The organism is Shewanella sp. 10N.286.54.B9, assembly GCF_041468565.1.
Taxonomy (GTDB): Bacteria; Pseudomonadota; Gammaproteobacteria; order Enterobacterales; family Shewanellaceae; genus Shewanella.
On the sequence record NZ_JBFRIY010000022.1, the window covers coordinates 57,672 to 111,993 of the forward strand.

Annotated in this window: 42 protein-coding genes (1 of these 42 running past the window's edge); 23 read left to right on the plus strand and 19 right to left on the minus strand. The window is 44.3% G+C overall.

Annotated elements, in window-relative coordinates:
• Together ahpF and AB4135_RS08550 are read left to right on the plus strand one after the other, a co-directional pair.
• A protein-coding gene (gene ahpF / locus AB4135_RS08545) for an alkyl hydroperoxide reductase subunit F (RefSeq protein WP_371992023.1) crosses the window boundary here: on the plus strand, nt 1-248 show its 3' portion. It extends 1,315 nt beyond the left edge of the window; 248 of the gene's 1,563 nt are visible here — the last part of the coding sequence; its start codon lies off the left edge, out of view; its stop codon occupies nt 246-248.
• A 171-nt stretch (nt 249-419) separates the two neighbouring features.
• The gene (locus tag AB4135_RS08550) at nt 420-1,487 is read left to right on the plus strand and encodes a GGDEF domain-containing protein (RefSeq protein ID WP_371992128.1); all 1,068 of its coding nucleotides are present in this window, start codon (nt 420-422) and stop codon (nt 1,485-1,487) included.
• Here AB4135_RS08550 and AB4135_RS08555 read toward each other — a convergent pair.
• From AB4135_RS08555 to AB4135_RS08570, 4 genes are all read right to left on the minus strand, one after another.
• Nucleotides 1,484-1,681, minus strand: coding sequence for a cytoplasmic protein (locus tag AB4135_RS08555; protein ID WP_371992025.1), 198 nt, complete (start codon nt 1,679-1,681; stop codon nt 1,484-1,486). The genes AB4135_RS08550 and AB4135_RS08555 overlap by 4 nt on opposite strands.
• A 100-nt stretch (nt 1,682-1,781) precedes the next feature.
• Entirely contained in the window at nt 1,782-3,197 is a 1,416-nt protein-coding gene (locus tag AB4135_RS08560; RefSeq protein ID WP_371992027.1) for a cytochrome C biosynthesis protein, read from the minus strand.
• A gap of 364 nt (nt 3,198-3,561) precedes the next feature.
• Complete coding sequence (locus tag AB4135_RS08565; RefSeq protein WP_371992029.1) at nt 3,562-4,008, minus strand: hypothetical protein; 447 nt, start codon at nt 4,006-4,008, stop codon at nt 3,562-3,564.
• A 251-nt stretch (nt 4,009-4,259) separates the two neighbouring features.
• Complete coding sequence (locus AB4135_RS08570) at nt 4,260-4,685, minus strand: organic hydroperoxide resistance protein (protein WP_371992031.1); 426 nt, start codon at nt 4,683-4,685, stop codon at nt 4,260-4,262.
• Nucleotides 4,686-4,798: 113 nt separating this feature from the next.
• Here AB4135_RS08570 and AB4135_RS08575 point away from each other — a divergent pair, with 113 nt between their 5' ends.
• From AB4135_RS08575 to chrA, 3 genes are all read left to right on the plus strand, one after another.
• A complete protein-coding gene (locus tag AB4135_RS08575) occupies nt 4,799-5,242 on the plus strand; it encodes a MarR family winged helix-turn-helix transcriptional regulator (protein WP_371992033.1) in 444 nt (147 codons plus the stop codon).
• 167 nt (nt 5,243-5,409) lie between these two features.
• Nucleotides 5,410-6,585: a glycerol-3-phosphate dehydrogenase/oxidase gene (locus AB4135_RS08580; protein ID WP_371992035.1), complete on the plus strand. Its 1,176-nt coding sequence runs from the start codon at nt 5,410-5,412 to the stop codon at nt 6,583-6,585.
• A 94-nt stretch (nt 6,586-6,679) separates the two neighbouring features.
• Nucleotides 6,680-7,876: a chromate efflux transporter gene (chrA, locus tag AB4135_RS08585; protein ID WP_371992037.1), complete on the plus strand. Its 1,197-nt coding sequence runs from the start codon at nt 6,680-6,682 to the stop codon at nt 7,874-7,876.
• Between the two features lie 81 nt (nt 7,877-7,957).
• On the opposite strand, the gene fdhF is transcribed toward chrA, so the two are convergent.
• Nucleotides 7,958-12,238: a formate dehydrogenase subunit alpha gene (fdhF, locus tag AB4135_RS08590; protein ID WP_371992039.1), complete on the minus strand. Its 4,281-nt coding sequence runs from the start codon at nt 12,236-12,238 to the stop codon at nt 7,958-7,960.
• 326 nt (nt 12,239-12,564) lie between these two features.
• Nucleotides 12,565-13,053, minus strand: a complete 489-nt coding sequence (locus AB4135_RS08595) for a hypothetical protein (RefSeq protein ID WP_371992040.1) — start codon at nt 13,051-13,053, stop codon at nt 12,565-12,567.
• A 284-nt stretch (nt 13,054-13,337) separates the two neighbouring features.
• On the opposite strand from AB4135_RS08595, the gene AB4135_RS08600 reads away from it, so the two are divergent.
• Nucleotides 13,338-13,619, plus strand: coding sequence for a putative quinol monooxygenase (locus tag AB4135_RS08600; RefSeq protein WP_371992041.1), 282 nt, complete (start codon nt 13,338-13,340; stop codon nt 13,617-13,619).
• 182 nt (nt 13,620-13,801) lie between these two features.
• On the opposite strand, the gene AB4135_RS08605 is transcribed toward AB4135_RS08600, so the two are convergent.
• Nucleotides 13,802-14,794 (minus strand): pentapeptide repeat-containing protein, encoded by a 993-nt coding sequence (locus AB4135_RS08605; protein WP_371992042.1) that lies wholly within the window; start codon nt 14,792-14,794, stop codon nt 13,802-13,804.
• Between the two features lie 357 nt (nt 14,795-15,151).
• Here AB4135_RS08605 and prfB point away from each other — a divergent pair.
• Both prfB and lysS read left to right on the plus strand, forming a co-directional pair.
• Nucleotides 15,152-16,250 (plus strand): peptide chain release factor 2 gene (gene prfB, locus AB4135_RS08610; RefSeq protein WP_371992044.1). Its coding sequence is split into 2 segments (ribosomal slippage): nt 15,152-15,226 and nt 15,228-16,250, totalling 1,098 coding nucleotides; the frame shifts between segments, so codons are not numbered across the junction.
• 12 nt (nt 16,251-16,262) lie between these two features.
• Nucleotides 16,263-17,765, plus strand: coding sequence for a lysine--tRNA ligase (gene lysS / locus AB4135_RS08615; protein WP_371992046.1), 1,503 nt, complete (start codon nt 16,263-16,265; stop codon nt 17,763-17,765).
• A gap of 113 nt (nt 17,766-17,878) precedes the next feature.
• Here lysS and AB4135_RS08620 read toward each other — a convergent pair whose 3' ends face one another.
• Together AB4135_RS08620 and AB4135_RS08625 are read right to left on the minus strand one after the other, a co-directional pair.
• Nucleotides 17,879-20,401 carry a PKD domain-containing protein gene (locus AB4135_RS08620; RefSeq protein ID WP_371992048.1) on the minus strand — a complete coding sequence of 841 codons (2,523 nt, stop codon included), beginning with the start codon at nt 20,399-20,401 and terminating at the stop codon, nt 17,879-17,881.
• A 593-nt stretch (nt 20,402-20,994) separates the two neighbouring features.
• Nucleotides 20,995-21,162, minus strand: a complete 168-nt coding sequence (locus tag AB4135_RS08625) for a hypothetical protein (RefSeq protein ID WP_371992050.1) — start codon at nt 21,160-21,162, stop codon at nt 20,995-20,997.
• Between the two features lie 398 nt (nt 21,163-21,560).
• On the opposite strand from AB4135_RS08625, the gene AB4135_RS08630 reads away from it, so the two are divergent.
• The gene (locus AB4135_RS08630; protein ID WP_371992051.1) at nt 21,561-21,902 is read left to right on the plus strand and encodes a hypothetical protein; all 342 of its coding nucleotides are present in this window, start codon (nt 21,561-21,563) and stop codon (nt 21,900-21,902) included.
• Nucleotides 21,903-22,255: 353 nt separating this feature from the next.
• On the opposite strand, the gene AB4135_RS08635 is transcribed toward AB4135_RS08630, so the two are convergent.
• Nucleotides 22,256-23,350, minus strand: a complete 1,095-nt coding sequence (locus AB4135_RS08635; protein ID WP_371992052.1) for a hypothetical protein — start codon at nt 23,348-23,350, stop codon at nt 22,256-22,258.
• 389 nt (nt 23,351-23,739) lie between these two features.
• On the opposite strand from AB4135_RS08635, the gene AB4135_RS08640 reads away from it, so the two are divergent.
• The 4 genes from AB4135_RS08640 to AB4135_RS08655 are packed head-to-tail and all read left to right on the plus strand — an operon-like array spanning nt 23,740 to nt 28,866.
• Complete coding sequence (locus AB4135_RS08640) at nt 23,740-25,149, plus strand: MFS transporter (protein ID WP_371992053.1); 1,410 nt, start codon at nt 23,740-23,742, stop codon at nt 25,147-25,149.
• The gene (locus AB4135_RS08645; RefSeq protein WP_371992055.1) at nt 25,133-27,520 is read left to right on the plus strand and encodes a GH36-type glycosyl hydrolase domain-containing protein; all 2,388 of its coding nucleotides are present in this window, start codon (nt 25,133-25,135) and stop codon (nt 27,518-27,520) included. Before AB4135_RS08640 ends, AB4135_RS08645 begins: the two co-directional genes overlap by 17 nt.
• 14 nt (nt 27,521-27,534) lie before the next feature.
• On the plus strand, nt 27,535-28,089 hold the full coding sequence (locus AB4135_RS08650; RefSeq protein WP_371992057.1) for a gluconokinase: 555 nt from the start codon (nt 27,535-27,537) through the stop codon (nt 28,087-28,089).
• A 6-nt stretch (nt 28,090-28,095) separates the two neighbouring features.
• Nucleotides 28,096-28,866, plus strand: a complete 771-nt coding sequence (locus AB4135_RS08655; protein ID WP_371992059.1) for a sugar-binding protein — start codon at nt 28,096-28,098, stop codon at nt 28,864-28,866.
• 60 nt (nt 28,867-28,926) lie between these two features.
• Here the strand turns inward: AB4135_RS08655 and AB4135_RS08660 are convergent, their stop codons facing one another.
• Nucleotides 28,927-30,030: a sorbosone dehydrogenase family protein gene (locus AB4135_RS08660; RefSeq protein WP_371992060.1), complete on the minus strand. Its 1,104-nt coding sequence runs from the start codon at nt 30,028-30,030 to the stop codon at nt 28,927-28,929.
• A gap of 323 nt (nt 30,031-30,353) precedes the next feature.
• On the opposite strand from AB4135_RS08660, the gene AB4135_RS08665 reads away from it, so the two are divergent.
• Complete coding sequence (locus AB4135_RS08665) at nt 30,354-32,891, plus strand: EAL domain-containing protein (protein ID WP_371992062.1); 2,538 nt, start codon at nt 30,354-30,356, stop codon at nt 32,889-32,891.
• 8 nt (nt 32,892-32,899) lie between these two features.
• On the opposite strand, the gene AB4135_RS08670 is transcribed toward AB4135_RS08665, so the two are convergent.
• Nucleotides 32,900-33,520, minus strand: a complete 621-nt coding sequence (locus tag AB4135_RS08670; RefSeq protein ID WP_371992064.1) for a pseudouridine synthase — start codon at nt 33,518-33,520, stop codon at nt 32,900-32,902.
• A gap of 254 nt (nt 33,521-33,774) precedes the next feature.
• Here AB4135_RS08670 and nagB point away from each other — a divergent pair, with 254 nt between their 5' ends.
• Entirely contained in the window at nt 33,775-34,566 is a 792-nt protein-coding gene (nagB, locus tag AB4135_RS08675; RefSeq protein ID WP_371992066.1) for a glucosamine-6-phosphate deaminase, read from the plus strand.
• 278 nt (nt 34,567-34,844) lie between these two features.
• A complete protein-coding gene (locus tag AB4135_RS08680; protein WP_371992067.1) occupies nt 34,845-35,381 on the plus strand; it encodes an SRPBCC family protein in 537 nt (178 codons plus the stop codon).
• Between the two features lie 56 nt (nt 35,382-35,437).
• On the opposite strand, the gene AB4135_RS08685 is transcribed toward AB4135_RS08680, so the two are convergent.
• A complete protein-coding gene (locus AB4135_RS08685; protein ID WP_371992069.1) occupies nt 35,438-40,474 on the minus strand; it encodes a S8 family serine peptidase in 5,037 nt (1,678 codons plus the stop codon).
• 454 nt (nt 40,475-40,928) lie between these two features.
• On the opposite strand from AB4135_RS08685, the gene AB4135_RS08690 reads away from it, so the two are divergent.
• A complete protein-coding gene (locus AB4135_RS08690; RefSeq protein WP_371992071.1) occupies nt 40,929-41,870 on the plus strand; it encodes a LysR family transcriptional regulator in 942 nt (313 codons plus the stop codon).
• A gap of 208 nt (nt 41,871-42,078) precedes the next feature.
• Nucleotides 42,079-42,750 (plus strand): nitroreductase family protein, encoded by a 672-nt coding sequence (locus tag AB4135_RS08695; protein ID WP_371992073.1) that lies wholly within the window; start codon nt 42,079-42,081, stop codon nt 42,748-42,750.
• A 74-nt stretch (nt 42,751-42,824) separates the two neighbouring features.
• Here the strand turns inward: AB4135_RS08695 and hmpA are convergent, their stop codons facing one another.
• The 3 genes from hmpA to AB4135_RS08710 form a co-directional block, all read right to left on the minus strand.
• The gene (hmpA, locus tag AB4135_RS08700; protein WP_371992074.1) at nt 42,825-44,027 is read right to left on the minus strand and encodes an NO-inducible flavohemoprotein; all 1,203 of its coding nucleotides are present in this window, start codon (nt 44,025-44,027) and stop codon (nt 42,825-42,827) included.
• 118 nt (nt 44,028-44,145) lie between these two features.
• Complete coding sequence (locus tag AB4135_RS08705; protein WP_371992076.1) at nt 44,146-45,402, minus strand: NnrS family protein; 1,257 nt, start codon at nt 45,400-45,402, stop codon at nt 44,146-44,148.
• Nucleotides 45,403-45,497: 95 nt separating this feature from the next.
• Nucleotides 45,498-45,854 carry a hypothetical protein gene (locus AB4135_RS08710; protein ID WP_371992078.1) on the minus strand — a complete coding sequence of 119 codons (357 nt, stop codon included), beginning with the start codon at nt 45,852-45,854 and terminating at the stop codon, nt 45,498-45,500.
• A gap of 230 nt (nt 45,855-46,084) precedes the next feature.
• Between AB4135_RS08710 and norR the strand changes: the two genes are divergently transcribed.
• The 5 genes from norR to AB4135_RS08735 all read left to right on the plus strand — a co-directional run bounded on the left by norR (nt 46,085) and on the right by AB4135_RS08735 (nt 50,828).
• On the plus strand, nt 46,085-47,704 hold the full coding sequence (gene norR, locus AB4135_RS08715) for a nitric oxide reductase transcriptional regulator NorR (RefSeq protein WP_371992079.1): 1,620 nt from the start codon (nt 46,085-46,087) through the stop codon (nt 47,702-47,704).
• Nucleotides 47,691-48,008, plus strand: coding sequence for a cupin domain-containing protein (locus tag AB4135_RS08720; protein WP_371992081.1), 318 nt, complete (start codon nt 47,691-47,693; stop codon nt 48,006-48,008). Before norR ends, AB4135_RS08720 begins: the two co-directional genes overlap by 14 nt.
• Before the next feature lie 55 nt (nt 48,009-48,063).
• Entirely contained in the window at nt 48,064-48,270 is a 207-nt protein-coding gene (locus AB4135_RS08725) for a zinc ribbon domain-containing protein (protein WP_371992082.1), read from the plus strand.
• A gap of 112 nt (nt 48,271-48,382) precedes the next feature.
• On the plus strand, nt 48,383-50,329 hold the full coding sequence (locus tag AB4135_RS08730) for a U32 family peptidase (protein WP_371992084.1): 1,947 nt from the start codon (nt 48,383-48,385) through the stop codon (nt 50,327-50,329).
• Between the two features lie 124 nt (nt 50,330-50,453).
• Nucleotides 50,454-50,828, plus strand: a complete 375-nt coding sequence (locus tag AB4135_RS08735) for a PH domain-containing protein (protein ID WP_371992086.1) — start codon at nt 50,454-50,456, stop codon at nt 50,826-50,828.
• Nucleotides 50,829-50,866: 38 nt separating this feature from the next.
• On the opposite strand, the gene AB4135_RS08740 is transcribed toward AB4135_RS08735, so the two are convergent.
• The 3 genes from AB4135_RS08740 to AB4135_RS08750 are packed head-to-tail and all read right to left on the minus strand — an operon-like array spanning nt 50,867 to nt 53,918.
• Nucleotides 50,867-52,048: an AAA family ATPase gene (locus AB4135_RS08740; protein WP_371992087.1), complete on the minus strand. Its 1,182-nt coding sequence runs from the start codon at nt 52,046-52,048 to the stop codon at nt 50,867-50,869.
• A gap of 56 nt (nt 52,049-52,104) precedes the next feature.
• A complete protein-coding gene (locus AB4135_RS08745) occupies nt 52,105-52,704 on the minus strand; it encodes a GNAT family N-acetyltransferase (protein WP_371992088.1) in 600 nt (199 codons plus the stop codon).
• Between the two features lie 59 nt (nt 52,705-52,763).
• Complete coding sequence (locus AB4135_RS08750; protein ID WP_371992090.1) at nt 52,764-53,918, minus strand: membrane dipeptidase; 1,155 nt, start codon at nt 53,916-53,918, stop codon at nt 52,764-52,766.
• Nucleotides 53,919-54,322: the final 404 nt, after the last annotated feature.

Below are 54,322 nucleotides of genomic sequence, written 5' to 3' on the forward strand. Positions count from 1 at the left end.
TTTTTGTACAAATAGGTTTGGTGCCGAACTCCGAATGGCTGCAACAGACAATTGATATGACGGCTAGAGGCGAGATTATTGTCGATGCTAAAGGTGAAACATCACTGCCGGGTGTATTTGCTGCTGGTGATGTGACCAACTCAGCCTATAAACAAATTATTATCGCTATGGGCAGCGGCGCTACCGCTTCACTAGGGGCGTTTGACTACCTTATTCGCCACAATGTTGATGAGGCTGTTGCGGCATAACGCTTAGTATTTTGTTTGCTCGATCTATTGATCTCGTAAGAGCCAGTGTTTACTGGCTTTTTTTATTGGGAAACTCAACTAACATTAAAGGGTTGAAATCGTTATCAATACTAAGGCGTTAGTCTGAACAGCAATCAATATAAACATCAGCTCAAAATAGAAACTCAAAAAATCCTCCTGAAAGGGATCTTTTGGGCGATGTACATGACGCTGTTTCTGGTGTTGATAGTGATAATAAATACCTATTACTTCGCCCATGATATCTATGATCTAAAAGATATTATTCCAGAGCTCGCGCCTGTGAGCTTATTAGTTATCATAGGCTTTGCAGCACTTAAATTAAGGCATATCGATAGCGTAACCCCGGAGCAGAGCCGGGTGTTTTTAATGTTACTTATTTTGGGCTGGTGTTACCTACTCTATGGGCTGATTCAGTTATCGACGGAGCCTCTGCCTGGTATAGAGTCTCTAGCCGATATTCTTACTCTGGTATTTGTGTTTGCTCTGTTTCCAAATCGTAAGGTAATGCTGCTGGGCATTTTACCCTTTCTATTGTTCTCCTGTTTTTATCGATTACACGAGTTTCCTGAATCTCCCGTATATCCACTGACAAAATTCGCCTGTGTTTTGGCAATAATCATCTCTGGGCAAAAAATTATTTCAGGCTGGTTTATTACGGCTGTGATCCGTGATTTTGAAAAGCAAAAGCTAGTTAAGCAGTTTAAACGTTTAGCGCTCATTGATGGACTGACTAATATTAGCAATCGCCGACACTTTGATGAGATTTTGAGCCAAGAGATCCGCGTTTCCGAGAGGAATCATCATGCACTAACCATTATCCTTATTGATATCGATTTCTTTAAGCGCCTTAATGATACGTTGGGGCATCAAATGGGTGATGAGTATTTGATTAAGGTAGCAGACGTTATCAGCTCTGCGGTGAATCGCCCGCGGGATTTAGTCGCGCGTTATGGCGGGGAAGAGTTTGTTATTGCGCTGCCCAATACGGATCTTGAGGGTGCAATTAGAGTCGCTGAAAAAGTCCAAGAGTTACTACAACAAGCTGAACTATTGCACCCATGCTCAGATGTATCAGAGCAAGTGACATTATCTCAAGGTTTAGCGCAGTGGGAACAAGGTATGAGTCAAGACCAGCTAATAAAGACGGCTGATCGCATGTTGTATAGTGCTAAATCAGCCGGTCGAGATCGTTACTGTTTTGAAGGCAATGATTACTAGGCTTTAGTGCTAATAATATGCCCGGCGTTACCTACTGGGGCTGGAGGAGTTTCAGGCAAAGCGGCTTCAATCAATTTTAGCGCAATATCCCCCTCAATTTTTTGCTGCTCTTTAGACATCTGAGCGACTTTCAATCCGACGCTACCGTGGCTCATATTAGGTTCGAGATTTGGGGTGGATAATGAAATTGCCATAGTGGACTCGTGGTTAAGGGATTCAAGTTTTTATCGGCGTGACACACAGCAACTTAAGTGCTTGTTTGTTACAGTGTGTAACGCCGTTTTAGCTTGAAGATTAACTTAGCTTTTTATTCCTTTTCTCTATCATTTTCCGGGTCAATGTGATGATAAAGGTGAGTACTATAGAGCTTAAGATAAGCCCAATTGCCAACATGACGTTTTGTAAGGCCGTTGGATCCATTGCTAACATCCCGCCAAGCCCAACCATCATAATGCCTGACATTAACTTTAATGTTTGTCCCTCTTTCTCTGTGAGCTTACGTTTGCCTAAAGAAACACTGAAGGCGATAACAATAATGGCCAATGGAATGACGTAGACAATGTTATAGAACACCAAGTACATGTAGCGTTCAGCAACCTCTAGATCATGCATCGACAACACACTGGTGTAGATCATTGGGAAGCCTGCAGTGCAAAGCAATTCATAAGCATTGGCTAGGATAGAGAGCACCACGGTACCGGCTATCATTGCGGTCATGCTACTCGCACTGGTGAGTTTACCCATGCGCTTGATAAGGCCTGTCCTATTTTCTGCAGACATGGAGAGGGTGACTTCCCCTTTAGTAAAGAAGTAGTCTTTTATGTTCACTGCGCCGGCGATAAGCGCGAGAATACCGGCCCCGAGAATAATTAAACCACCATCGCTTCCTGCGCCAAGTAGTTGGAAAATATTCAGCCAGGCGCTCATAAAGATAAAGTAGATAAAGCCTGAGAAGAACACAAAAATACCGCCAACAATGAGCATTCTAGAGCGGCTTTTGGCATTAACCATTATCGATAATAGAAATAGCAACACGAAGAATGCGCAAGGGTTAAATGCATCAACGCCCGCCAGGACTACTGTCAGCAACGGCAGTGACATCTGTTCAGGATGAACCACGCCTACGAGTGGGATTTCTACAGGTTGCACATCAGAAGTAGTTATAGAGCTGGTGGTTTCCAATCCTAAATCACAAGTGCCTTCATCGGCGCTTTCACTGCATGTTTCGAAAAATGCGCCATTAGAACTGGCCGCTGGTGCGGTATAGTTACTGTTATCTTCAGGCTGAAGTTTGCCACCAAGGGAGGTGTAATAAGATTTTAATCGACTCACTAAAAACTCGCCAGTAACTGCTTGACTGCTATAACCGACTACCGCTTTTTCACCGCTAGCAAAATAGGGCACTGAGCGGGCTTCGGTACCTGTTTGTTTGGCGATATCTTGCCAGATCTCCATAGTGCCTGGGTCTGAAACCAAATGCTCTTCTACTTCGATCCACGAATAACGTTCAGGCAAACTATTAATAAAAGGATGTGCTTCTTTACAGTGTGGGCAGGTTTGCGACCAGAAGAAGTGGAGTTTAACCTTTAGCTCACCAGCATCATTGGTATAGTGCCAGGTTGTAGGCTGCTCTGTGGGAGAAACTGCCAAGCTTGGCAGTGAAAAAGTCGAAAATAACAGGGTAACTAAGAGTAAAATATATTTCGTCATAGGGACTCCGAATTGGCAAATGACGTAGAGCTAATAGGGGTAATTGTTATTTTACTGAATCGTAATGTAATTGGTAAATAAATGTGTCAGTTCTGCGGCGAGATTCTCGAATTAGTAACTTTTGGGAACAGCAGTTTGTTTTTAATAATATTTTGAAACTTTCCTTGGTGTTGGGAGTCTGCTATTTAAGCCTATTATCAATTAGATATATTCAATGAATGGTTGTTGGGAGATTAATTTGATGTTGGTAGCCCGCAAGCGATGGACGCAGAATTGCACCATAAAAACATAATCTAATGATGCACTCAGCATCAATGCTGCAACATAATATGTTGCAGTTAGCACTTTAAAGCGTTATCTGCGCTTATTGAGTGATAACCGTTGGAGTCTCAAGCTTTGCGACTCGCAAGTTTGATTCTTGTTCGGAGAAAGCGCACCAATGAATGGCAACTGATCGATCGGTATTAGTGCTAGCTGTTAAAATCCTACTGATAATTGGCGCAGAATATTTAGACTCATTGAGGTAAGTTCTAATACGATCCACTCTGCGGTTTGCTAGCCATTTATTATAGTGACGCACATCTTCACTCGGCTGGATTTTGCTTACTTTAAACTCCAGTAATAAGTAACCTGCTTGCTTAGGCGGGTGAGCAATCAGTTCATCGAGCTCGGAGCTGTACTTACTGCTGAAGTAGGAGCTATTTTTAGCATACGCTATATCAGTAATATGCACTTTCTGGTTACACTGCGCCATCACTGACGTTGCAGTGAGACTGATGAAAATTAGCCACGTGGCAGCTATAAACCTCATCTTTAACATTCCCTTGTAAAATAAAAGACTTAAAAATACTATATTGGCAGCATTATACGTTGGTTTTGTGGCGAAGAATTTATGCTATTGCGCAGTTGATTGCAATGGCAAATAGTATTTTTTTAAGACGAAAGTACTGCAAAAGAACGTTGCAATATGAGTGTCATTAAATGGTCGCCCAATTTCACTCGGTTAGCGTTAACAGCGACCAATTTAATGACAATAATTTGACTCTTTTTTGAGCAAGTGAATTATACTAATAGTTGCTTATTTACTGTTAATTCAACCTCAATATTATTACGTATTGCATTGGAGTAAGGGCATACTTGATGAGCAATGCGAACCAATTCAACTGCGGCCGTTTGTTCAAGTTCAAGCTCAATCGCTAGTGCTGCAGAAAGTGCAAAACCGCCTGATTGATTAGCGCCTATACCAATCGTTGCGCTTACCGGTGCCGCACTAATAGCAATTTTTTGCTCACGAGCGACATGCAAAATAGCATTTGAAAAACAAGCGGCGTAACCTGCGGCAAAAAGCTGCTCCGGATTAGTCGCATCACCGCTTCCGCCCATCTCTTTGGGATAGCTTAAATTCACTTCAAGTAGGCCATCTTCTGTTTTAGCGATACCGTTACGTCCAGCGCTAGCATTGGCAGTTGTTTGGTAGATAGTTTTCATAAGTAACCTCGAGCTTTTAAGTTGTGAGCAATTTAATTGCTTGCAAGTTTATATCGATCTTTGTGTTTAACGCAAGTATATTGTGCACAATTAAATTGCTAGAGTATTTTTAGATGGCTAATGACAGCATGCGCGACCCACTTTGTTTAGATAACCAAATCTGTTTTTCGTTGTATAGCGCCACCAACGCAATGGTGCGGGCCTATCGCCCTTTACTGGAAAAACTCGATCTTACCTATTCGCAATATTTGGCCATGATGGTGTTGTGGCAAAGTGATGGGATTAGTGTGAAAGAGATGGGAGAAAAACTGCATTTAGATTCTGGCACCTTAACTCCGTTATTAAAGCGTTTAGAAACTAAAGGCTTGGTGATAAGAGGCAGAAGTGAGCATGATGAAAGAGTACGTGTACTGAATATCACCGCCGCTGCCAGAGTGTTAAAGCTGGAGGCTGAAAAAGTACCCGCGCAGATGAAATGCCAGATCCAGGTTTCAGAGGCCAAGTTAATGCAGTTAAAGTCGCTTTGTGATGAGGTATATAACAGCTTTACCAAATAGTGTTATTCAGCGTGAGTTTAAAGCTCTGAATTGAACAGATGTTTAATGGTGTGTGTATATCGGCATTGTCGACTCCGAAAAACTAACAAAAGGCTGTGGCATAGGGTAAGTTAGATAATACTTATACCCGTTGGTAGAAGACGGGTTAGTTCACGCATGGAGGTGGAATGTCGACAGTTGATCTGGTTATCGTAGGAGGCGGCATTAATGGTGCGGGTATCGCCCAGTGCGCTGCCGCAGCGGGTTACAGCGTTATACTGCTGGAAAAAGGCGTGGTAGCAGGCCAAACCTCGGCCAACTCCAGCAAACTTATTCATGGTGGTTTACGTTACCTAGAAACAGGCCAGCTATCGTTAGTTAAGCAGTCGCTTGCTGAGCGTCGAGCCCTGCTAAAGCTTGCCCCTTCGTTAGTTAACCCTATTCCGTTTTATATTCCTGTTTACGAAAATAGCCGTAGAGGTGCGATTGCGATACGAGCGGGCTTGAGTATGTATTCAATGCTCAGCAAGTTTGATGCTTTAGGCCAATTTAAATCAGTTCCCTCAGTGCACTGGGCTAAAATCAAAGGGCTTAAGCTTGAAGGCCTTAAGGCACTTTATCAGTACTGGGATGCACAAACTGACGATAAATTGCTGACTGAAGCGGTGGTGCGCAATGCCCGTAGTTTAAGCGCACATGTGCTGGAGCATGCAAAGTGCACCCGAATAGAGCACTTAAAAAGTCACTGTGTGGTGCATTATCAGCATCAACAAGCGTTACATGAAGTTGAAGCGTTAGCAGTCGTTAATGCGGCAGGGCCTTGGGTCAATGATGTACTTGACTGTGTCACACCAGCTGTAGACCCTTTGCCGATTGAGTGGGTGCAAGGTAGTCATCTATTGCTTGATATTGAAGCCAGTGATGGCATTTTATATCTCGAGTCTTGTTTCGATAAACGGGTCATTTTTGTGATGCCTTGGAACGGTAAGACCCTGATTGGTACCACTGAAATCGTGCTCGATAAAATAGACGGGCGACCCACACCTACAGCCGAGGAAATTGACTACTTAATAGGTATCTATCAGCACTACTTTCCATCGCTAGGTGATGTTGACAGCTTAAAAGCACAGATTATTGATACTTTTTGTGGTGTACGAGTGTTGCCTAAGCAGCAGGGCAATGCCTTTGATCGTCCACGTGATACTTTGATGCAAACTAATCCATCTCATCCACATTTGCTGACGCTCTATGGCGGCAAGCTAACCACCTATCGCACCACGGCAGTCGAAGTGCTTAGCTGGGTTGAATCTCATATTGGTCGTCGTAATGTATTGGCGGATTTTAACCAGTTACAGTTAGACTAGTAAAATTTGGCATTGAGTTTAGTGCTTCATTAAACTGTCATCTTTGTGTCATATTCTTTGGCAAATTTATTGTTGGCATTATAGGACGTTGAGCATGCTGCAAATATTCATACGATTTTTTTCATTAGGGTTAGTGTCCTTTGGCGGGCCAGCGGCCCATATCGGCTATTTTAGACAGACATTTGTGCAAGAGCTGCAATGGCTTGACGATAAACACTATGGCAGCCTGGTGGCGCTAAGCCAGTTTATGCCGGGACCTGGTTCTAGTCAGGTTGGCTTTGCTATTGGCTATCATCGAGGCGGTTTATTAGGCGGTATCGCCGCCTTTTTAGGGTTTACACTGCCCTCATTCATTTTGCTATTTTTACTGGCGGTGACCAGCAGTCAATGGCTGGAGTATTCCATCACTCAAGGGGGGATCCATGGTTTAAAGCTATTGGCCGTTGTGGTGGTTGCCGATGCAATTTTGATCATGTTTAAGCAGTTTTGTCAGCGCAAAACTGCCAAGATATTGATGGTGTTAAGTTGTGTAGTTATTTTGCTGCAGCCTTCAATGTTAGTGCAATTTTTACTGCTAATTATTGCCGCGGTGGTAGGACGTTTTTACCTGTCAGCGAGTGATAATACCGAGTCTGCAGCGAATGTAACCTCTGCACAAACAACAGAACCAGTGCGACTTAACTTTTTCTGGTTAAGCATCTTTGCTGGTCTGCTTATCGCTTCATTGGTGGCTATTGGTCTATCTAAACAGGCGGGAATCGCCACCCTGACAGAGCTATTTAGCCAGTTTTATCAAGTCGGCAGCATGGTATTTGGTGGCGGCCATGTGGTATTGCCGCTGTTGCAGTCGAGTATTGGCGATGCAGTTAATAATGACCAGTTCTTAACTGGCTATGCATTAGCACAGGCAGTACCTGGACCTATGTTTGCCTTAGCGGCATTTCTAGGTGCGGAGATCTGGATTGCTCAGCCGTTAGTGGGTGCATTAGTGGCAACCTTAGCCATATTCCTGCCGGGATTTTTACTGATGTTAGTTGCCCTTAAAAGCTGGCATGCCATCAGTAGTCGCCCTAAAGTGACTGGGGCGGTAGCGGGCGTAAATGCTTGTGTGGTGGGTTTCTTGTTAGCTGCGCTGTACAACCCTATTTTTAGTAGCGCAGTACTGTCTCCTCTCGATATGGCGCTGGTCGTTTTGGGTTTTGGTTTGTTTAAGATTTTTAAGCCGAATATCTTTATTTTAGTCGCTGGCTTTGGCATTTCAGGTGCGTTATTAGCGATGCTTGTTGGCTAATCGGTATAACAATATCAATAACAACAAAAAAGCCGCCAGTAATGCTGGCGGCTTTTTAATTCAATGGCCAGTAAGCTAGTGTTAGTTAACCGTAAGCTCTGCTGAGCTAACTTTTTCGACCTTCACTGCACAAACTTTAAATTCAGGGATTTTAGCCACTGGATCTAACACATTATTGGTCAGTTTATTCGCCGCCGATTCAGCAAAGTGGAACGGCAAGAAAATCACCCCTGCTTGTGCCCGCTTAGTCACAAAAGCGTCGATCTCTATCTCACCGCGACGGGTAGATAGCTTTAACTTATCGCCGTTGTTTATCTGCAGCTGCTCAGCATCGAAGACCGATATCATCACCCGTGGTGCGCCCAGTTCATTAAGCCCTGGCGTTTTACGGGTGAGGGTGCCGGTGTGGAACTGCTCCAATAAGCGTCCGGTCGACAACATCAGAGGGTATTCATCACAAGGCATCTCTGCTGGTAAGCGATACTGCACTGGGCGCATCTTCCCCTTGCCATGAGTAAATTGCTTGCTGTGCAATATAGGTGTGCCTGGGTGACCTTCTGCAGGGCAAGGCCATTGCAACCCCTGTCGGCCATTGGCTGTTTCACTGTCGATAACTTTCCAAGTAATACCACGGTATTGCGGAGTCACTTCGGTGATCTCATGCCAGATCTGGCGCTCAGATTGATACTGCCACTCTTCACCCATCTGTTGTGCGATTTGTTGCACTATCTGCCAGTCATTCATCGCTTCACCCGGCGGCGTTACTGCTGGTAGCAGCTGCTGTACACGGCGCTCAGTATTGGTAAAGTGTCCCTGCTTTTCAGCAAAGGCTGCAGCAGGCAACACCACATCGGCAAGCTCTGCGGTTTCGGTTAAGAAGATATCTTGTACCACCACAAACTCTGCCGCTGCTAAACCTGCGAGCACATGCTTTTGATCTGGATCGCTCAGTACCGGATTTTCACCCATCACATACAAGGCTTTGAGTTTGCCATGGGCAAGCCCATGCATCATCTCGGTGGCAGAAACGCCTTTGTCGGAACAAAGCTCACGCTTACCCCAAGCCTTTCTAAAGCGTTGCTGAACCAAAGGATCATCGAGTTTTTGGTAACCGCTGAAGTAGTTAGGCAGTGCCCCCATGTCGCACGCACCTTGAACATTGCTTTGACCACGTAATGGGTTAATACCTGCACCCTTAATGCCGATATTGCCACACAATAGCTGCAAGTTAGAGATAGCAGTGACATTGTCATGGCCTGAAGTGTGCTGGGTGATCCCCATGGCATAATAGATGGCGGTCTTGTTAGCTGTGCCAATTAATCGAGCCATCTCGATAATATCAGCTGCGCTTACGCCGCAGATTAACGCGGTATTTTCAGGGCTATAATCGTCACTCATCACCTCGTCGAAAAGCTGACTGAAACCTTCAACACGCTGTTGAATATAATCTAAATCGTGCCAGTCGTTTTTGATGATCTGCTGCATAATTGCATTCAGTAGCATCACGTCGGTGCCAGGCCTTTGCGCAACATAAAGTTGGGCTTTATCAGCAATAGAAACCTTTTTCGGATCGGCAACGATTAAGCGTGCACCATGATTTTGTAGCGCCAGTTTTATGTGTGAGGCAATGATCGGATGCGCACTTTCAGTATCTGAGCCAATAATAAAAATCAGATCAGACTCTTTAATGCTGGGAATGTCATTGGTCATTGCGCCACTGCCTAAGCTTTCGCGCAGGGCGGTAACGGTAGAGGCATGACATAACCGTGCACAATGGTCGACATTGTTATTGCCAATCACACTGCGAAATAACTTCTGGAACACATAGTTATCTTCGTTAGTGGCCTTCGCCGACGAAAGTCCGGCTATTGATTTGCGACCATGCTCGGCTTTAATGCTAGTGAACTTCTCTGCAATTAAGCTGATAGCTTCTGGCCAACTGGCAGGGGTGAGCACTCCTTCTTTGCGAATTAACGGTGTGGTGAGTCGTTTATCACTGTTGACAAAATCGAAACCAAAACGTCCTTTCACGCACAGCATACCAGCGTTGACGGGTGAACCTGTGTCAGCGCTTATGTGGCGGATTTGATTCTTGTGTTTATCAACATGCATCTCTACTCGGCAACCAATACCGCAGTAGGTGCAAATAGTCGACACCGTTTCAAGTGGCGCTTTTAGCTCGGTCGTTAGCCCTTGGGTTTTATCTCGCGAGTCAACCAGCGCACCTGTTGGACATACCTGTACGCAGTTACCGCACTGCACACAATCGCTGTCGTTCATGGTGGCGTTAAAGCCAACTCTTGGCGCATTACGCTTGCTTGCACCCTCTATAGTGGGCAGCGCTTGATAATTATCTTTCTCAAAGCAAATCGCATGATGTCCGCTAGCACCTTTGCAGGTTTCTACACAGGCACCACAGCTAATACAGCGGTTTGCGTCGAAAGTAATAAATGGCGCGCTATTGTCGACACTAAAGTGCTGCGCTTCACTAATGTCGAGTTCTGCCGCTTTGACTTTGTACTCGGTGGCATAATCGCGCAGTTTACAGTCGGTATTGGCTTGGCAAGCACACTCAAGGCAACGCGCCGCTTCTTTCATCGCTTCATCGGCGGCAAAACCTAGCTCAACTTCACTAAAATTTAATGCCCGCTGCAGTTTGCCAAGTTCAGGCATTTTGCTGCGTGATTCAAGTTTTGTATCGGGATACATGGCTTGAGCATTGAGTGATTCAAGCTGGCTGGTCTTGCAGGCTTTGGTGGAGTTAAAGGGCTGCTTTTCAAGTTCGCAAGTAAGGCCTAGGGTCAGTAGTTTTTCAATTGCATCGGAGGCCTTTCTGCCATCAGCTACCGCTGCAACCGCAGTTGCAGGGCCCGTGCGAGAGTCGCCAATCACAAACAGTTTATCAAGCCCAGCCGCAAGACCTGCTGACATTGTATGCTCGCAACCTTCAAAAGTATTCCAGCGGGTAAGGGCTATCTCACCGGTGGCCAGTTGACTGTCAGGATGGTTGAGAAACTCCATATCTGGGGTTTGAGATACGGCAGGGATCACGGTGTCAAACGCTTCAGTAAAGGTTTCGCCGGTTGGCTTTGGCGAGCGACGACCAGAGCTGTCAGGCTCGCCGAGTGCCATCACTTCGAAAGTAACTCGGTTAACGCGGCCATCTTCATCGCTGTGATTCTCAATAGGATTGGTCAGGAAGTGGAACTTAATTCCTTCCTCTTCCGCTTCATGGATCTCATAAGGTTCAGCAGGCATCTCATCGCGGGTACGGCGATAAACCAACGTCACATCGGCGCCATCGCGTTTGGCGGTGCGGGCGCAATCTATGGCGGTGTTACCACCACCGATGACGGCGACTTTGTTGCCTGTGCGGTACTGCTGCTCAGTGCAATAATCTTTGAGGTAATCAACACCTAAATAGCAGCCATCTAGCTCAATGCCGGGATAGTTCATCGGCACGGCTTTTTGTGCGCCAATCGCCAAACAAACGGCATCATAGCCGCTCAGCAGCCCGTTTAAGTGAATATCACGGCCGAGGCGAACATTGGTTTGAATGTCTAAGCCATTTTCACATAGTAGCGCTATCTCTTTATCAAGAATTGCCTTTGGTAAACGGTACTCAGGGATGCCATATCTTAACCAGCCGCCAGCTTGGGGCATAGATTCGAATACCGTAACCTCATGACCATTATTCGACAGGTAATATCCTGCAGAAATACCGGCAGGGCCACTGCCTATGATGGCGACCTTTTTATTTGTTGCAGCAGCTTTGGGCGGAATATAAGGATTGTCATCATTAAGGTCTAAGTCGGCAGCATGGCGTTTTAGTTGGCGAATAGCCACGGGCTCATCCACTAGTCCACGGCGGCACTCAGTTTCACAAAATGCAGGGCATACACGGCCAATTGATAACGGCAGTGGTAATGTTTGTTTGATGACCTTAACCGCTTCTTGATGGTCGCCCTGAGCAATATGGTACAGGTATGATTGCACATCAACACCTGCTGGGCAGGCGGTTTGGCACGGGGCTTCACAATCTGCAAAGTGGTCAGAAAGTATATTGTGCAGTGCCGCTTTACGCTGTTTGCTTAGCGCTGCAGACTGGGTAATCACTTCGATGTTCTGAACATCTAAATCGGCAACCTTAGTCTCGCAGGCACGCACTGAGCTCAATTGTCCATCGGCAGATTTAAGTTCAACATGGCATAAATCGCAATGTTGCTTGGTGTTAGTGACTAAAGAGCCTGCAGGGCTTCTACACAAATTAGGGATCGCGATATCGGCGTTTAACGCAGTATCGAGTAAGGTGTCTTGTTGATTGGCAGTGAGGGTTTTGCCATCAATAGTAACTTGTTTCATCGCAAGGGCCTTTTAGTTATAGGGCTCACAGCTTGCGACAAGGTATTGAAACACTAAGTCTCAATTGTCACTGCGGCGCTTTGAGTGTGGACTCGGCGAAATGAGTGACTTTGAGTATACCTGTGCACCTTTTTTACGCAGAAAATGCAGCTTAAGTTTGTGCTAAATTTGCAAGCAAATTCACAAAGGCTAATAGAAGTGTGCGCTGGCGGGTTTTGTTGTTTTTTGGTGTGTGAGCTGGTCGGTGTTTGTTGTGCTTCGCCCAGTCTCTCTATAAAGACGATGGGCGAAGGTGAGGGGGAGTTGCTTCTTCCCAGGCAAAACGGTTACGTTTTTCTTGCCTGAGCAGAGTTCAGCAAGCTGCTATTTTTTATAATGGATATTCCAACAACGACCATGATAAAAAACATAATATGTAACCACAGTTTAGGTCCAACTTGAGTATTTAGCGCTGATAGAGAATCGATTGCAGGTAGCTGTCCTGTGGTAATGAGTTTTACAACCCATTCATTAGCTGGAGTGGCTAGGAGTGTGGTTAGCCAACCTAACAGTACTATTTGTAAAAAATTGACTAAATAAGAGTGATTTAAGTTGTAAATCAACAGCGAAACTAGCGTGTAAAATATCGAAACACTCACATGGACTATCCAGGATAAGGTGACGGCTATAGCTTCACTGTAACCACCAATATCCACATAGGCAGCAGCATGCCTTGACGTTAAAGTGAGCATGCTAAATAAAGGTTGGATCCAAATAAAGGCAATGCTCGCAATAACTCCAACTAACAAGGTAGTGACTAAATTATTAATATTCATATTAAATTATTGGTAGTGTATGGATAATGAGGAGACAGGGTTAGCATGTGATTTATTTCAACCAATGTCATGACTCACCGTAAATCAAATAGTACGCAGCGGCGTATTTGTTAACGCTTATGGCTGATAGAGTGGCTTTTGCTAGTGCAAGCTTATAGCGGCATGGGGTGAACTGCTTGTGATGGAGCAAGTGATACTAATCAGAAGCATGAAAACATCTATGCTGTGATAGTTTTTAGTCTGGATAAAGTGGTTGTTTACTCTTTGAATATAAGGATATTAGATTGTCTACCATAACTGTATTTGGCTTCATCTCTATTCCCGAAGCCGATCTTAAGGCGGTGCTTCAAGCATTGCCTGAGCATATAAAGCTGACGCTTGCAGAGCCGGGTTGCCTGACTTTTAGTGTTACCCCATCAAACATCGACCCAAGGCGTTATGAGGTTTATGAGGAATTTGCAGACCAACAAGCTTTTGACTACCATCAGCAAAGATCTTTAGCGTCAGAATGGGCAGTGGTGAGTAAAAATGTGTCACGTTTTTATCAAGGGACAGTTGATGATTAGGTAGCAATTCATAGAATTGCTTTTGGGTTAGCTTGTTCAAGCTTCTGCTGCATTTCTAGTGCATCAAACGAAGTTTGATTGGATTGGCTTTTAGATGTCGAAGTGCTCAAGCACAAACAAGTTTTTGTCTAATAATGAGCTAACGACAACATACATTTAAGCCTTGAGCCACAAAGCTTTAGTTAACGGGTCATCTTCTTTACAAAAACCACTACAAACAACGCAATGGTGAAGCTGCCGGTGAAGGCCTCAAAAGCGGCGATCGCGCGAGAGATCCCTATTGGGGTGAAGTCTCCATACCCGAGTGTGGTAAAGGTGACCACCGAGTAGTAAATGCAATTGAGGAAGATAAACAGGTTATCGACAGCGCTGTTACTTAAGCTGAATTGATGGACTTCGCCATTGAAATTCAGCCCAGTGAAAAAGTACAGAACGGCGCTGAATAAAATCAACACTAGCGAGAAGCCTATCACCCTTAACGGCGCTTCGCCGTAGCCGCAAAACAGGTCAATCGCTTTAGAGATAAATCGTTTTACGCAACGTTTTGGCATTTGATGTCTGCGCATGGTTAGCTCTTTACGAATATACTCACCTGACATGGCAAAGAGTCCTTCACGTTCGGCAGCTTTGCGCAGATCGCGATAGATCTCTTCTGCCTGCTCAAAATAGTCCATGGCTTGCTCGGCGTTACCTTGCTTTTCAGCTGCTAGTGCGAGTTTCTCTTGGCGTAGTACTTTACCTGCATGCATGTTCTCTATTTTGGAACCAATCCACTTAACCCCAAGTAGGTTACAGCCATCCAACTTGGCGCAGTGCAGATTCGCCTCCCTTAAATCAGCTTTCATTAAACTGGCATCGGTAAGATTAATATTAAACAGGTGACCGCCACTTAAATCGGCGCGGTAGAGCTCGGCGTTACTGAGATCGTAGCCAACTTTTTGCTGGTGGCGCACCAGATCGACTCCACTAAGTTTGGCATGGTTGAGGCTGATGCCCCTAAGTTGACCACCGCGCCTGGCGTATTGTTCAAGTTGTTGAATATCTTCGGGTCTGTCTTTAATAAACTTTGGGTCGTGCCAGTAACATAAGCCTGAGTCACCTGCGGGTTCTCGGCAAGTGTGATTAGTTTCCTCATGATAACGGCATGTCAACGCTTGGTCGTGTATCGGCGGCATTCGTGGTTTGTGGCCTCTGTATTCACTGGTCTTTTCAGTATAGAAGTTGTCGCTATTTTCAGCGTTTTTTTATTTGTTAGCTAGGATCTGTTGGTTGCAGGATCAAGCTTTACTCCGTTTATTGGGGGAGATATTTATCCGCCTAAGCATCACAGATGAAGCATGGTCATTGGCTAAATGTCAGTTTTTAGTGCTTTAGCTAATATTGTTGAACAAAATTGCTGTTTTGATCGGTTTTGCGGCTAGGTTTCAACCCATGCATAGGTTAAAATAGCGGGTTTTCTATCTGTATATAATTGAGATGCTTGCAAGTCATTGCTTGTTGTCGGCAAAACTAATTAAAAAGTTGGCTAAATCATGTTTGAAGTAAATCCAGTTAAGTTCAAAATCAAGGAGCTCGCTGACCGTACCGACCTTCTTCGGGGGTATCTTTGACTACGATGCTAAAAGTGAGCGTCTAGAAGAAGTTAGCAGAGAACTTGAAAGTGCTGAGGTTTGGAATAATCCCGACAACGCACAAGCGCTAGGTAAAGAGCGTGCCGCACTTGAAGCGGTAGTGAAAACTATCGACGATATGGATAGCGGCTTAGAAGATATTGAAGGATTACTTGAACTTGCTGTTGAAGAAGATGACGAAGAAACCTTCAACGATGCAAGTGCTGAATTAGATGATCTTGAGAAACGGTTAGAGGAACTTGAGTTCCGCCGTATGTTCTCTGGTCCACATGATGCAGCCGATTGTTATTTAGATATTCAGTCTGGTTCTGGCGGAACAGAAGCGCAAGATTGGGCCAATATGGTGCTGCGTATGTTCTTGCGTTGGGGCGAAGCCCACGACTATAAGCCTGAACTGATTGAAGTGACCGATGGTGATGTTGCTGGTATTAAAGGCGCGACCATTAAGTTTACTGGCGAATACGCCTTTGGCTCACTGCGTACAGAAACTGGTGTACACCGTTTAGTGCGTAAGTCACCGTTTGATTCATCGGGCAAACGTCACACCTCTTTTTGTTCGGTGTTCGTTTATCCAGAGATTGACGATTCGATTGAGATTGATATCAACCCGTCTGATCTTAGAATTGATACCTACCGCGCCTCTGGTGCGGGTGGTCAGCACGTGAACAAAACTGAATCAGCGATTCGTATTACTCACGTGCCAACAAATACTGTCGTACAGTGTCAGAATGACCGTTCGCAACATAAGAACCGTGACGCTGCGATGAAACAGTTAAAAGCGAAGCTGTATGAGCTAGAGATGCTTAGACAGAACGCTGATAAGCAAGCCGCCGAAGATGCCAAATCAGATATTGGTTGGGGCAGCCAGATCCGTTCTTATGTGCTCGATGATGCACGTATTAAAGATCTACGTACCGGCGTTGAAAACCGAAATACCCAGAGCGTTTTAGATGGCGACCTGGACAAGTTTATTGAAGCTAGCCTTAAATCTGGCCTTTAACGAGAGAAGAAGATGACTGAACAAACACAAGATGAGAACAAGTTAATTGCAGAACGCCGTGCCAAGTTAGAGCACATTCGCGAGAACTGCCCTGCAAACGGTCACCCGAACAACTTCGATCGAAAACACAAAGCGGCAGATATCCAAGCTGAGTATGGTCACCATACTAAAGAAGAGCTTGAAGGCATGGACGTTCAGCGTTCAATTGCTGGCCGTGTTATGGCTAAGCGTGGCCCATTCTTAGTGATCCAAGATGTGAGTGGACGTATCCAAGCTTACGCGGGTAAAGATGTTCAAAAAGATCTTAAGGCGACTTTCCAAGGTCTAGATATCGGTGACATCATCGGTGTCACGGGTAAGCTGCATCTTTCAGGTAAGGGCGACCTTTACGTGAACATGGAGCAGTACCAGTTGCTGACTAAAGCACTGCGTCCACTACCTGAAAAATTCCACGGCTTGTCAGATCAAGAAACTCGTTACCGCCAGCGTTACGTTGACTTAATCGTTAACGAAGAGTCTCGTGAAGCCTTTATCATGCGTTCAAAGGTTGTTTCTGCAATCCGTAACTTCATGATCAAAAAAGAGTTCATGGAAGTTGAAACTCCTATGATGCACAGCATTCCTGGTGGCGCTTCAGCACGTCCGTTTGAAACGCACCACAATGCACTCGATATGGCTATGTACCTACGTATCGCACCAGAGCTATACCTAAAGCGTTTAGTGGTTGGTGGTTTTGAGCGCGTATTTGAAGTTAACCGTAACTTCCGTAACGAAGGTTTGTCACCACGTCATAACCCAGAATTCACTATGATGGAATTCTACATGGCGTACGCTGACTATAAAGATCTGATGGATCTTACCGAAGAGATGCTTAGCTCTATCGCCACTGATCTTTGTGGTTCTACTCAACTGCCATACGGTGAGCACACGGTTGATTTTGGTGGCCCTTACGCGCGTTTAAGCATGTTGGATGCGATTAAGAAGTACAACCCAGATAACGAAACGATTCAGTCAATGACTTACGATGAAGTTAAAGACGTTGAGTTTATGCGTAATCTTGCGAAAAGCATCGGAATGACAATCGAAAAATTCTGGACTTGTGGTCAGCTACTTGAAGAGATCTTCGGTGAAACTGCTGAGCCTCAGCTAATGCAACCTACCTTCATTACCGGTTACCCAGCTGACATTTCACCACTTGCACGTCGTAACGATGAAAACCACTTCATCACCGACCGTTTTGAGTTCTTTATCGGTGGCCGCGAAGTGGCTAACGGTTTCTCTGAGCTTAACGATGCAGAAGATCAAGACAACCGCTTTAAAGCACAGGTTGATGCTAAAGATGCTGGTGATGATGAAGCGATGTTCTACGACGCTGATTACATCCGTGCGCTAGAGCACGGCTTACCGCCTACAGCGGGTCAAGGTATTGGTATCGACCGTTTGGTGATGCTATTTACTAACACGCACACAATCCGTGACGTGATCTTGTTCCCAGCGATGCGCCCACAAGGCTAATTGTTAGCAACAAACTTTTTGCTCTTTGAGTAAAACAAAAAAACCAGCCATGAGGTTGGTTTTTTTATGCTTTAAAAGGCTTAAAAGCTAAATGTTCGAAGCCTATTTTAAGTTTACTGTCCTTTCTTGAACGGCTGATAAAAGTTGGTACGATGATGCACTGCAATCTCTTCTAGTGCTAATGGACCGTCTTGCCAAGGATTACCATTGTCATAGAGTGACTCAAGCACGTAATAGCGATTACCATGTTGACCTAATAACTGCCAACTTCTGTATTGACGATAGAAGCAGTTACTATCACTACGAGGATCACAATTACTGCTAGTTGGATTACCATTTACCCATTCAAGCGAACGGTACAGAACCACTTGATTGTTTTCCATATACCATTGCAGAGGTGTTGTTTTGTACAAAATGCTGCCATCTGCAGAAGTTGCTTTTAGGTTCGCACTGCCGTCAGCTAACAGCTCCCATTTGATCCCATAACCCATTACATCATATTTGGGCTGACTGCTGCTAAAACCATGATCCCAGTTACCCACCAAATCACTGGCTTGCCAACTAGATGCTGATAGTGTGGTCGCCATATTAGAGTACTGTACATTGATTTCGTCTTTTTCATACAGGGCAAATACCGAGGCGCCACCTTTACGGTCAGAGCGATCGTCAAACAGCTTTAACCAACGGATGCTGTAGTCACTAAAGCTCATTATTAACACGCCATCAGCATCGATAAGCCAAGTGAAATTAGCGTTATCTTCCAACACTGAACCGCTGCCATTATCATTGAACTGATAGGTCATTGCAGGTAAGCTATTTTGCAGGCGATTTAGTTCAAGTGCAGTTTCAGAATAATGTTCAAAAACAATAGACTGTCCTTGTAGATCTTTCTCTTGCCAAACCTCTACGTCATCGATATTAAAGGCCGTGAAATACATCTCTTCATCGATGATTTCGTTGGCAACCTCTGCGCCATTATCTCTATCTACACACACTCGATGGCGTTTAAAGGTTTCGACAGCTTGTTGCACACCTTTAAAGCGTCCCTTGATCATCTCAAAACGTTTATTTATCGGTGTATAGGTACAAGTAGCAGGCTCTGCGACCCCTTCTATCCAATTAGACTGAACTTGGGTTGACCAAGATGAGGCATCAACCACAATGCCACTGCCATCAACTGACCAACTCGCTGTGGTGATTTCGTCAAGACTCTGTTGGGTAAAGATTCCATTTTCAGCAAAGGTATAAGATAAGTTAAATGGCAGGCCTAATCTAACAGTGCCAGGTGCACTAGCTAAGGTCGCATAATAGGTTTTACCGTTGGCTAAGAATTCACTCGCCTTATTGCCCGTTTGCTGCTTTTGTTGACTTAGTAATGAATCAAACAGCACTTTGCCAGCGTCGTCGGCATAAATTTCACTTAAGTACTCTTGAAGCCCAACCATGCCATTGCTGGTAGGGACGAGCTGATTTTGCTCCTCTGCATAACTTAATGCCGTCGCTATTTCTAATAGCAGCTCAGTATCAACACTTTTATATTGTGTCGCTAATACTGTGGCATCAGTGCTTGGATCATTTATAAAGTCTTTATCGCCAAAAAGTGTGACTAAATACAGGTAGTCAGCGGTGGTTAAGCTGTTGAGATCAGCTTGTACATCGCCGTTAATCGCAGTCGTCTGTTGTGATGCTGTGACTCTCGCTATTACTGCTTTATTTACTGCTTGCTGCTGCACATTGATATTTTGCAGTAATTCGGCTATTTGCCCTGTACGGACAAGTGGGTTTTGAGCCATATCAGCACTCAATTTGTAAGAACCTTGCTGCTGTAATATATCGATATCAACAGGTAGAACATAATTACCATCAGCATCGGTTGTGGTAACAAAGTTTTGCTCATTTAGAGTCAATGTAATATCGGTATCACCAACATTTGCGCCATTATTGTTAGCATTACCTGACAGCTCGATATTGTGGTGGGTGTTATTGATGGTGAAATCTAGCAACAACTCTGTTGATTCACCGCTGTCATCGGTGGCGACAAATTTAAGCTGGCCAGCTTCTGTCTGAGTAACCTTGGGCATTGTTACGGTGAGCGTGTCGCTCATTTCACCCGAAAGTTGTGCCGTGCTGCCCGATACTTGTTGCCACTGGGTTGTGGCTATATCGCCATCTTCATCTGCCACTGTGGCTGTTAGGGTGTATGTCTGGCCTTCATCAATTTGAGTCAGGGGGGCTATAGTGGCAGTTGGAGCAATATTGTTGCGCAGTAGCACATCGACTGAGATTGAGGTGGATGCGCCGTCATTATCTGTGACGGTTAGCTTGAACGTCACAGTTTGATCTTCATCTACCATAGGTATAGTGAGATTTAGACTGGCGCTTTCTGTATCGACCATCTGCACCGTAATACCCGCTGTTTGTTGCCATTTGTAGCTGGCTATACTGCCATCGCTATCAGTAGCACTAGCGTTGATTGTTAGCGGCAATCCTTCTTTGATTGTTAAACCTACAATCGGTGCTATTTGTGGTGTTTGGTTCTGAAGAGGCGGCGTTGATTCATCTGAGCTGCCACCACAAGCGGTTAACGCCAATGTTAGCGGCAATACTGCCAATGAAGCGAGTGTTCTTTGAGACATACGTTACCTTTATTATATTTTTATTGGTAAACCTATTGCCTACATAAAGATTGGTTACTGCTTTAATTCCTTTTTAAGCACTTACAATATATGCAGTGTTTAAGGTTGTGACTGTTGTTAACTCTTGCTGTAAATTTACATTGTTGCAACCAATTAGCAACCAATTCTTTTTTGGAGTATTGATGTATAGGGGGAATGTCTGTTTTGTTGTTTTTATGTGGAGTAAACTTCTAAGTCTGGCTGAGAGAGAGAAGTTAATCACTGCAGCGCTGAGGCAAAAAGCAGTTATATACTTCTAGCATAAGAAGGTATTGGTAACTCATTAGGTGTTATTTAAGAATAGCTATCAATGCTTTAAGTTATGTTTCCTTGCGTTAATCGGGTTTTAGTAATTCTCTTTTCTGTCAGAACAGTTGAAGCATGTTGCTAGATTGAATCCATTATATGCTAAAAACTTCCCCCTTAACGCAGACCACGTTCCTTTAGCAATAAACACCTAGAGGCAGATGGCTCAGAGGAAAATACAAGCTTATAAAACTCAATAAAAAACCAGCTTCTCAGCTGGTTTTTATTATCGAAAAATATTCGATAAATTACTTAATAAAGCACACCTTTGCACCGCCGCGATACTCACAGTAACAATCGACAGGGTTAGCGGCACAGTAGCGTTGTTCATCTTGCATCGGGTTAGCATTAACCGCTGCGATCAATCCTGCACCTAAAGATAAAGTAGTCAGTACTGTGAGTAGTTTAGTTTTCATCATCATCCTTAATTAAGACCAACTGCAAACATCTAGCCTAGTCAATTTATTCGCGCCGAATTACGCGTTACAGAATTAGCATAAACGACTATGTAAATGAGATTCAATAGCCTAAAAGTTTAGTTTGTTGGGTTGCCAAATTTCTTATATACGTACAGCTAATTTTTCATAAAAGATAATATGTTAAGGCTCGAGAAGGTAAGCTTAACAGTTAAAAATTAAGTGATAGAGCACACAATTTTGACTCGAAAATGGTTAACTCGGTTGGGTATCACATACAGATAAATATCCAGCGTGTTAGCCTCATTGCTAGAGAATGATGGCTCTAGACACAAGAGATACGCTGAATATCAAATCGGTATCAGTAAGATGATGACTTTATAAAAGGGTTTATCATAATGAAAAAAGTTTTATTGGCGGGTCTTTTAAGCTACTTGATTGCAGGACAAGCAAGCGCAGAGCAGTTGGACCAAGATGTGGCATTAGGCATGGCAAGCCTAATGATTTGTACCACATTTTACGCTGAACATGACATGCAGATAGAAGGTAGTATTGTTGGGCAGTCTGCCATGGCGCATAGAGGTGCTGGTATTGAAGATATGGTGATGTCAAAGGAAACAAGTGACGCACTGGATCTCTATATGAAGAACTTCCAAGCGGCCAACAAACAACAGCAGGTTAACATCTGTGATGGTGCCATAAAATTTGCTAGAGAAAGTGAATTTGTTAAAGCGAGTTAGTCTTTATTGAGACTTGCAGGCCCTAGTGGTTCAGCGACATTAAACAGTATTGAAGCAGCTAAGCCTGAGCTTAACTGCTTTTTTTATTTCTAATAGATTGTGAGTTCTATCAATAGAAACTCATATGACAATTAACCTTTATTGAACGGCTGATAAAAATTAGTACGGTGGTGCACTGCAATATCCTCTATCGCTAATGCGCCGTCTTGCCAAGGATTACCATTGCCATAGAGTGGCTCAAGCACGTAATAACGATCGCCATCGTTGACTCAATAACTGCCAGCTTCGGTACTGATGATAGTAGCTATCGCTTCGCGGATCACATTGGCTGGTTTCTATTGAATTTTAAAGCCCTATAAGCTTGTGGTCTCCTTCGAGCTTTCAGCCGTTTTGGTGTTTATTGCTGGGGTATAATGCTCTGCACTAATCGGTAATTTTTTAGCGGATTTGGCTGCATAACGAGTTATTTTCTTATGGATTGGCTTTTGAGCAATAGTGGCTAATATCTCTTTATAACGGCCATTCTCGCTGTTGCTTAATACTTTGCATAGCCAAGCAAGTGAGTCTGCAAATTGGTCATTTTGGGTGTCTTGGTTGTCCCAAATATACTGCGCAATATGATCGAGTGCTGCTTGATCGGTTAATGGTAGCTTTATAGCCTCTCTTGCGGCGCTGCGAATTTGAGTCACATCGTTGCTGACAAGGCGAGAAAGTAGATCGCGAACATCGGCAGAAACTGCAGAAATATCAGCATCAGTTTGTTTGGATTTTAGGTCAACCAGCCAATGTGTCTGCTCATACCTCAGCTCCATAGAGCCAAAGTTAATGTACGATAAACGCAAATTTTGAAACGTCTGACGGCCAATAAAAGGGCGACTATAACTACGAATATATTGCCCGACTCCGTCTGGTTGGCCAAGCAATGAAAGTACCACTTCTAAGGTGTCGCCAACTTTTACTCGTTGGAAGTTTTCAGCGGTTGCACGAATATGCTTAGGGTCACTCAACGCTACTTGCACAGTGTAGTTTGTAGCATCAAATTGTAGCTCTTCAGTGGTGTTGAGCGCTTTGATTGCCCCTTTAAAGTAACGCTTAATTTTATTAGATTGAGCCAGCTTTAACTGCTCGTTTAGCAGTTTTTGGTATCGCCCTTGTTTACTCTCACCAATGGCTTTCGCCAGCCAAGAGATCGTGTCATCAAACTCTGGATTACTCTTGTCACCATTGTCATTCATCGACCAAATAGTAAAGGCCGCTAAATCCCATAGTTCGACATTATCAGGTAGATCATGGTGCAGCGCTTTGGCACCTAGTTTTACATTCTGCAAATTATTACTGTTGAGTAGGTCCGCGTAGACAGATTCTTTACTGTCAAAAGCTGCATGAGCACTGAAAGTAAATAGCATTAAAAGGTAACGATGAGCTGTTTCATTTTGAGGTGTGTCCATTAATAGTAGCCAAACGTAAATGTCTGAAAACCTTCCTTAGTTAGCACTATGATGACTGAAATTTGCCAGAGCTTCAATTAATTGCGGTTACTCTTATTTAGCTGAAGTTGATGTGATTGAGTTTGCGCATATGAGGCTGAGTTAATTTTTCACTGCTGATGCCATGGGCGTATTCAATAGAAGGCGTTTGTCTAAAGCTGCTATGGATAGATTGAGTATTGGCATTAACGAATTATTTTCGTATGAAAAACCAGCTATCAATCTAAAAGCTATCATGCTAGGTTAAAATGTAAGCGGTTACATTTTTACGTTTCAGTGAAATTTAACCATATTTACGATTTACAGAGTGACACCATTTTACTGTGGTGTAGTGCTAAGGTGCTTCAAGGATGCAACAACAAATCATAAAGGGACGCGCGGGTTTAGTGCAGCAAGCCTCTAGTCAAACCATCTCCTTAAAAGAAAAACTGGGTTATGCCTGTGGTGATGTCGCCTCAAACTTTTACTGGCGAGTGTTTGATGTCTTTCTATTTATTTTTTATACCGACGTGTTTGGCTTATCGCCTGCCGTCGTCGGTACCATGATGTTGGTCACGCGGATTATTGATGCCTTTTCAGACCCTCTCATGGGCGCATTAGCGGATAGAACTAACACCCGTTTTGGAAAATTCAGACCCTATCTCATATGGGGGATCTTACCTATTGCCGCTGCGGGCATACTGACTTTTACCGTTCCCGATCTTGATGAGCCAGGTAAAATTGCTTGGGCTTATGCGACTTACATTTTGATGATGCTGGCCTATACCTTTATCAATGTACCTTATGGTGCATTGCTTGGGGTTATCACCGCCGATACTCAGTCACGCACAGGACTGACTAGCTTTCGCTTTATTGGCGCTTTTTCTGGCGGAACCTTAGTGGCTTATCTCACTCCTGAACTGGTGAGCTGGTTAGGTAATGGTGATGAGGCGCTAGGCTGGCAATTAACCATGATGGTCTACGGGGTTGCAGCAGCTGTGTTATTTACTATTAGTTTTACTGCCACCACTGAGCGCATTAAGCCAGCGGCGCATCAACAAACCCCTGTTAAACAAGATATCAAAGACCTCTTTAGTAATCGCCCTTGGATAATTCTATTTTGCTTAGCGCTCATTATCATGATGACAATCTCGCTCAGGGGCAGTACCGGCACCTTTTATTTTAAGTATTACGCCGAGCGTGAAGATCTCATTGGCAGTTTTGCCATGGTGTATATGCTGGCCTTGGCAACGGGGGCTGCACTCACCCCTTTACTGACTAAATGGTTCGATAAACGCCGTTTACTGCTGATTTTGATGACGGCTGTGACGCTATTATCGGCGCTATTTTACTTTGTGCCTAAGGACAATATTAGTTTGATGTTCAGCTTACAAATATTGATAGGTTTGTGCTTGGGGCCAAAGTCACCGCTGGTATTTTCAATGTATGCCGACACCGCAGATTATTCTGAATGGAAAAATAAACGCCGTGCCACGGCAATGATCTTTTCGGCTGCCTCTTTTGCACAAAAACTTGGCGGCGCGTTAGCGGGGGGAATGATAGGTTGGTTGCTTGCTTCAATGGGTTATGTTGCCAATCAAGTGCAAAGCGGTGAGTCTCAGCATGGCATCGTGCTACTGATGACGTTATTACCGGCGCTGTTCTCTTTGTTGTCATTAGTGGTGATTCGCATGTACCCATTAGATGATACGGCGCTGCAACAGCTACAACGGGAGCTAGTTGAGCGCCAGCAGGGGGGATTTAATGATGCCCGTGGTTAATGCTAACAACCCTCTGTTCACTATGAGCCAGCACAGTGTGCAGTTAAATAGCGCCACGGCGATGCCTAAAGCATCGGGCTTTTTGTGGAATAGGCAGATGATGCTGCACATGAACTGTCGCGGCTACGCAACTGCTCAGTTCATGCAACCGGAACCGGCAAAATACAGCCACGGACCAATGCTAGAAGCTAAAACATTTATGCAGCCTGAGCATAGTTATTTTGCGCATCATCCTGGGCGATTTTTTTATATCAAAAATGAAGATACTAACGAGTTGTTTTCCGTGCCTTATGAGCCTGTTCGATGTCGTTCACAATCTTTTAATTTTGTGCAAACTAGCGCAGCAATAAGTTGGCAGGTGGAATGTTTTGGCTTATCGGTTTCGGTTGAAGTTAATTTGTCCGCAAGCGATGCGCTTGAAATGTGGCAAGTCGAAGTTAAAAACAGTAGCAATAGCGCAGTTAACATCAGTATCTACCCGTATTTCTCGATTGGATACATGTCGTGGATGAATCAGAGCGCAACTTTTGACTCTGCTATTAATGGGATTGTGGCGACAAGCGTTACTCCTTATCAAAAGGTGGAAGATTATCCAAAGCAGAAGGATTTTAAAGATCTAACCTTTTTAATCGCTGAAGATAAACCCGATAGCTGGACCGCAAATCAATATGGCTTTGAGGGAGAGGGCGGCTTGGCCAATCCCGACGCCATCCATGATTCTGTATTAGCGACCAAAGTTAGCGCCTATGAGCCGCCTGTGGCGGTAATGCAATATCGCCATTGTTTGCTGCCAGGTGAAACTAAGCGGCATCGATTTGTGTTTGGCCCTGCGGCTAATAAAGCCGAAGTTAAGCAGATCCGCCAGCGCTATTTTGGTGAAGCTAAAGCATTTTCTGCGCAGCAGCAGCGCTACACAGATTATGTTGAGTCAGGTAAAGGTTGTTTGAATATTAATAGTGGTGATCCGCTGTTCGATCCGTTTTTTAATCAATGGTTACCGCGGCAAATGTTTTATCACGGTGATGTCAATCGCTTAAGTACCGATCCACAAACACGCAATTTTCTGCAAGACAATATGGGCATGAGCTACATCAACCCTACTATTGCTCGGCAATCCTTTTTATTGGCGATGTCGCAGCAATTTTCCTCCGGTGCTATGCCTGATGGTGTGTTACTTAGCGAAATCGCAGAACTTAAATACATCAATCAAATTCCCCATACCGATCACTGTGTATGGCTGCCCATTTGCGTGATTGCTTACCTCAATGAGACGGGGGATATCTCGCTGCTAGATGAACCGGTTAAGTTTGCTGACAGTGAGCAAGCCTTAAGTGTGCATCGCCATATTGAGCTTGCCTTAGGCTGGTTATTGCAACGTAGAGATAGCCGTGGCCTTAGCTATATTGAACAGGGGGATTGGTGCGATCCGATGAATATGGTGGGTCACAAAGGTCGCGGGGTTTCTAGCTGGTTATCTTTAGCGACAGCGTTTGCGCTGCAGCAATGGGCCCAAATCAATCAAGAGCTTAATAAAGACCATGTGCACTTACTGGCTGCGGCCACTGAGATCAATACTGCGGTGAATCAGCATTGCTGGGATCAAGACTGGTTTGCTAGAGGGATAACCGATGACAATGTTGCCTTTGGTGTTAAAGCGGATGCAGAAGGTTCTATCTACCTGAATCCTCAAAGTTGGGCGCTGATGAGCAAAGCGACGAATACTGAGCAGACAGCAAAAATACTCACGGCCATCGAACAGCAACTCATGACGCCCTATGGTCCTATGATGTTGGCGCCAGCCTACACTGCTATGCGTGAAGATGTGGGGCGGCTAACACAGAAGTATCCAGGCTCGGCTGAGAACGGCAGTGTTTATAACCATGCGGCAGTGTTTTATGCCTATAGCTTATGTTTGATTGGCGAGCATCAAAAGGCATTTGAGATCCTAATGAAAATGCTGCCTAGTCAGCAAGATGCGCTTATTAGAGGCCAGTTGCCCACCTTTATTCCAAACTATTACCGTGGTGCTTTTTTTCAGCATCCTCAACAAGCAGGGCGTAGTAGCCAGCTATTTAATACCGGTACTTTAGCTTGGTATTACCGCTGTATTGTGGAAGAGATTGTGGGCATAAAAGGTGAATTAGGCTGTTTGATTATTGAGCCGCATCTTCCTAAAGAGTGGCCTAAAGTGGAACTGCGACGAATGTTTAATGGGGCCGAACTGCTGATCAAGATTGAGCAAGCAGCCGTTGAGCAAATGAGCATTCAAGTTAATGGCGAGTATGTCAGCAGTAATCGTCTACAAGGGTTGGATGCCGGCAAAAGTTATCAATTGGTTGTGCTTGTTCCTTGGTCTACGCAGCCCAATTAAGTTAAGGAGGGGGGATGAGTATTAACTCAACGAGTGGCTGCAGCATACCGCAATTGATTATTGTCATGGGGGTCAGTGGCTGCGGTAAATCAACACTAGCGCGGCAACTTGCAAACGTATTAGCTGCGCAGTTTATTGAGGCTGATGATTTTCATAGCGCAGCCGCCAAAGCCTGCATGGCACAAGGTATTGCGCTAACGGATGAGCAGAGACTGCCATGGATTGACAGGCTGCTGCATCAGGTTAGTAACTTGACAGGGCAACCAATAAATATTTTGGCATTTTCTGGACTCAAGAGAGCACATCGAGATTGCTTTAGGACCTTGGGTTATCGGACGTTGTTTATCTGGTTAGCCGTCGATGAAGTTGAGGTTTTACAGCGGATCAGTAAGCGTAAAGATCACTTCTTTCCGGCTTCATTATTAAAAAGTCAGTTTAGCGCACTGGAACAGCCGACAGATGAATCCGACGTTTTGGTACTGTGTCAGAATGAGAATGTTGACGATCAAGTGATACGGATCCTTAAAACCCTTGCAATAAATGTTACCGATAACAAGCTTGGAGTATAGGCGATTATGCAGTTAGAAAAGGACTTTAAACCATGGTTACTATTGGCGCTATTGCTACCTATATCGATGACTAGTTTGGCTTATGAGGCACCTTTTGCTGCGAAAGAGCCAATCATTGACGCGGTTGCTGATGAGGCTATTTGGCAGCAGGCAAAATGGCATAATATCGACCAGCTGATTTTAGGGCAGCCGCCTAGCGCTGAAGATTTTAGCGGTCGTTTCAAAGTGGGATGGACTAAAGAGCACTTGTATTTATTGGTGGAGATCACTGACGATATTTTGTTTGATCAACACGCTGATCCTTTGAAGAGTTACTGGGACGATGATTGTCTAGAAATATTTATCGATGAAGACCATTCTGGCGGTGAGCATCAGTTTAACTTTAACGCCTTTGCTTACCATATCGCACTGGATAACCAAGCGGTTGATATCGGACCAAATTATCAAGATGGTCGGACCCAATTTATGCTTTTGAATCAACATGTAGATAGTCACTGGCAACGCCAGAGTGCACGGGATAATAAGATTATTTGGGAGGTCAGACTAGAGGTACATGATGCCACCTTTTCAGCTATAGGGCAGAATAGCTCTAGAGTGGAGTTAACTGCTGGGAAAACCATGGGCTTTATGCTGGCTTATTGTGACAATGATGGTTCAAAAGAGCGAGAACATTTTATCGGCTCCGAGGCTATTGAAGCTGTAAACGGCGATAAAAATCTAGGTTACAAAAATGCAGATGTGTTTGGTGAACTAAAGCTATTGAAAGCCGTGCCATAACAAAAGTGCATTGCCTGGCAATGCACTTAAAAATAAAGGTTATGTCCAATGTTTAGCGGATTACTTGGCCTTATAATTAATGCGATAGATGGCATTAGCCGCATCATCGGAAATGAGCAGAGAGCCGTCTTGCATAGTAAGCACGGCAGCGGGGCGCCCCCAGCTTTGCTCACCTTGCAGCCAACCTGACGCAAATACTTCAGAGCTTGCCACTTTATCGCCCTCTAACGTGACTCGAACGACTCGATAACCAACCTTTTTACTGCGATTCCAAGAACCGTGCTCAGCAATGAAGATGCTATTTTTATAACTTACAGGGAACTGTTTACCTTGGTAGAACTCCATGCCTAACGCGGCCACATGGGCGCCAAGATTTAGCGCTGGGGCGCGGTTGTTTATGGTGTTTGCTTTACTACCAAACTCAGGATCGAGAATGTCTTGGTTATGTATATAGGGAAAGCCAAAATGCTGCCCCTCTTTAGAGACGTGGTTAAGTTCGTCATCGGGTAGATCATCGCCCATCATGTCACGGCCATTATCGGTAAACCATAAATTGCCAGTCTGTGGGTGAAAATCAAACCCGACGCTGTTGCGAACTCCATTAGCCACAGTTGTGACTTGCTTAGTGTCAACGTTGAGTTTAATGATGCTGGCAAACGGAGCGTCGCTTTCACATACGTTGCAGGGCGCGCCAACAGGGATATAAAGTAGACCGTCCGGACCAAAGCGGATGAACTTCCAGCCATGATGTGACTTGTTAGGCAGCTTGTCATACACCAATTCAGGCTCTGGTATTTTAGGCAGGCTTGCTTCTATATTGCGGTAACGCCAAATCTTATCCACCTCTGCGACATACAAATCGCCTTGGTGAAAAGTGATCCCAGATGGCAGAAAAAGATCACTGGCCACTTCAAACATGCTATCCGCTAGGTAGTCGTTATTACTGTCTATCAGTGCATGTACTTTGCCCGCTTTACGGCTGCCGACAAACAGTGTGCCTTTATCTCCAAGCGCCATCTGCCGTGCGTTTGGCACATTGGCTGCGTAGGTAGATATTTCAAACCCCTCAGGCAGGACTATTTTATCAATCGGTAGGGCTGCATTTGCGATTGATGGCAGTAGTAAACTCATTGAAACGCTCAGTTGTTTTAGCACAAGCTTCATCCTTGTTATTGTTATGCTCCCATAATAGAGCTAACTGGCTGCAGATGAAAAGTACCTGCTCGATCACAAGCATTATTTTATCTCGTTATAGCGCTTTAGTTACTGCTAAGTGGGTCGCTAATTAGTATAAAGGCAATATACTTAACCAATTTGCAATATAATTACTCGCTAATGCTAATAATGGTTAGTAGATTTGTCTTTTTACGATAAAATAACTGATTAATTACCTGTAAATGTTGGCCTTTCAAGAATATTCTGGCAGGTTATATATTACAGTCTGAATTTTAAGCTAATGTTTGGCAGCCATACAAGTGGAGCGTTGAATGATAGAGATTGATGTCTCAGCTACTCAACAAGCTCGATGGGGAACCTCCGTCGACATGCTTGCACGTGTTTCAGGTTGCTCAGTTGCATTATTAAAGATGGGTCATGATGGCTGCTTTGATGTGCTCTCTGCTACCAGGATGAGTGCTGCGAGTTTAGAACGTCTCTGTCAAAATTGTACTCAACAGGCTTCTCCCTATTCACAAGCATCAAGCTCTCCAGCCCGCTTAAATCAGCAAGAGATTATTAGACCTATAGCGGCTAATGACCAATACTTTGAAGTTGATTTAAGCTGCTCAATGCCTATCCATTGGCCGTCACAGGCGCTATTTGGCTATTTGTGCATTACCCAAGAAAGCCCTCAAACAGTCGCCACTTTAAGTAAGGCAGATTTAAGACTATTGCTCAAACAGTCTGCCGATAGTATGGAGTTGGATCTAAGTAAACTTTACCGTGATTACCGTAAGAGCTTGCAGCGTAATCCGGCTGAGCCGCTTAATGTGAGCTTGCAGCAATTTATCGATGCAATGAAAGAGCATGTATGGATGAAAGATGCTGATGGCCGCTACATTTTTGTGAATCAAAGTGTTGAAATGGCCTGGGAGCTATCACAGCAGCAAATCCTTGGTCATACCGACGAAGAGTTATTTCCTCCATATCTAGCGCAGCAGTTTATCGAAGGCGATAAAGCATCTATTACTAAAGGCGTGCAAGTGACAGCTGGTGAGTGTAAAGGGCTGGATATTGGTAATGTTGAATCTTGGTTAGAGACCACCAAAGTACCTGTTGTCAGCGATGCTGGAGAGCTTGCCGGTATCATTGGTATTTCCCGTAATATCTCAACCCATAAAGCGGCACAAGATCAGCTAGAGCTCGCATCCCGCGTATTTGAAAACTCGGTGGAAGGGGTGCTGATCACCGACGTTGATGGTGTGATTATTGATGCCCATGGCGCCTATACTCAAATCACTGGTTTTGATAAAAGTGAGTTAATTGGTCAAACCCCTAGAGTGTTTAGCTCGGGGCGGCATGATAAGGCTTTTTTTGAGTCCTTTTGGCAATCATTACTGACGAGTGGTAAATGGCACGGTGAGATCTGGAATCGACGTAAGAACGGTGCCGTGTTCCCACAACTGCTAACCATTAGTGCGGTCTATGGCGATGAACATGAGATCCGTTATTTTGTTGCCGTGTTTGCTGACTTATCAACCCAGAAAAAGAATGAGGCTGAACTGGCCCATTTAGCCTTTCATGACCCTCTGACTAGATTGCCTAATCGAATGGCGGTCACGTCTCGCTTAGAGCAAGAGATAAGACTGGCAAACCGCAGCGAATATCAATTAGGTGTTATTTACGTTGACATCGATCTCTTCAAGCAAGTTAACGAGAGCTTTGGTCATGTTATTGGTGACGAAGTGCTGGTTGAACTAAGCCAACGTTTAACCTTAGCACTAGGCAGCCTAGCAACGATCGCTCGTCTCGGCGGTGATGAGTTTGCAGCCATTTTGCCGAATATTGAAAGTAGCGACATGTTGTTACTGCGGCTCAGTAAACTACAGCAAGTTTTTGAACGGCCCTTCATGCTAACTGGACATGGGCCTGTGAGATTGACCGCAAGTATGGGAGTCGCTCTTTATCCTCAAGATGGTCGGGATTCCAGTACTTTACTGGTTAATGCTGATGCCGCTATGCACCGAGCCAAACAAGATGGCCGTAATAATTATGCTTTTTATACTCAATCATTAACGTATGAATCGGTTGCGCATTTAAAATTACAAAGTGCGTTGCATGATGCACTGGCTCAAGATGCATTTTACTTGGTGTATCAGCCCAAGGTTGATTGTCAGACCAAAGCATTAAATGGTTTTGAAGCGTTGCTACGTTGGGATGACCCGGTGTTAGGCAGTATTTCGCCAGCTATTTTTATTCCTGTCGCTGAGAAGATTGGCCTAATTCAGGAGGTTGGACGTTGGGTATTGCAACAAGCGTGTGAGCAGGGTGTGCTTTGGCTGGCAGAAGGCAAAGATTTTGGCCGTATTGCAGTCAATGTGGCTGGGCCGCAACTGCAACGACGCAATTTTGTCAATGAAGTCGCGGACGTGTTAAAAGCCACAGGCTTACCTGCGAATCGTCTTGAATTGGAGGTCACGGAAAGCTGCATGATGTCAGATCCTGAATCTGTTGGCAGTGATCTTATCTTGTTGGCTGAGATGGGAATTATGTTATCTGTTGACGATTTTGGTACCGGCTACTCATCGCTTAACTATCTTAAAAAACTACCGATTAACAAGCTAAAAATTGATCAAAGCTTTGTTAGAGATATCCCTGAAGATGTCAATAATACCGCAATTGCCAAGGCTGTGATTGCGTTGGGCCATTCGCTTAATTTAAAGGTGATAGCTGAAGGTGTTGAAACGCCAGAGCAGGCACAATTCCTTGCAGATAATGGCTGCGATGAAGCTCAAGGCTATTTGTACAGTAAGCCGAAAAAATCAGCTGAATTGGAACATTTTTTTAAGGCGCCATACAGTCTCTAACGCTTAGGTTATAGTGCAGCATTAAAATTTGCTAGAGGCGTGACATCGCCTGCTTGCATGTTATCAATATAGATATTGCCAATTCTGACTCTGACCAATCTAAGTGTGGCAAAACCTACTGCAGCGGTCATCTTTCTTATCTGACGGTTTTTACCTTCGCATAGCGTTATTGAAACCCAGCTTGTTGGGCCATGTCTTGGATCGCGGATCTTACGGCCTCTTACTGGCAGCATTGGCTCTTCAGCCAACCTAAAAGCATTGCAGGGTAGTGTTTGATACTTCTCGCCATTAATGCCGATCTCTACACCTTGTTGTAGTGCCGTTATTGCGTTGGCTGTGATATCGCCGTCGACTTGTACGTAATACTCTTTTTCTATGCCTTTACTGCGGATCTGGTGACTCATCATGCCGTCTGTTGTCAGTAACAACAGCCCCTCTGAGTCGTGATCTAGTCTGCCAATAGCCATAGTTTTTGCTGGGAAGTTAAACAGTTCACCGAGTAGCTTTTTACGTTTACGGGTTTCAGGTAGAAACTGACTTAAAAACCCATAGGGCTTATAAATCTTAAAATGTTGATGGCGGGTGAGATCTGCAGTAGCGCAGGCTTGTTCTTGATCGTTTAACGACATCTAGGTGGTCTTCATCAACATTTAGGAAGTGCCATTATAAATATCATCGCGGTTTCAAGCCAATTTAGTCTGAATTGACTAATTTTTATATCAAACACCAATACAGATGACAGCGTTGTCATTTGAGGTTATAGTTATGTTACATGACTCGTTGGCAATAGCGTATTTAGCTGCTGTTATCGCTGTTTCTGTTGTCGCCATATTGCTATGGCATTGCAGTGACTGTTAGGTAATCACTTTTATTGGATTCATTTATGCAAATCGTAATATTAAAAGACAGTGCTGCAGTCGCGGCCTATGGCGCAAATATTTTTATAAAACAGCTGCAGAAGAGATCAAACTCAGTGCTGGGCTTAGCAACAGGGTCAACGCCAGTTTCGCTGTATCAGCAGCTGATTGAAGCGACCAAGGCTGGCAATATTTCATTTTCTAATGCCACGACGTTTAATCTTGATGAGTATCTTGGCCTTGCTGGCAGCCATCCGCAAAGTTACCGTTACTTTATGAAGCAGCAGTTGTTTGACCATATCGATATAGATCAAGCAAACACCCATGTACCACCAGGTGATGCCGCTAACCCAATTACCGCTTGCCAAGGTTATGAACAGCAGATAGAAGCTGCTGGTGGTATCGACATCCAGCTATTAGGGATAGGTCGTAATGGCCATATTGGTTTCAATGAACCTTCATCGGGTTTAATGTCGCGTACACGTGTGAAGACGTTAACTAAAGCCACCATTGACGATAATGCGCGTTTCTTTGAAGCGGATGAGTATCAACCGCACCTGTCGATCACCATGGGGATTGGCACTATTATGGATGCCAAGAAGGTTGTGCTGTTAGCGACAGGGAAAAATAAAGCACAAGCGATTAAGGCGACAGTTGAAGGACCGTTAACAGCTGCTTGCCCAGCATCGGCGCTACAGATGCATAAAGACGTGGTGCTGGTGATAGATGAAGCCGCGGCTGCTAGTTTGTCTGATTGTGACTTTTACAAACATATCGAAGCTGAGAACCAGAAACTAATGGCTAGGCTCGGGCTATAAAGGTCGTCAAAAATTGTAGGGCAAATCTAATTAGTAAAAAGGGACGAGCTAAGGCTTGTCCCTTTTTTGGTTTAACGCTTGAACAACTTATCTAGCGTTAACCGCCCTTAGTTATGAGTGATTTAAGCATCACCAAACTAGGCTAGCGAATCACCTCAAATACCACCGCTGTTCATATGTTAATTATTTGTATACTCTAAATTGGTTAAGATAATTTTAAATTTAAAAATAGGGTCTGAAGGTTCATAGGCCTTAATCACTTATTGAGAGTATAAATTATGCTAAAAAAATTCTCGATTGCGGTACTGATGCTCATCGCGCTGCCCTTTATTATCGCGTTATTCGTACAGAAAGAGTATTCGGTTGTCACCCAAATCACTATTGATAAACCCGTCGCCGAAGTGTTTGATTATGTGAAGCGTCTAAAGAATCAAGACAACTTTAGTGTCTGGGCACAGATGGATCCTGATATGGTTAAAAGCTACCGCGGCACTGATGGAAGCGTAGGTTTCGTATCTCGTTGGGAAAGCCAGTTAGAAGATGTAGGTGTTGGTGAGCAGGAGATAATGCGCATTGATGAAGGCAAGCGGGTTGATTTTGAGTTGCGATTCTTTTCGCCTTTTGAGTCAACCGATCCAGCTTTCATGAGCACCGAAGCCGTAGGTGCTAACCAAACATTGGTGCAGTGGGGCTTTGATGGCCATTTAGATTACCCAATGAATCTGATGTTTTTGTTTGTTGATTTCGAATCCATGATTGGCAATGATCTTAACCAAGGGCTTAAGCAGTTAAAGCAAGAATTAGAAGCTAGATAAGTATTGAAGGGCAAAAAAGGCTCTCGGATGAGAGCCTTATCATTTATTGGTAGTAATTAGTGAAGTTTACGACGGCCAGCGAGTAAGCCTAATAGACCTAATGCTAAGAAGCCTAAACTACCTCCACTTGAGTCAGTTGCTGGCTCCTTTTCCACTGGTGGAGCAGGGAAGGTGCATGAACCGTCATCACTGTTGGCATTGGCATCGTAGTTAGTGGCTGTTGAATCCGTACAACCACTTTCTACGCCATCAGAGCTTACCGTCAGCATAAAGCTGGTTGAAGCTTGATCTGAAGGATACGCCATATCATGCACTGTCACAGAAACCATGGTCTCACCAAACCAATCAGTATCTGGAGTAATAGTGATGCTATCACCGTCAACGACAGCACTTATGTTATCGCCTGCGACAATAATGCCGTTGTTGGTGCCCTTAAGATCTGCGTAAACCACGGCTAAAGTTATCGAACTATTCTCTGCAACCATTTGGTCAGTATACCCCGCAACTTGAATATTGCTTGGTGATGAAACCGTATGAGATACCGTGACTAACTCGGAATCAGCATATTGACTGGTGACGGTAACTGCATTATCAATCCCAGTAGCGTCAGCAGACACTCGAGCCGAGAAGTTGATTGTCAAGGCTGAGCTTTCAGGACCTTGGTAGTTTGCACATACAAGCATGCCTTCTGTCACTTTGTCATCAACATCATTAAAGGCGAAACCGTCATTTAGCCAACCTTCAACGGGTCTATATGTTGCGCGCTCGCCATAGTAACCATGCAGGCCAATTGAGCCGAAGTGTGCATTAGCCGTTTTAATCGCTTGATAACCAAACATGATCTCATGGGCTCCAGGCGCAAAATCTAACTTAGTTGAAATTATAGTCTCAACGTCAAAGTAAGCTGATGCATCGGGGTTACGGTTACCGGTAAAGCGGTTATAGATCTCTTCGCCACCTTTCCACTGGAATACCAGGTAATCATCAATCACAGCACCAAATACTCGGTTTGTAACTTCGCCGATATCTTCACGAAAAGCCGATTTAGGCATCATTACATCTCCACGCCACAATGGTGCGACTATCGTGTCAGGGAAGCTTTGGAAGCTATCTTCAAACTCTCGATGGTAGTTATAGAAATCAGGCATTTCATCAAATTTCAAATAACCAAATGGTGAAATTTCTAACAGATCATGCAGCATCTCTTTCTCTGCACCATATAGAGGCACATGGGGTAGATCATTCGCTGACATGGGAATGCTAAGGTACTGGTTTGAATAGCCATCTAATCCCAAATGCGTAAAACCGTATTGGCTTGGAATATCCACATAAGTATCACTGTCCGCCTGCATCTGCACTGGTATGCGACAGGTCGAATCTTCAATGCTGGTGGTATACACGTAGTGACGAGGCGTATCTAATGAAGACGGTTGAATAGTATTAAAAGCAATAATATTATCATCAACTGTCATATCTTCAGCATATTGGGCTAAACCTGAAACTTGAATACTGTCCTCTATTAACTGCAGTCCTACTGCAAGCTCTGTACTTAATGTAAGTGGGCGCTCGCCGCCTAATAAGTTAGCTGCAAGTTCTACTGTAAACTCAACAATGTCGCCCTCTTTAGCGCTGGTTTGACTCGCGTCAATAAGAGTATCAGCCCCTGCATGAATGAGCTGAACTGGGATATAACCTAAGTTATCATCATTATAACTATCGCTGCCGATGCCCACGTAGCCGTAGTAAACATCCCCCTCCTCAGCATCTGCTAAATCGTAGTTTAACTGTACGCGATAAGGATCCATACCATTCGATGAGTCAGGCCCTACTGCAGTGAGATTTGCTTGTTCTTCATCTGCTATGATGGCTAAGGCGAAGATCATGCTATCGGCAAGGTTATCTTCATCTTCATGTTCATATTTGTAATTTGAACCGTAGGCCCAATAGGTGCCAGGCATTGGATTATTAATCGCACAGTAGTCATTATTATCGATGCGAGAGTAGCAGATGGCTTCTTCATACCACTGGATCTCACCATCGTTATTGACATCTAAACCAATATCAATAGAGGCGTAAGCGTTATAGTCTGCGCTCACAACTTCCCAAACGATGCGCTTTGTGCCTTCTGGCACTTCAAAGAACTCGACGACTTGGCCATCATCGGTACGTTCTTTGGCTGTACTTTCGAGGGTGCGTGCATCACTACGTTGCATCTGCATATCAAACAGTTCAGCCTTCACCAGACCATTTATACGACTGTTGAAGGTTTGGATCTCTGCGGTGGTGATTTCAGGCGTTAAGATATGTCCTTGTTGACGATGGATTTTACCCGACACATTTTCTGGCATGCTGTTACCGCTGTAACGAATGCTAACAGGTAAGTGCTGCTGCGGCATATCAGTGCTTGCTGGCGTGATGGTGACATCACCGAGCAAACGTAATTGCGATGAGTCTGCGCCAGGAGCTTGTACTTCTAGCACTTTAGCCGTCAGCATAATAGATTGAGTTTCACCTTTACTAAGGCTAAACGACTTAGGTGACACCTCAAGTGAAAGCATGTCAGCACCTTCCATCGCTAATGACTCAGCATTGACTGTCCAGCTGCCATCTGCTGTCGCTGTAAAAGTGCGCATCATAGTACAAGTGCCACTGCAGCTTTCATTATAAAAATACGGTAGGTTTAATGTATTTACAGTACCGCCATTTTTAGGGTTGGCAGCTCGATAGTTATCAGCCGTTTCATCCATGATGAGGCCAGCTTTAAATGCACGGGCAACATTGATGACACCGCTGCCTGCATCGTTATAGCCTGCTGGCTCTAGCCCTTCAAATGGACGTTGTTCGGTGGTTCGAGTAACATTGCTTAAGCCGGCGGTTGTCATTAATGCAGATTGGATCTGCGCCGCAGTCCAGTTGGGTTGTGCTTGTTTTAACAGTGCCATTGCACCAGCAACATGAGGCGCGGCCATCGAGGTACCACTAATGGTATTAAAATCACCAGGGATCCCAACATTAGTGAATGGCATTTCATCGGCCCAAGCCGCATAAATATCGACGCCAGGAGCTGCAAGGTTAGGTGACATCACTTCTGGGTTATTAAAGTTATGACCACGTGATGAGAAGTCGGCAACAGAGTTTGCAACTCGATTGCTAGTAACTACACTTGAAGCAGTGATGGTTATTTGATGATCGCTACCATCAGATAACCAATCTGATAGACCAAACCAATTTGTTGAGTCATCACCGTTATAGCTGGCGTAAGATAGGTGAATACCAGGGATGACATAAGGGTCATTATTGACCGACTGACTTGAGCTTGAATTGCGTAAGATGAAGCCTCCTGCGCCACCATCAGCAACATTGATCGCTTTTTGAACTCGGGCAATATCGCCACGCTTACACACTACGATAGGTGCGGTTTCATATGGGACTCCATCAGGAGAGTTATCAAAGAAACCAGCGGGGAAAGTGTCATTACACTTTTCATATTCCCAGCCGTAAGCTTTAGCTTCAACAACAGGCCCTGTATATTCTGTTGAGATCCCTCCCCCTGTGATTTCTGGTAGTGTTTGCTCACCGCCGCTTGAGCCAGTGAGCATTTTACCTTCGACACTAAACTCTCGCGAGTGTGTGGTTGCAGCAACTGAGGTAACCCAAGGTGATAGATGATCAATCGCACCACGTCGCTCATTTGCCAGCGAAGGATCAAAAGAGTTCCCCGCAGATGCAGATACCGAAATGCCCGCTTCACGAGCAGCTAAAAATGCCATTTCAATTGGACTTTCCCATGGAAAAGCACCATAGGCCGTGCCAATGGAGTAGTTGATTACATCTACGCCATCTGTAATTGCATCTTCAATGCCGGCGAGTAAAGCTGAACTTGGGCAGCCTGTATAGCTGTTTAAGCTTGCATCACCGGGATGACATACTTGATACATGATTACATTTGCATGTGGGGCTACCCCAGAGATCCGAGGCAAAATTAGATTGGTTTCTTTACCATCACTGGCAACGCCTACATCTGGCACTTTAAACGCGCTATTGAGCAGAATGTTTCCTGCTACTGTCGAGGCCGTATGAGAGCCATGCCCATTGTAATCTTCACCGTTCGCAGGTCTAAGTGGGCCTTCAATTTCCCACCAATCTTTGTCAGGTTGAAAGCTGGGATCGCTGTAAGAATCGGTAATGACGGGGTATGAGCGCACACCGATGAGTTTGTCATTACACATACTCGCAAACTCTTGTTGTTCACAATCACCGAGATAACCGTCGTAACGAGTAGGTAATTGATGTACATAACCATCATCGCCTTGTACAGCAAATGACGCATGGTCTGAGTTAATGCCAGTATCTAAAACGCCGACAACAATGCCTTTCCCTGTATAGGCTTCAGCAGTGATTTCACCACTCCAAAACTTGTCAGCGCCGATATGCTGTGGACCCACATCAGTATGTAGTTGGTATATTTTTTCGCGGGTTACACTGATGACTCCGACCATATCTGCCACTATCGCAGCTTGATCTTGAGTCATACGCATAGACATGCCGTTAAATGCTAACTGATAGCTGGCAATAACGGCGGAGTTTCCAATAGAACTAGAAATTTGAGCAAGCACATTCGCTTGTTTTTGTTCTAGATAGGTACGATATGATTGTACTGTACTGCTGTTTATATCGAGTTTGTCGTGCATCTGAGGGCTCAGTGATGCTGGAATGGTATTTTTTCTTGGGGTTGTAGCATTTAATCCTGCAACACCACCCTGGTATAAGGAAACGGGTTTATCTGTTAACTCAATAATGTAAGTTTGTTCACCGATAATATTGTCTTCATAGATAAACGTAACTTTTTTATCACTACTCGAAATAGCACGATGAACATTACGACCATTACTATTTCTTGTGTTTGTTTCTATTTTAGCCGTTAAACGATCTTTATTTTTGTTTTCGTTGTATTTAATGATTGAATCAGTCACCACAACTGGCTTTACTTGTGGCGTTGTTGAACTTTCACTTTTGGTATTGTTTATACTGGCTCCTACCGCCCCCGTATAAATTGCTGCCAAAGTCATAATGTGAATTTTTTTAAATTTCATGGTTATCTCTTTTCTTGTTTGTTCATTAAAATAATTATTTAACAAGTTGATCACATGTATATTTAATGGCTACTCATTAAACAGTCCAATGATTTTTTTGAATCGGAATATAGTGAAAGTGAATGGTTGTTTAGTATTGAGGTGTAGGTAGTAGTGATTTCCTAGTTAATGTCACTATAAACAATGATTTGATTTTAATTTGATGTGGTGAATGCTTATGTTTGATAAGAAAAAGATAGATTAAAGATAAATATAAAAGTCAGCGATACAAAATGATGCAAAGAGGGTGTTATTGCTGCTTGCAGTGACGGATATATTCGAATAATGTGATTTCATCAAGACGGTTTTTATTATTGCGAAAGTTTTGTTTTATGTTTATCTATCTCTTCTTTTTTTGTTTTGAGATTGTGTGTTGTTTGGTGTTGGTGGTATTAATTTATAATAAGGGGGGAGAGTGGAGTTTAGACATGTTAAATATTTTGTCGCTTTAGCTAGAATCCGACATTTTAAAAAAGCTGCCGACGAATTAAATATTACCCAGCCATCTTTATCTAAAAGTTTACAAAAGCTCGAGGCTCACGTTGGCGGGCAATTAATTGTTCGTAGCTCTAAAGGAATGGTGGTAACAGATTTTGGCTGTATGGTATTGGTGCATTGCCAAAATATAATGAAACAGTACGATACACTGAAAAGAGATATTGCAGTATCTCATGCAGATATCAAACAAGAGATTAAAATAGGTGCTAGTCCAATCCCATCAAGCAGTTTAGTTGGTCCTATTTTAGGCGAGTTTATGCAAGCTTGCCCCAATATGACGATTGATCTTAAAGTTGATAATTGGCGTGCGTTAACTGGGCTTTTGCTCGAAGATAAACTTGATCTGTTTATTGCAGAAACAAGGGCGACTGAACTGGAGAGTAATCCATTATTAAGGTTGTTAGCTTTACCTCCCTTTCCGGTTATTTTTTGTTGCCGCCCTGAGCATCCGCTGGCAAATAGAGAACGACTGTATTTGGCTAGCTTTCGAGAGTTCCCTATGGCTATTCCTCAGCATCTTCCTGATTCAGTTAGAAAACAATTTGAAGTTATTTTTCAATTAGATCGAGAGGATTTTCCTGGGCAAGTACGTTTTGATCAGCTGCATTCTATCAAAGACTCAATTTGCCAAACTGACCTAATTGCACTGACTCCTGAAATAGCGGTACAAAGCGAATTAGCTTCAGGGGCTTTAGTAAAGTTGGCACCTGAATCGATGCCTAAGCTCAATGCTATGTTCAGTATAGTGAGTTTAGTTGAGCGTAAAGATAGTCAGTTGATTCAAGTTTTTATGGAATTTGTCATGCGCAGGGCACGCTTTATCAGGGGCGTTACTCCCATGGATATGTATGCTGGATAAAAACAGTCTAAATATAAGTGGGATTTGCTGCTTTTTCTGTTGCTACGATAATGACTATTAATAGGGACAGGCTTCACTGTAAAACTTCATCTTACAGCTATGATGCTTGCAGCTAAGGCTTAAAACTGAGAATGTATAGCCTATTAACAGCATCAGGTATTAGATGCTTAAAGCAAGGTAAGTGATTTTTTAAGGTAGGGACATCTCAATGACAGAAGCTCATCACCCGTTAACTGATTTTATTGAATATCCTGAGCATGAAATGCTTGAGCGTGCCCAGCAAAATTATCAAGAGGTAAAACGTCGTCACTCTATCCGTAAGTTCTCAGATCGAGCAGTTCCTCGAGAGATTATTGAAAAATGCATTTTAGCCGCGGGCACAGCCCCCAATGGTGCCAATCATCAACCGTGGCACTTTGTTGCCATTAACAGCCCTGATATTAAAGCGCAGATCCGCCATGAAGCTGAAGCGCTTGAACAGGCGTTTTATGCCGGCCGTGCGGGTGAAGAATGGTTAGATGCGCTAAAGCCATTAGGCACCAATGCCAGCAAGCCCTATCTTGAACATGCACCGTGGTTGATTGCGATTTTCAGTAAGAAGCGCAGCGAAGAAGAGGGGGAGCAGAAGACAAACTACTATGTGCATGAGTCGGTGGGGATCGCGACGGGATTTTTGATCCAAGCATTGCACAATGCGGGACTCGGAACGCTTACTCATACTCCTAAACCTATGTCTTTTCTCAGTAAAGTCTGTGGCAGAGATAATTCAAACGAACGACCTTATATGCTGATTATTGCGGGTTACCCAAGTGAGGATGCCACGGTGCCAGAACATGCGCTGCAAAAGAAAGAGTTGGCAGAGATCTGCGACTTTATCTAAAAGCTAAAAGGATAAAAAAAGAGCATAGCGTCAGTCGGCGGTATGCTCTTTTTTATGGCTTGTTAAGTTAGCGCTTAAAGCGAAGCGTGTGGCCCAAATACCTCGTAGTGAATGCGCTCAGCTTCGACGCCTAGCTCTATCAGCTGTTGCTTAGCAAATTGCATAAAAGCAACGGGTCCACACAGGTAATAATCACCATGCTCAATCGGCAGTGCCTCTCTCAGTGTGGCAAAGTTCATAAAGCCTTGGTGGATGTTGCTAACATTAGCCACTTCATTCGATTGAGCAATATCGCGGTACCAGGTGTGATGCTGCAAATCTAAACTTAACCCTAGCGTTTCCACTCGTTGGTTAAATGAGTGCTGTTCAACCCCTTCACAGGCATGCAGGTAGAATACTGGTTTAGCAAAAGACTTAGCCGCCAACATCTCCAGCATTGATTGCATCGGCGTTACCCCGACACCGGCAGAAATAAGTACTACAGGGGCTTCGCGCTCCTCGTAGTGAAAATCGCCTGCTGGTGGGTAAACATCAATACTGTCGCCAACATTGATGTGATCATGTAGATAGTTTGATACTACACCTGGCGTTGCTTGTGCTTCGCGCTTCACTGAGATGCGGTATTGCTTGCCATTAGGTTTATCCGATAGCGAGTACTGACGCATTTCTCGATATTGATGGTCAGTAGGCTCTACGCAAATGCCAAGGTACTGACCGGGCTCAAAATCAATAACCGCTAGGCTATCTACAGGAGTAAGCACAAAGCTTGTTACTAGATCTGATTCCTTGGTTTTGTCGGTAATTGTAAACTGTCGTGCGCCTTGCCAGCCGCCAGTCTCATTGGCACTTCTATGATAAAGGGCACCTTCGCGCTCGATAAAGATCCCTGCGAGTACACCGTAAGCAGCGCCCCAAGCTTCTTCGACTTCAGGGGTAAAAGCATCCGGTGCTAATTCTCTTAGGGTCTCAAGTAGGTGATGACCCACAATTGGATAATGCTCTGGCTGAATATTAAAGCTGGTATGTTTATGGGCGATGCGCTCAACGGCGCCACTTAGTGCCCCTAAGTTATCAATATTTTTTGCGTAAGCTGCAACCGCATTGAAAAGAGCTGCTGGTTGACCGCCAGAGTGCTGGTTGCTCAAGTTGAAGATATGTTTTAGCTCTGGGTTGTGGCTAAACATACGTTTATAAAAGTGCTCAGTGATGGCAGTACCAGCAGACTCTAATAATGGAATGGTGCTCTTAACTATGCTGATATGTTTTTCAGATAACATCTAAATATCCTTAATCAATTTTTGTGCCCTATAGCGGCACTGTTAGGGTGTAATTTCTGGTTGTTATTTAAGGTTATACTCTTGCAAATCTATTCTGATTCGACGCTTAAAATTGGTTTTAGTTCGGCCTTGGGCGCACAAGGATCAGGCTGTAATGCCAGATGAATAAACTGAAGGCGACTACCCAGCAAGTTGCACTGATATCCCAGGCTAAAATAGGCTGTTGAGCTAACGGTAATATCACTCGTGCTAAGGCTCCTGCAAGAATTAGCACGAAGGCGATATTGATTGAAAAATGAGGCTTTAATGGCCGACCAGTATGACCTAATGAGACGCGGGCGATCATGGCGAGGATCATCGCACCTAAGGTTCCTACTGTGATTAAATGTAGCGCGTCAGCAAAACGCAGTGCCTCAATATGATAACTCGCACCTAGCGCGATTAACCCTAATGCTAAAGCTAAGTATGAACCGTGCAGTGACCAAAGCAGTGGCACTTTGACCGTGGCTAGGCTGTTCCAGTTAAGTAAACGCAGTAGGTGCATAGCACCCGCTAAGATCAGTAATGTTGCTGGAGTGAAGGGCAGCTCGATGAAGTAGCCTGTAAAGAAGACGGCCAAACCTAATAGAGACACCCAAGGTAGCCATTTATCGAGTTGTGGTGTGGCTTTGACCTTGGCATTTTCAGCCCCTCTGCCGGTAAAGAATGGAATGACGCGGCCACCAATAATGCCGACTAGCAAGCAAAACAGTAAAATCGCGCAGCGAGAAAGGTGCATCGCCAACTCGGTATAGCCATTTATATCAGCTAGCAAAAAGCCGATATTGAATGACATCATTGCCGCTAATAAAGGAATAAATTGGTAGTTGCGACTGCTGTTAGCTTTAATCACCATGCTGGCTAAATAGCCAATTGAGATAAACCACCAAGATGCTTGCAGCGCGACCGCTGCTAGCTGCAATTTTGGGTCGTTCGACCAGAGTAAGCCACGTACTACTAGCCAGATTAGCGTTAGCGCCATTAGCGGCAAACCGTGTATGCTGCGGCGGTTGGTCCAGGTCTGGGCGGCTGTAAGTAAAAAGCCAACCGCAATGGTTGCGGCAAAACCAAATAGCATTTCGTGGATATGCCAGATGACCGGGCTCAGTCCTGCTCCTGCTAGGCTAGGTAGCTGTCCATGTAAAAAGAGTAGCCAAGCTGCAATACTAAGCACTGATGATAATGTGGCAACTAGAAACCAAGGTCTAAAAGCCAGTTCCCATAAAGGCATATCGGCTAATTTATCCAAAAGCGAAGCAGATTTTACTACCACAGCCTCGACTTCACCGCTGGCAGAGAGTACTTGCTTGGTCTTGGGAGAGCTAATCGTTTGCATCAGTATTGTAGTCCAATTGGTGATGATTAATGGTCATTCGTTAGCGCTATTGCATCAGCGCTAATGCTTAATTTAAGTTGAGGTAATGTGCTGCACTACAGCTGCAGGTGTCCCATGCCATCGAGACCGACGCAGCGCATGACGTAGCCAATTTTCACTGCAGTCGCAAACAGAATTAAACCTATGTGGCTGCCAACTTGTGCCCACAGTGAAAAGCTATCTGCATAGGAATAGCCCACTAAGATGCACAACAATAAGCCAATCATCGCAACCAACATGGTGCTATTGCCGCCTGTAAGTGCATGGGAATAAAATCGAGTCGACGCAGCGCCAAGTTGCGCCAATGTATGCTGATTAACAGTCGAAGCGCTATCAAGCTGAATGCTTTGCTTTTGAGTTAACTGCTCGGCTAGGTCTTCATGAGAGTAAGGTGTTGATTGTGTGGCTATCATGAGTTTGCTCCATTTTATCTGCTACAGTGCGATTGAAATAGAGTATTGCGATAAACGTGCCAATACTCACACTATTGATAATTACTAGCATTCAGCCGTTTAAGTCGGTTGTTGTAGTCATTTTGACTACTATTTTTTTGTAGTCATATAGACTCTTTAGGGTTGTTTTGAGGTGTAGTGAGTGGCGTGATAAGCTAAGCTCAGTGTTAATCGATTAGGATCCTGCTATTGTGAGCGAAATATCTTCTGCGGCTTTAGTTCAACTCGCCCTCGATCTCACCAATAGTCTGACGACTAATGACAGATTTGAGCGCTTGCTCAATACTGTGCGTCATGCTGTTACATGCGATGCGGTGGTGTTGTTACATGTGCAAGGTGAGTACTTGAAGCCACTAGCGCTGCAAGGTCTGACGAAAGAGACCTTAGGTCGTCGATTTGAGATCGCTGCTCACGCTAGGTTTGAGCTGATATCTGCATCGCAAACACCGGTTCGTTTTGCTGCAGATAGTAAGCTGGCTGATCCCTATGATGGCCTGCTACTTTCCCATGAAGGTGATCTGCCTGTGCACGCGTGTATGGGGTTGCCACTGCTGTCAGATGACAAACTGATCGGTATTTTGACCTTGGACAGCATGGTTCCCAATGTATTTGATGAAATCCCCAAACGCACGCTAGATATCATTGCGGCGATGTCTGCAGCGACCCTAAACACCGCCATATTGCTACAGCAGTTGGAGCAGCACTCAAAGCATAACCAACAGGTTGTGGCCGAACTGACCCATGAAGCATTAGTTAAAGATGGTGGAGAGTTAATCGGTAATAGTGAGATCATGCTTAAGCTTAAGCGTGAAATCGAGATGGTCGCCGCCTCTAATTTTTCCATTTTAATCGAGGGAGAAACAGGCGTCGGTAAAGAGTTGGTGGCGAGAACCTTACATCGGCAATCGAGTCGCAGCGAGGGGCCATTAGTTTATGTAAACTGCGCCGCATTGCCTGAAAGCCTTATCGAAAGTGAGCTGTTTGGCCATGTTAAAGGTGCATTTACTGGCGCCGATCGTAATAGAACGGGTAAGTTCAGCTTGGCGAGCGGCGGCACTATTTTTTTAGATGAAATTGGTGAGCTACCGCTGGCGGTACAAAGTAAGTTGCTTCGAGCTTTGCAGAATCAAGAGATCCAAGTTGTTGGTAAAGACGATGTTGAATATGTCGATGTACGTATTCTTGCTGCAACCAATAGGCAATTGAAAGTAGAGGTCGAGCAGGGACGTTTTAGGGCCGATCTATATCATCGTTTAAGTGTGTATCCAGTTATTGTGCCGCCATTAAGGCTACGAGAAGGCGACATCAGTTTACTCAGTGGTTACTTTATTGAGCTCACACGGCGTAAGCTTGGCATGAGCCAATTGACCTTAAATGCTAGCGCGATAAAAATGCTAAATCAGTATGATTGGCCGGGGAATGTGCGCGAGCTAGAGCACGTTATTAGTCGAGCTGCGTTGCGAGCGAGAAGCGAGAGCACTGCAGCTATAGTGCGTATAGGGCTTACTCATTTGGCTTTATTGTTACCGAATAGTCCTCAAGAGGATGATAGCAAGAATAAAACCGAAGACTCAGCGCTGCAAATTGCGGTGTTAGCGCAGGGAAACCTTAAGCAGCAGACCGATGAATTTCAGCGGCAACGTATTTTGCAAACCTTGACTCAGTATCATGGTAACTGGTCCGCAACCGCTAAAGCGCTGCAGATGGATCGCGCTAACTTAAATCGTTTGGCAAAACGTTTGGGTATTCGTGTGAGCAAGAGTATCGTTATTGATAACAATGATGGTGGGCTGGACAATGGAAAAAGCTAATATTTTTGATAATTTGGCTAAAGATCTTACTGAAGAGCAGTTTGAGCCAATCGTAAATATAGGCGGCGTTTTAGTCGAGCGTATCATCTCTAAAGCTCACGTGACTCCGGTTGGTGAGTGGTATGATCAAACTCGCAGCGAGTGGGTGATGGTGATGCAGGGTGCGGCTAGATTAGAGTTTAAAACGGGCGAGGTGGTGAGTTTAAAGCAAGGTGACTACGTCAATATTGGCGCCCACGTAAAGCATCGAGTTGCTTGGACCTGTGAGCAAACAGAAACAATTTGGTTGGCGGTACATTACTAATTTTAAGTCGTTATTAGCCGCTATAGATAGTAAATCAATAAGGAAGATAGTCACTATGCAGCACGATAAATGGAACTGCCCTAAATGCAATCATAGAGAGTTTGAAACTGGAGAGATCCGTGTTTCAGGTGGGTTTTGGTCGCGAATTTTCGATATGCAAAATAAGCGGTACTATGCTGTTACTTGTGCTAACTGTAGCTATACCGAATTTTATAAAGGCAAATCTTCTGCGCTAGGTAACGCATTTGACCTGTTCACTTAGGAGATAATAATAGCGTGCTCAAGCCGTTATATTAGCTAAGGCAAAATCTCTGTTTTTTTGCTATAATCTTCGCCCAAAATAATAGTGTTCCCCTTTTTTGAGTGATTTGTTTATGAGCAATGTTGGCATCTTCAGACCTAATGACAAGCCTGATACCGCGCCTCAGCCCCCGCTTGAGCGGAAGTCTAACCGACTTGAGTTATTAGCCCCCGCTAAAAATGCTGACTTCGGTATTGAGGCGATTCGTCATGGTGCTGACGCTGTATATATTGGTGGCCCTGCATTTGGCGCGCGTGCAACCGCAGGCAACAGTGTTGAAGACATCGCTCGTTTATGTGCCTTTGCTCATCAGTATCACGCCCAAGTATTTGTTGCTATCAATACTATCTTAATGGATGAAGGGGAGCTTGAAGCAGCGCAGAAGCTAATTTGGCAGGTATATGAAGCCGGAGCCGACGCGCTGATTGTGCAAGATATGGGGATCCTCCAGCTCGACTTACCGCCAATTGCGTTACATGCCAGTACCCAGATGGATAACCGTAGCCCAGAAAAAGTCGCATTTTTAGAGCAGGTTGGTTTCTCGCAAGTGGTACTTGCCCGTGAGCTTGGATTAAGTCAGATTCGCGATGTTGCCGCTAAAACTAACATGCAGATAGAGTTCTTTATTCATGGAGCGCTATGCGTTGCCTACAGTGGTCTGTGTAATTTAAGCCACTCTTTCAGTAATCGCAGTGCAAACCGTGGCGAATGTTCGCAGTTATGCCGTCTTCCGGGTGATTTAAAAACTCGTCAGGGCGATGTTTTGGCGCAAAATGAGCATCTACTGTCGCTTAAAGATAATAACCAAACTGATAATTTAGAAGCCTTGATTGATGCTGGTGTGCGCTCGTTTAAGATTGAAGGGCGCCTTAAAGATTTAAGCTACGTAAAAAATGTCACCGCCCATTACCGCCAAGAGCTAGACAAGATTATCGCCAAACGCCCAGAGTTTAGCGCATCGTCTCATGGCCGCTGTGAGCATAGCTTTACCCCAGATCCTGAAAAGACCTTTAACCGTGGAAAAACCGATTATTTTGTTCATGAACGCAGCCAAGGGATGAACGATTTTCGTTCACCCAAATACATTGGTGAAGAGGTGGCAAAGGTTAAGCGTATAGGCAAAGACTTTGTTGAGGTCACGTCCGAAGAAACCTTCAATAATGGCGATGGTCTGTGCTTTTTCCCGAGTAACTTTGCCGAAGCTAAACAGTCTGATGATAAGTTAAAAGGGATGCGAGTTAACCGTGCTGATGGCTTGAAGCTACATTTAACTCGGGTGCCGAAAGAGTTACAAGTGGGTATGACTATCTATCGTAACCATAACCAAGCCTTTGAAGCGGTATTAGCGAAAGAGTCAGCCAAGCGCATAATCGGCGTCGATATCGTACTGGCTGATACTATAGATGGTGTGTCGTTAACCATGACCGATATCTATGGCCACAGTGCGACGCAGACATTAGTGTGCGAAAAAACGCCTGCTACTGACGTTGAAAAAGCACTGAAAGGGCTACGTAAACAACTGGGTAAATTAGGTAGCACCGACTTTAATGCCCAACAAATTAATATAGAAACTGCTCAGGCATGGTTTATTCCAACCTCTGTATTAAATGGTTTGCGCCGTGATACAGTGGCGGCATTAGAATTTGCCCGAGTCAATGACTATCAGCGCCCTAAAGCGTGGAAGTACAACCAAGATGCGATTTACCCAGTTAAGCACTTAAGTTATTTAGGCAATGTGGCTAACGATAAAGCCAAAGCATTTTATCAGCGTCATGGTGTAATTGAAATTGAAGACACCTATGAGAAAAATGGCGTTACCGAAGATGTGCCATTGATGGTCACTAAGCACTGCTTGCGTTTTAACTTTAACTTGTGCCCAAAAGAGGTACCGGGGATCAAAGCGGAGCCTATGGTGTTAGAGATAGGTAAAGATGTATTGAAGTTGGTGTTTGACTGCCCTAAATGCGAGATGATGGTGGTTGCCGAAAATAGACAAGTCCCCAATTCGCAGAAAGTGTAAACAATAAAAGAAATCGCCTTATGGCGATTTTTTTATAGCTAAGGTAAGTTAACACTAATGAACTGACACTGGGTTGAGACTGCTAACTAGCGCTGCTTTTAGGCAAAATATTAAGGAAAATATAATGGGATTATTAGATTCATTAATGGGTAACGCCTCTGAGGTTAACCTTGAAGAACTGACACAGGAACTTAGCCCAATAATGGCCGACAATGAGTCACTGGCTCTGGCTTATAAAGTGGTTCGGGATATGTTTGTATTTACCAACAAGCGGCTTATTCTCATCGATAAACAGGGAATGACAGGCAAGAAGGTCAGCTATCATTCAGTACCATACAAAGCGATTACCCATTTTGAAGTGGAGACTGCGGGTTCCTTTGATATGGATGCAGAGCTAAAGTTATGGATCTCAGGTCAAAAAGAACCATTAATTAAAGAGCTAAAACGTGGTACTGATGTGGTCGGCATTCAAAAGACTATCGCCAACTTCTCGTTATAAGTTTAACCACTTATAAATGGCCGATATACACCGCAGTATTAACTGCGGTTATTCCAGCGCCAACTTGGCTTGCTTAATATATCTTGACCAATAATCTCCGTTTGCCCTAACTGCTTATCAAGCTCTATCAAATTGCAATCTTCAAACTGATTCAGTGAATTAATTAATCGATTGGCATGGGAAACCACCCATAACTGACAGCGCTCGGAGGCTTTAACGATTAAGCGAGAAAGCGCGGGCAGTAGATCGGGGTGCAAACTCGTTTCAGGCTCATTCAGTACCATCAATTCTGGTGGACGCGGAGTCAGTAATGCTGCGACCAACAACAGGTAGCGTAAAGTTCCATCTGAAAGCTCAGCCGCATTAAGTGGCCTTAACAAACCTTGTTGATGAAACTTAAGACTCAGCATGCCATTTGATTCATATTCAATGACCACATGAGCGCCAGGGAAAGCGTCGCTTAAAGCGGTATCAAACGCTTCTCTATCGCCCACTTCAAAGATAGTTTGAATCGCCGAGGCCAAGTCTCTGCCGTCATGGTGTAACACGGGGGTTCGAGTGCCGAGCTGCGGCTTGCGTGCGGGGGCGTCACTGTCACTGCGGAAATGATCATAAAAACGCCAAGCGCGAATATTATCACGTAGGCGGATAACCTCTGGTGTTCGCTCAGGGTCGGCAAGCTCAGTAAAGATACTGTCGCTATGCTGCATATGCACATTCAAGGTTTGCCAGCCAGCTGATTTTGCCTTTTCAGCGCGGCTTTTGACTAAGGCTGAGCGACGCTCAACTAACACTGTGGATGGACGATAGACATTGCCAACCCAAATAGCTTCGCGCTTAATTTGTGGATCTAAACCAAATAAAGTGGTGGAGTCGGGCTTAGGTAAGCCAAGCTCAATTAGATAACTGAACTCGTCGCTGGCAAAGCCAAGCTTAAGTCGTTTTACCTGTTGCCGAACGGTTGCCTCAACGGGCACTTCACCAGCTAGCATTGCACGCGAAAGTGTTTCTGGGCCGGCCCAAAAACTAGAGTCTAAACCACCTTCTAGTGCAAGCGCATTGACGACTCCACCTTGGGCGGTTTGCGCCAATAGTCTTAGTGCTTTGTAAAGGTTGGATTTACCACTACCATTCGCCCCTGTCACCAGGTTGAGCTGCGCCAGTGGGATAGTGATATCACGCAAAGAGCGATAGTTGTTAATGGCGAGTGCGGTTAGCATATTTTTCTATTGGCTCCTGAAAACGTTGAATCCATTGGCAGAGGTTATCAGCAGAGTTAATGGGCTGGATTGATTTTGGCTGTTAACACATGATCTTGCCAGCGTCCGGCGATCTTTAAATAGGACTTGGCAATCCCTTCTTGCTCAAAGCCTAACTTGTTCAGCAAAGTGGCACTACGATTGTTGCTGATAATATAGTTTGCCATGATGCGGTGTAAGCTCAAACTATTAAAGGCATAATCGATGGTAGCTGCCAGAACTTCAGTCATATAGCCATGACCTTCATATTTTTTAGCGACAGAGTAGCCGAGATTACAAGCTTGAAATATGCCCATTACGATATTGCTGAAGTTGCATACGGCAATGATCTCTGTCTGGCTTTTGTTGAGCGCGACAAGCTTTAGTGTATTGCCATTCTCATGCTGCTTACAGTTCTCTGCAAGTTGGCGTTGCCAATATGCAATGGTATAAAACTCCTCTGCTCTTAGGGGCTCCCACAACGCTAAATGCGATTGGTTTTGCTGGTAGTAATGACAAATGAGCTCAGCGTCAACAGCAGTTAAAATGACTAGACTAGTTCGCTCTGTTTCTATTATTGGGGTAATCGTCCTTAAAGGCCTCTTGTTTAAAGTGCTTTTACTTAAGGTTCTGTCCATGATAGCCATTCCGTTGTTATATGCTATTTGTCGGGTTTAAATACTATAAGCTGATGGATTTAGACTAATACATCATTAAGTACTCGTTGCCAGTTTTCACCCATGATTTTATCGCGGTCGAGACTTGTAAAACCTGCTTTGGCCAACGCTAAGTCAATACGCGCCATACGATCGATATGGTTCAGCTCAGGGATCACCACATGTTCCGGTTCAACATCGTAACCGAGTACATTTTTCTCGCGTAGGCTATGCCACCAGTCAAGATACTGCTTAACGCCTTCGGCATTATTGTTGTTGAGCTTGAGTAGATTTTTCTGCCCTCTAAGCGGGTAATCATTGGCAATAGCGACAGCATCAACTCCGCCCACTTTAGCGACATGTTTTATGTGGTTAATATAGTGGTCAGTAGTCGGTACTTTATCGTTGGTAAGCCAAAAACTCATCATAAATACGCCAAACAGTCCGCCGGTATCACTAATGGCTTTTATCACTTCATCAGGGCTGCAGCGAGCATGATTAACCATTGCGCGCACTGCACCATGGCTTTGTACGATTGGGGATCTGCTTACCTTTGCGGTATCGAGCGCGGCTTGCGGACTTGAGTGGCTGACATCAACTAGAATGTTTTTCTGGTTGAGCTTTTCAATGAGCGCTTGCCCCGCTTTGGTTAACGGCAGGTTTAAACCTCCGCGAGTATCATTATCAAGTGCTCCGCCACTAAACTTATTACCGTAATGATGAGTGAGCTGCAGAGCTCGCAGGCCTTTAGCGTGGAACTCATCAACTTGGTTCAAGTTGTTATTGATACTATCTTCTACGCAATCGGCGCCTTGGATCTGAAAAAACACCGCGGTGCGATCGGTCTGCTTCGCGCGTTTAATGTCACTACCTGATAGCCCTAAAACTAGCTTGTCGTTGTTGCTTTCAACTCGACTTTTAGCTTCAGCGATACTCTTGATGCAGGCTTTATAGGTGCGCTTGTAGTTGGTTGTGCCGTCGGGCTGTTTAATCGCCTCAATGGCAGATATGTCACAAAGATAAGCATCAATTTTTGAAGTGTTAAGGTCGGCTAAGTCTTCAGGAAGAAAGCAAAGTCCATCAACATATAGCCGCTGTTTATTCTGCGCTAGCGCCGAAAAAGAACCTAGTTGGCTTAATATCGTGCCAGCGGTAATAGCTTTAATTAGTTGGCGTCTATTGATTAATTTCTGCATGTTTATTCTTTGCCTTCATTAGATTAGCGACAGTTTTTATAGTGCATGTACTATACCCGTATCACTTCAAAAAAGATGTTTTTGATGATGAGTCATGTTTCCTTAGCGAGTTCAATCTCAACAAAATTGCTCACTATTAATTCATCGCAGTTAGCGGCTTTCGGGCTTGTTTAGCGGGCATGTTCGACTATTCGACAGCTTGACATTGGTTAGTTCTTCAGTGAGTATCGAGGCCAAATTGAAGTGAAATGATTTAATAAATAAAGGCTTGTAAATTAGGGGCTGTTGATCTTTCGAGCTTAGTTTTTGTTCAAATTCAATTATTTTAGTACAAGGCTTGAGCGATGATGCTTAGCTGGCTAAGCGAAAAGCTCGTAACACAGTAATAAAAGAATTGAAACGAA

Excerpts from the sequence above, each read along its gene's own strand:
- AB4135_RS08720 (WP_371992081.1), top strand. The coding sequence starts at position 47,691 with ATGGAAAAAGCTAATATTTTTGATAATTTGGCTAAAGATCTTACTGAA.
- AB4135_RS08580 (WP_371992035.1), top strand. The coding sequence starts at position 5,410 with ATGTCGACAGTTGATCTGGTTATCGTAGGAGGCGGCATTAATGGTGCG.
- AB4135_RS08595 (WP_371992040.1), bottom strand. The coding sequence starts at position 13,053 with ATGAATATTAATAATTTAGTCACTACCTTGTTAGTTGGAGTTATTGCG.
- AB4135_RS08730 (WP_371992084.1), top strand. The coding sequence starts at position 48,383 with ATGAGCAATGTTGGCATCTTCAGACCTAATGACAAGCCTGATACCGCG.
- AB4135_RS08655 (WP_371992059.1), top strand. The coding sequence starts at position 28,096 with ATGCAGTTAGAAAAGGACTTTAAACCATGGTTACTATTGGCGCTATTG.
- AB4135_RS08605 (WP_371992042.1), bottom strand. The coding sequence starts at position 14,794 with ATGCCGCCGATACACGACCAAGCGTTGACATGCCGTTATCATGAGGAA.
- AB4135_RS08670 (WP_371992064.1), bottom strand. The coding sequence starts at position 33,520 with ATGTCGTTAAACGATCAAGAACAAGCCTGCGCTACTGCAGATCTCACC.
- AB4135_RS08685 (WP_371992069.1), bottom strand. The coding sequence starts at position 40,474 with ATGAAATTTAAAAAAATTCACATTATGACTTTGGCAGCAATTTATACG.
- nagB (WP_371992066.1), top strand. The coding sequence starts at position 33,775 with ATGCAAATCGTAATATTAAAAGACAGTGCTGCAGTCGCGGCCTATGGC.
- AB4135_RS08645 (WP_371992055.1), top strand. The coding sequence starts at position 25,133 with ATGATGCCCGTGGTTAATGCTAACAACCCTCTGTTCACTATGAGCCAG.
- AB4135_RS08565 (WP_371992029.1), bottom strand. The coding sequence starts at position 4,008 with ATGAGGTTTATAGCTGCCACGTGGCTAATTTTCATCAGTCTCACTGCA.
- AB4135_RS08570 (WP_371992031.1), bottom strand. The coding sequence starts at position 4,685 with ATGAAAACTATCTACCAAACAACTGCCAATGCTAGCGCTGGACGTAAC.
- AB4135_RS08735 (WP_371992086.1), top strand. The coding sequence starts at position 50,454 with ATGGGATTATTAGATTCATTAATGGGTAACGCCTCTGAGGTTAACCTT.
- AB4135_RS08640 (WP_371992053.1), top strand. The coding sequence starts at position 23,740 with ATGCAACAACAAATCATAAAGGGACGCGCGGGTTTAGTGCAGCAAGCC.
- AB4135_RS08620 (WP_371992048.1), bottom strand. The coding sequence starts at position 20,401 with ATGTCTCAAAGAACACTCGCTTCATTGGCAGTATTGCCGCTAACATTG.
- AB4135_RS08665 (WP_371992062.1), top strand. The coding sequence starts at position 30,354 with ATGATAGAGATTGATGTCTCAGCTACTCAACAAGCTCGATGGGGAACC.
- AB4135_RS08555 (WP_371992025.1), bottom strand. The coding sequence starts at position 1,681 with ATGGCAATTTCATTATCCACCCCAAATCTCGAACCTAATATGAGCCAC.
- AB4135_RS08725 (WP_371992082.1), top strand. The coding sequence starts at position 48,064 with ATGCAGCACGATAAATGGAACTGCCCTAAATGCAATCATAGAGAGTTT.
- AB4135_RS08740 (WP_371992087.1), bottom strand. The coding sequence starts at position 52,048 with ATGCTAACCGCACTCGCCATTAACAACTATCGCTCTTTGCGTGATATC.
- AB4135_RS08750 (WP_371992090.1), bottom strand. The coding sequence starts at position 53,918 with ATGCAGAAATTAATCAATAGACGCCAACTAATTAAAGCTATTACCGCT.
- AB4135_RS08575 (WP_371992033.1), top strand. The coding sequence starts at position 4,799 with ATGGCTAATGACAGCATGCGCGACCCACTTTGTTTAGATAACCAAATC.
- AB4135_RS08625 (WP_371992050.1), bottom strand. The coding sequence starts at position 21,162 with ATGAAAACTAAACTACTCACAGTACTGACTACTTTATCTTTAGGTGCA.
- AB4135_RS08560 (WP_371992027.1), bottom strand. The coding sequence starts at position 3,197 with ATGACGAAATATATTTTACTCTTAGTTACCCTGTTATTTTCGACTTTT.
- AB4135_RS08635 (WP_371992052.1), bottom strand. The coding sequence starts at position 23,350 with ATGGACACACCTCAAAATGAAACAGCTCATCGTTACCTTTTAATGCTA.
- hmpA (WP_371992074.1), bottom strand. The coding sequence starts at position 44,027 with ATGTTATCTGAAAAACATATCAGCATAGTTAAGAGCACCATTCCATTA.
- AB4135_RS08680 (WP_371992067.1), top strand. The coding sequence starts at position 34,845 with ATGCTAAAAAAATTCTCGATTGCGGTACTGATGCTCATCGCGCTGCCC.
- AB4135_RS08745 (WP_371992088.1), bottom strand. The coding sequence starts at position 52,704 with ATGGACAGAACCTTAAGTAAAAGCACTTTAAACAAGAGGCCTTTAAGG.
- AB4135_RS08650 (WP_371992057.1), top strand. The coding sequence starts at position 27,535 with ATGAGTATTAACTCAACGAGTGGCTGCAGCATACCGCAATTGATTATT.
- lysS (WP_371992046.1), top strand. The coding sequence starts at position 16,263 with ATGACTGAACAAACACAAGATGAGAACAAGTTAATTGCAGAACGCCGT.
- fdhF (WP_371992039.1), bottom strand. The coding sequence starts at position 12,238 with ATGAAACAAGTTACTATTGATGGCAAAACCCTCACTGCCAATCAACAA.
- AB4135_RS08710 (WP_371992078.1), bottom strand. The coding sequence starts at position 45,854 with ATGATAGCCACACAATCAACACCTTACTCTCATGAAGACCTAGCCGAG.
- AB4135_RS08630 (WP_371992051.1), top strand. The coding sequence starts at position 21,561 with ATGAAAAAAGTTTTATTGGCGGGTCTTTTAAGCTACTTGATTGCAGGA.
- AB4135_RS08695 (WP_371992073.1), top strand. The coding sequence starts at position 42,079 with ATGACAGAAGCTCATCACCCGTTAACTGATTTTATTGAATATCCTGAG.
- AB4135_RS08705 (WP_371992076.1), bottom strand. The coding sequence starts at position 45,402 with ATGCAAACGATTAGCTCTCCCAAGACCAAGCAAGTACTCTCTGCCAGC.
- AB4135_RS08660 (WP_371992060.1), bottom strand. The coding sequence starts at position 30,030 with ATGAAGCTTGTGCTAAAACAACTGAGCGTTTCAATGAGTTTACTACTG.
- chrA (WP_371992037.1), top strand. The coding sequence starts at position 6,680 with ATGCTGCAAATATTCATACGATTTTTTTCATTAGGGTTAGTGTCCTTT.